The 57,671-nt window shown below is 37.5% G+C and carries 42 protein-coding genes (1 of these 42 running past the window's edge); 26 read left to right on the top strand and 16 right to left on the bottom strand.

The window, feature by feature from the left end:
• Positions 1-712 carry the 5' portion of a 6-phosphofructokinase gene (locus tag QUH73_RS13685; RefSeq protein WP_289531004.1) on the bottom strand. Its footprint begins 509 nt before the window's first position, so only the first 712 of its 1,221 coding nucleotides appear in the window; it begins with the start codon at positions 710-712; the stop codon falls past the left edge of the window.
• Between the two features lie 359 nt (positions 713-1,071).
• On the opposite strand from QUH73_RS13685, the gene QUH73_RS13680 reads away from it, so the two are divergent.
• A complete protein-coding gene (locus tag QUH73_RS13680) occupies positions 1,072-2,994 on the top strand; it encodes an alpha/beta hydrolase family protein (RefSeq protein WP_289531003.1) in 1,923 nt (640 codons plus the stop codon).
• A gap of 93 nt (positions 2,995-3,087) precedes the next feature.
• Here the strand turns inward: QUH73_RS13680 and QUH73_RS13675 are convergent, their stop codons facing one another.
• From QUH73_RS13675 to QUH73_RS13660, 4 genes are all read right to left on the bottom strand, one after another.
• Entirely contained in the window at positions 3,088-4,149 is a 1,062-nt protein-coding gene (locus QUH73_RS13675; RefSeq protein ID WP_289531002.1) for a hypothetical protein, read from the bottom strand.
• 70 nt (positions 4,150-4,219) lie between these two features.
• Positions 4,220-5,599 carry an alpha-amylase gene (locus QUH73_RS13670; protein ID WP_289531001.1) on the bottom strand — a complete coding sequence of 460 codons (1,380 nt, stop codon included), beginning with the start codon at positions 5,597-5,599 and terminating at the stop codon, positions 4,220-4,222.
• Between the two features lie 364 nt (positions 5,600-5,963).
• Positions 5,964-6,344, bottom strand: coding sequence for a desulfoferrodoxin family protein (locus tag QUH73_RS13665; RefSeq protein WP_289531000.1), 381 nt, complete (start codon positions 6,342-6,344; stop codon positions 5,964-5,966).
• 62 nt (positions 6,345-6,406) lie between these two features.
• Positions 6,407-7,039 (bottom strand): peroxiredoxin, encoded by a 633-nt coding sequence (locus QUH73_RS13660; protein WP_289530999.1) that lies wholly within the window; start codon positions 7,037-7,039, stop codon positions 6,407-6,409.
• 348 nt (positions 7,040-7,387) lie between these two features.
• On the opposite strand from QUH73_RS13660, the gene QUH73_RS13655 reads away from it, so the two are divergent.
• A complete protein-coding gene (locus QUH73_RS13655; RefSeq protein ID WP_289530998.1) occupies positions 7,388-8,200 on the top strand; it encodes an alpha/beta hydrolase in 813 nt (270 codons plus the stop codon).
• Positions 8,201-8,263: 63 nt separating this feature from the next.
• Complete coding sequence (locus tag QUH73_RS13650) at positions 8,264-9,346, top strand: toxin-antitoxin system YwqK family antitoxin (protein WP_289530997.1); 1,083 nt, start codon at positions 8,264-8,266, stop codon at positions 9,344-9,346.
• Between the two features lie 246 nt (positions 9,347-9,592).
• On the opposite strand, the gene QUH73_RS13645 is transcribed toward QUH73_RS13650, so the two are convergent.
• From QUH73_RS13645 to QUH73_RS13630, 4 genes are all read right to left on the bottom strand, one after another.
• The gene (locus tag QUH73_RS13645) at positions 9,593-10,429 is read right to left on the bottom strand and encodes a hypothetical protein (RefSeq protein WP_289530996.1); all 837 of its coding nucleotides are present in this window, start codon (positions 10,427-10,429) and stop codon (positions 9,593-9,595) included.
• A gap of 38 nt (positions 10,430-10,467) precedes the next feature.
• Positions 10,468-10,896 (bottom strand): hypothetical protein, encoded by a 429-nt coding sequence (locus QUH73_RS13640; protein WP_289530995.1) that lies wholly within the window; start codon positions 10,894-10,896, stop codon positions 10,468-10,470.
• A 117-nt stretch (positions 10,897-11,013) separates the two neighbouring features.
• Positions 11,014-13,239: an alpha-L-rhamnosidase-related protein gene (locus QUH73_RS13635; protein ID WP_289530994.1), complete on the bottom strand. Its 2,226-nt coding sequence runs from the start codon at positions 13,237-13,239 to the stop codon at positions 11,014-11,016.
• 316 nt (positions 13,240-13,555) lie between these two features.
• Positions 13,556-14,260 carry a hypothetical protein gene (locus tag QUH73_RS13630; RefSeq protein ID WP_289530993.1) on the bottom strand — a complete coding sequence of 235 codons (705 nt, stop codon included), beginning with the start codon at positions 14,258-14,260 and terminating at the stop codon, positions 13,556-13,558.
• A 479-nt stretch (positions 14,261-14,739) separates the two neighbouring features.
• Between QUH73_RS13630 and QUH73_RS13625 the strand changes: the two genes are divergently transcribed.
• The 19 genes from QUH73_RS13625 (at position 14,740) to QUH73_RS13535 (ending at position 41,753) form a co-directional block, all read left to right on the top strand.
• Positions 14,740-15,954: an outer membrane protein assembly factor BamB family protein gene (locus QUH73_RS13625; RefSeq protein WP_289530992.1), complete on the top strand. Its 1,215-nt coding sequence runs from the start codon at positions 14,740-14,742 to the stop codon at positions 15,952-15,954.
• A 25-nt stretch (positions 15,955-15,979) separates the two neighbouring features.
• The gene (locus tag QUH73_RS13620; RefSeq protein ID WP_289530991.1) at positions 15,980-17,224 is read left to right on the top strand and encodes an outer membrane protein assembly factor BamB family protein; all 1,245 of its coding nucleotides are present in this window, start codon (positions 15,980-15,982) and stop codon (positions 17,222-17,224) included.
• Positions 17,225-17,307: 83 nt separating this feature from the next.
• Positions 17,308-18,732, top strand: a complete 1,425-nt coding sequence (locus QUH73_RS13615; protein ID WP_289530990.1) for an outer membrane protein assembly factor BamB family protein — start codon at positions 17,308-17,310, stop codon at positions 18,730-18,732.
• A gap of 12 nt (positions 18,733-18,744) precedes the next feature.
• Positions 18,745-19,707: a hypothetical protein gene (locus tag QUH73_RS13610; protein WP_289530989.1), complete on the top strand. Its 963-nt coding sequence runs from the start codon at positions 18,745-18,747 to the stop codon at positions 19,705-19,707.
• A gap of 3 nt (positions 19,708-19,710) precedes the next feature.
• Positions 19,711-19,917, top strand: coding sequence for a hypothetical protein (locus QUH73_RS13605; RefSeq protein WP_289530988.1), 207 nt, complete (start codon positions 19,711-19,713; stop codon positions 19,915-19,917).
• Between the two features lie 12 nt (positions 19,918-19,929).
• Positions 19,930-20,499 carry a hypothetical protein gene (locus QUH73_RS13600; protein ID WP_289530987.1) on the top strand — a complete coding sequence of 190 codons (570 nt, stop codon included), beginning with the start codon at positions 19,930-19,932 and terminating at the stop codon, positions 20,497-20,499.
• A 9-nt stretch (positions 20,500-20,508) separates the two neighbouring features.
• Positions 20,509-21,771, top strand: a complete 1,263-nt coding sequence (locus tag QUH73_RS13595) for a 4Fe-4S binding protein (protein WP_289530986.1) — start codon at positions 20,509-20,511, stop codon at positions 21,769-21,771.
• Positions 21,772-21,847: 76 nt separating this feature from the next.
• Positions 21,848-23,707: an outer membrane protein assembly factor BamB family protein gene (locus QUH73_RS13590; protein WP_289530985.1), complete on the top strand. Its 1,860-nt coding sequence runs from the start codon at positions 21,848-21,850 to the stop codon at positions 23,705-23,707.
• 11 nt (positions 23,708-23,718) lie between these two features.
• Positions 23,719-26,052 (top strand): NAD(P)H-dependent oxidoreductase subunit E, encoded by a 2,334-nt coding sequence (locus QUH73_RS13585; protein ID WP_289530984.1) that lies wholly within the window; start codon positions 23,719-23,721, stop codon positions 26,050-26,052.
• Between the two features lie 53 nt (positions 26,053-26,105).
• Entirely contained in the window at positions 26,106-27,653 is a 1,548-nt protein-coding gene (locus QUH73_RS13580) for a 2Fe-2S iron-sulfur cluster-binding protein (protein ID WP_289530983.1), read from the top strand.
• Between the two features lie 216 nt (positions 27,654-27,869).
• Positions 27,870-28,982 carry a beta-alanine-activating enzyme beta-propeller domain-containing protein gene (locus QUH73_RS13575; protein WP_289530982.1) on the top strand — a complete coding sequence of 371 codons (1,113 nt, stop codon included), beginning with the start codon at positions 27,870-27,872 and terminating at the stop codon, positions 28,980-28,982.
• Between the two features lie 314 nt (positions 28,983-29,296).
• Positions 29,297-29,983 carry an ABC transporter ATP-binding protein gene (locus tag QUH73_RS13570; protein ID WP_289530981.1) on the top strand — a complete coding sequence of 229 codons (687 nt, stop codon included), beginning with the start codon at positions 29,297-29,299 and terminating at the stop codon, positions 29,981-29,983.
• A gap of 90 nt (positions 29,984-30,073) precedes the next feature.
• Positions 30,074-33,367 (top strand): ABC transporter permease, encoded by a 3,294-nt coding sequence (locus QUH73_RS13565; protein ID WP_289530980.1) that lies wholly within the window; start codon positions 30,074-30,076, stop codon positions 33,365-33,367.
• Between the two features lie 26 nt (positions 33,368-33,393).
• Entirely contained in the window at positions 33,394-34,614 is a 1,221-nt protein-coding gene (locus QUH73_RS13560) for a PQQ-binding-like beta-propeller repeat protein (protein WP_289530979.1), read from the top strand.
• 81 nt (positions 34,615-34,695) lie between these two features.
• Positions 34,696-35,553, top strand: a complete 858-nt coding sequence (locus QUH73_RS13555) for an ATP-binding protein (protein ID WP_289530978.1) — start codon at positions 34,696-34,698, stop codon at positions 35,551-35,553.
• 151 nt (positions 35,554-35,704) lie between these two features.
• Complete coding sequence (locus QUH73_RS13550; protein ID WP_289530977.1) at positions 35,705-36,898, top strand: radical SAM protein; 1,194 nt, start codon at positions 35,705-35,707, stop codon at positions 36,896-36,898.
• A 151-nt stretch (positions 36,899-37,049) separates the two neighbouring features.
• On the top strand, positions 37,050-38,660 hold the full coding sequence (locus tag QUH73_RS13545) for a polyprenyl synthetase family protein (protein ID WP_289530976.1): 1,611 nt from the start codon (positions 37,050-37,052) through the stop codon (positions 38,658-38,660).
• A 102-nt stretch (positions 38,661-38,762) separates the two neighbouring features.
• Complete coding sequence (locus tag QUH73_RS13540) at positions 38,763-39,746, top strand: prenyltransferase/squalene oxidase repeat-containing protein (RefSeq protein ID WP_289530975.1); 984 nt, start codon at positions 38,763-38,765, stop codon at positions 39,744-39,746.
• Positions 39,747-39,938: 192 nt separating this feature from the next.
• Complete coding sequence (locus tag QUH73_RS13535) at positions 39,939-41,753, top strand: prenyltransferase/squalene oxidase repeat-containing protein (protein WP_289530974.1); 1,815 nt, start codon at positions 39,939-39,941, stop codon at positions 41,751-41,753.
• Positions 41,754-41,965: 212 nt separating this feature from the next.
• Here the strand turns inward: QUH73_RS13535 and QUH73_RS13530 are convergent, their stop codons facing one another.
• Positions 41,966-43,267 carry an exonuclease domain-containing protein gene (locus tag QUH73_RS13530; protein ID WP_289530973.1) on the bottom strand — a complete coding sequence of 434 codons (1,302 nt, stop codon included), beginning with the start codon at positions 43,265-43,267 and terminating at the stop codon, positions 41,966-41,968.
• A gap of 208 nt (positions 43,268-43,475) precedes the next feature.
• Here QUH73_RS13530 and QUH73_RS13525 point away from each other — a divergent pair, with 208 nt between their 5' ends.
• Positions 43,476-44,777: a M18 family aminopeptidase gene (locus tag QUH73_RS13525; RefSeq protein WP_289530972.1), complete on the top strand. Its 1,302-nt coding sequence runs from the start codon at positions 43,476-43,478 to the stop codon at positions 44,775-44,777.
• Between the two features lie 289 nt (positions 44,778-45,066).
• On the opposite strand, the gene QUH73_RS13520 is transcribed toward QUH73_RS13525, so the two are convergent.
• Positions 45,067-46,887 carry a sensor histidine kinase gene (locus QUH73_RS13520; protein ID WP_289530971.1) on the bottom strand — a complete coding sequence of 607 codons (1,821 nt, stop codon included), beginning with the start codon at positions 46,885-46,887 and terminating at the stop codon, positions 45,067-45,069.
• Positions 46,888-47,160: 273 nt separating this feature from the next.
• The gene (locus QUH73_RS13515) at positions 47,161-48,102 is read right to left on the bottom strand and encodes a TRM11 family SAM-dependent methyltransferase (protein ID WP_289530970.1); all 942 of its coding nucleotides are present in this window, start codon (positions 48,100-48,102) and stop codon (positions 47,161-47,163) included.
• A 430-nt stretch (positions 48,103-48,532) separates the two neighbouring features.
• Between QUH73_RS13515 and QUH73_RS13510 the strand changes: the two genes are divergently transcribed.
• On the top strand, positions 48,533-49,924 hold the full coding sequence (locus tag QUH73_RS13510; RefSeq protein ID WP_289530969.1) for an OmpA family protein: 1,392 nt from the start codon (positions 48,533-48,535) through the stop codon (positions 49,922-49,924).
• A 10-nt stretch (positions 49,925-49,934) separates the two neighbouring features.
• Entirely contained in the window at positions 49,935-51,947 is a 2,013-nt protein-coding gene (locus QUH73_RS13505; protein WP_289530968.1) for a hypothetical protein, read from the top strand.
• 188 nt (positions 51,948-52,135) lie between these two features.
• Here the strand turns inward: QUH73_RS13505 and QUH73_RS13500 are convergent, their stop codons facing one another.
• From QUH73_RS13500 to QUH73_RS13485, 4 genes are all read right to left on the bottom strand, one after another.
• Positions 52,136-52,948 carry an RDD family protein gene (locus QUH73_RS13500; RefSeq protein ID WP_289530967.1) on the bottom strand — a complete coding sequence of 271 codons (813 nt, stop codon included), beginning with the start codon at positions 52,946-52,948 and terminating at the stop codon, positions 52,136-52,138.
• 275 nt (positions 52,949-53,223) lie between these two features.
• Entirely contained in the window at positions 53,224-53,637 is a 414-nt protein-coding gene (locus QUH73_RS13495) for a hypothetical protein (protein ID WP_289530966.1), read from the bottom strand.
• A 398-nt stretch (positions 53,638-54,035) separates the two neighbouring features.
• Positions 54,036-55,343, bottom strand: coding sequence for a hypothetical protein (locus tag QUH73_RS13490; RefSeq protein ID WP_289530965.1), 1,308 nt, complete (start codon positions 55,341-55,343; stop codon positions 54,036-54,038).
• A gap of 12 nt (positions 55,344-55,355) precedes the next feature.
• Positions 55,356-56,018 carry a DUF5677 domain-containing protein gene (locus QUH73_RS13485; protein ID WP_289530964.1) on the bottom strand — a complete coding sequence of 221 codons (663 nt, stop codon included), beginning with the start codon at positions 56,016-56,018 and terminating at the stop codon, positions 55,356-55,358.
• Between the two features lie 693 nt (positions 56,019-56,711).
• Between QUH73_RS13485 and QUH73_RS13480 the strand changes: the two genes are divergently transcribed.
• On the top strand, positions 56,712-57,365 hold the full coding sequence (locus QUH73_RS13480) for a hypothetical protein (RefSeq protein ID WP_289530963.1): 654 nt from the start codon (positions 56,712-56,714) through the stop codon (positions 57,363-57,365).
• Positions 57,366-57,671: the final 306 nt, after the last annotated feature.

Genomic DNA, 57,671 nt, shown 5'->3' with positions numbered 1-57,671 from the left:
CTTCACTGATAATAGCCGCTCCGTAGTTTAAGCCCATTATTCTTCTCTTTATGATAGAGGAGATGACCAATTGAGCAATTTTTTCGGCAGAAATGCTGGTTTTATTGAACATTTCGGGAATAATAATCATTGGAAAATGACAGGCAGTACCAATTCCGAAAGCCAAATGACCTGCTTCTCGTCCCATAGCGGCCAGCACGAACCAGTTCTGAGATGTTTTGGCATCTTCGTACACAGTGGTTGCAATCTTAACTCCTTCGTCTTTAGCTGAGTGAAATCCGAATGTTGGAGATCCTTCAGGCAAAGGAAGATCGTTGTCGATTGTTTTTGGTACGTGAATATTAGAGATGTTTACCTTATTCTCTTCCAGATATTTTGAAATTCGGTTTGCCGTAGAAGCTGTATCATCGCCTCCAACGGTAACCAATAGTTTTACATTGTTTTCAACGAAAAAATCGGTTGAGAAATCGGAATTTTTAGGTTTGAAACGACTCATTTTTAGATGAGAACCGCCTCTTGTAAAGATTCCATCAAGAGTCTCGAAGTCGAGATCAACCATTTTACGATCCTTAGAGAAAAGACCTTTGTAGCCTTCGTGTAAACCAATTACCCGGTAACCGTTTTTCAAAAATACTTTTCCTACACTACTAATCACGGTGTTTATGCCCGGAGCCGGACCACCACCACACAGAATTACAACAGATTCTTTCATTGGATAAATGGGTATTTTATTTTAAAGATCCGGCAAAGATAGAGGAATTTGGAAAACTATACTTACTTTTTTGTATTGAGTAAGGTCCTAGTGTGATTTGAATTGTTGCGTTAAGGATTGCAGCGGAAACCCCGAAACCTTCCCGTCGCGGAGTGAAAGGGAGGTGAGGAGTTGAAGCGGAAAGCCTGACCCAAGGGATGGCGGGTGTGTAAGCTGGGGAACGCCCAAATACTCGTTTTTAAAGATAGTAACAGGCTGTGAAATAATATTTTGTAACCCGGTCTCTTTATCTTATTTTTACATAGACACCACTTCCTTAAGTACTTCAATAGATTTTCTAACCTTATTAAATCACAATTATGAAACGTAATTATTTGATTTTATTTGCCCTTTTATTCGTGTTGGCCGCTTGTCAGCCGAAAAAAAAAGTTGTTGAGATTCCTTCCTACAGTATTGAACAGTTTTATAAAAACACCAATGTGAGTGGCGGATCGTTCTCGAGCGATGGCAGTAAATTGTTGGTGAGTAGTAATGAAACAGGTATTTACAACCTGTTTGAGATTCCCGTTGATGGTTCTCCTGCCAAACAATTAACCAATTCGGAAAAGGAATCTTTTTTCGGATTGGCTTATTTCCCAAACAGCGATAAGGTGCTTTTGTCGTATGATCAGGGAGGAAATGAGAACAATCATATTTACATGAGAGATGTGGATGGTACGATTACCGATCTAACCCCTTTTGAAGGTGCAAGAGCTGGATTTTGGGGCTGGGACCGCGATGAGAAATCCTTCTATTATCAAAGCAATAAGCGAAACCCAAAGTTTATGGATTTGTATCAGATTAGTCTGGAATCCATTGAAAAAGGTGATTTTACTGCGAAGTTATTGTATGAAAATAACGACGGATTGGATGTTGCTGCTAAAAGTAAGGACAATAGATATTTAGCCTTAACACAAAGCATTACTACAAACAACAACGAAATGTATTTGTACGATAGAAAATCGGGCAAAAAAATGCACATTTCGGAGCACACCGGCGATGCAACTTACAATCCTCAGTTTTTTAGTTTGGATCACAAGTATTTGTATTATTTGAGTAATGAGGATTCCGATTTTGTTTATCTGAATAAATACGATATTGAATCGGGAGAAAAGGAAATGGTTTTTAAGGCCGATTGGGATGTTTGGTATGCCTACGATTCATACAACGAAAAGTACCGGATTATTGGTATTAACGAAGATGGAAAGACAAACGTTAAGATGATTGATTTGGCAACGAATGAGGAGGTTAAGTTGCCTGAGATAAAAGGTGGCGATATAAAATCGGTTGGTTTGACAAAGGATGAAAGTCGTGTCCGTTTGGTTGTTGGTACTTCGGTTTCTCCAAATAACATTTATGTTTTTGAAATGGGAGATGCTGAAGCGAAGAAATTGACTGAAACTTTAAATCCGGAAATTGATCCTGCAAATTTAGTGGAAGCTAAGGTGGTTCGTTACGAATCGTTTGATGGGGTGCAGATTCCTGCCATTTACTACCAACCTAAAATTGCAGCGATAGATCGCAAAGTGCCTGCTGTTGTTTGGGTGCATGGTGGCCCTGGAGGACAATCGAGAGTAGGTTATTTCTCTTTAATTCAGTTTATGGTGAATCATGGTTATGCTGTTTTGGCGGTGAATAATCGTGGCAGCAGTGGTTATGGTAAGAAGTTTTACGCGATGGATGACAAAAAGCATGGTGACGAGGATTTGAAGGATTGTATCTGGGGAAAGAAATTTTTGACCTCGACAGGTGTTGTTGATGAAACAAAAATTGGAATTATTGGTGGTTCGTATGGTGGTTACATGACTATGGCTGCTTTGACTTTTGCTCCTGAAGAATTTGAGGTTGGAGTTAATATTTTTGGAGTGACCAATTGGTTGCGCACTTTAAAATCAATTCCTCCGTACTGGGAATCATTCCGTAATGCTTTGTATGCCGAAATTGGCGACCCTACAACCATTGATTCGGTTGCTTTATACAATAAATCTCCCTTGTTTTTTGCTGATAAAGTAACCAAACCATTAATGGTGCTGCAGGGAGCAAATGATGTTCGTGTTTTGCAGGCAGAATCGGATGAGATTGTTGAAGCTGTTAAAAAGAATGGCGTGCCGGTAGAATACATCGTGTTTGATGATGAAGGACATGGTTTCCGTAAAAAGGAAAATGAAATTAAAGGGTATGGTCAGGTTGTTGTTTTCTTGGATAAATATTTAAAGAAAGAAGAAGTTAAGGTGGCTGAATAAGCGGAACAGCGAATAAAAATAAATGAGGGTGTTCAAAAAAAATTGGGCACCCTTTTTATGTATTCCAATTCAGAAATGGACTCTTAATTTGTATTAAGATACCTTTTTGATCATTTTAAATGTTGGATTAAATGAAAACACTTTTATTTCTTGAGGATGAATTTTTAGTGCGGTAAAATCTACTTTTATTTCCAAGGGAGGATGTTTAAAGTATCCAAAGTTAAGTTGTGTTTGCATTCTGTCACCTTTTTTAAGGATAGATTTATGTCCTTCGGATTTTGTAACAGAACTTACCACCTGATGCCTTATTTCTTTTTCGCTCTCAGGATCAACGCTGATAATTTGTATTGAATCGGGTGAAAAATTTAAATATTCACTGCTGTGATTAATTAATTTTAGATTCAAGAAAAGGCTGTCGTTATCATGGTAAAATTTGGTTGTTAGTACAATTCCATTCATCACAATTTCTGTTTCAGAAAATTGAAGACTTGATTGTAATTTATCTTTATTAACGGGTTGCTTTGCTAACGAATTTTCGTGTAATTTTTTAAGATAATTGAGTTGGATTGTTTCAATGTGCGAATTTTCTTTTGTTAGTTCGTATAGTGTAATTGAATGTTCATTGGCAAAATGATTGAGATAATTCGAAAATAATTTTTTGTTTGCATTGAATTTGATAACCTGATTTGTTATTGAATGACCATTTGTATCTCTAATGAAATTAAAATCAACAAAATAACAACTATCTAAATCGCCTCTTTTTTCTGTTCGTGAGAATAAATATTTATTATTTATGGGTGTAAATTTATAGAAGAATGATTGTGAGCTATCGGGAAGTAGTACAGTTTTGGTTCTAACCGAAATAGGATTGCTTCGGTGATTCTCCAGTGTTTGAATTTGAAGTAAGTAGGGGGAAATTATAATTGACGATTTTCTATTATTTCGAATTTGTCCGTAGAATAATAAAGTATCTCCGCTTGCATTAGCACATAGGCCGGCATTAACAAAAATTCCGTTTGAGTTTATTATACTTGGGGTTTCAAATTTAAGAGGATATTGTTTTTCCAGTTTGCCGGGTAATATTAATTTATCTTGATTGGAACATGATGCTGTAAGATGGATAAAAAAAAGAGTTGATAATAGTCGAATTAGCATAGCTGTGCAGTTTTTAGATATCAAGTGGAAGCCATGACTTCTGTTAAAAAATCATGGCTTAAATAGTAATTTATTTCGAAGACCAAACGGTATATCCGTGAGGTGGAGCCTGAATTTTAACCCACTTGCCACTCTGAGTTACTGGTTCCCAAGTTGAATTTCCTGTGTAATCTTTAATTGTTGTGCTTGACCAGTTGGTTTCAACCCATCTTTCCTGCCAACTATCTGAATTGTTGATATAAACAACTAATCCTGGACCATTCCATCCGTTTCTGCGTGCAACATATTCATCATTATCATCATATAATATTGATGTGCTGCCACTAGCTAGATTATTGTGAATCCATATTAAATTATTCATTTTATCCTTGTCCAGCCATTCTTCATAATCACGATAGAAGACACATGGGTATCCTTCGTGAGTTAGAATATATGAATATGCTAGCATTTTGTTCCAAATTTCATCTGTATCGTGATTGGTTACGAATGTAACTGCTCTGGTTGCATTTTGCTTCCACATCATGTTATTGTTCAATTTGGTTAGGTCATTTCCATCAAAAGCATCGTTCATTGCATAGTAACAGGCAAAATCGAATACGGAAGAATTGGCTTCATTGGCCCACCAATTAAGATAGTCTACATTGCTGTCCCATAATTCCCCAACCGAGAATCCTCCTACAGAAGCATTCCATTCTCTTACAACCCATGGTTCAAATCCTTTCACATAATCAAAACGCCAACCATCAAAGCCCATTACATTTTTGTAGTATTTGGCCACAGAGTTGGAGTTATTCCACAACCAATCCTGCACATAAGTCTTGCTGTGACATAAGTCAGGATATCCGCCAAAAGCACCTAAATCATTTGTTTCAATATCATTAGGATGAAAATCATTGTAATTTCGATAGAACAAACCAGATAATGGATTAAAATCTGTCCAAGTATCTGTTCCTGTGTATGGATTTTGCTCTGATGCTCCTCCGCTATTGTGATTGATAACGATATCAGCATACACAAGCAATCCTTCGTAATGTGCAGAACTGATCAGATTTTGTAATTCTGCTGTTGATCCAAAACGAGTTTCGATTGATCCCATTTGGTTGTATTCTCCAAAATCATAATAATCGAAAGGATCGTAACCCATAGAATAAGTTCCATTTTGAGCTTTGGAAGCAGGTGGTAACCAAATGGCATTAAAGCCGGCACTACTCCAATCGGAAACCTTAGAATCAAGAGTGTTCCACCAATTGCCCCCTGCAGGTACATCCCAATAAAAGGCTTGCATTAGTACACTGGCATTATTAGTGGTTTTGGTGGTTAAACTTGTCGTTTTAGTGGTTTTAACTTCTGGCTGAAGTTCAGTCATTTCATTTTTGGAACAAGAGGAAAACAGTAATCCCAAACTAAGTATGAAAGTTAAACTTAGGTAAAATAGGTCTCTCCTTTTCATAAGTAATAAAAATTTAGTAGTTAATTAAATGTTTGATTTTAATTTAAATAATCGTTTATAGTCATAACATGTTTCTTCTCTGTTTATGAAAGAAGAATGTTATAATTTATGATTAAATAAAAGTTTGCAGGTTTTATTTAATGATATAATTGATGAAAAAACACAACAAACGTTTGCGTAGAAGGGCTGAATATTAGATAGTAAGCGAATTGCAACGCAGTTTGATGCAACTAAAATCAAATCTTTAAAAAAAAATAAGGGCAAGAGATCCCGGAATTAAATGGTTTAATTAGGGTAGAGGTGGTATTAAAAAAAATAGGGAAATCATAATTGATTTCCCTGTTTTACTATTTTGAATCAGTAGTTATTCTGCAACTTCTACTAATTTTTCATCTGAGTGCCATAAGCCATGCTTTGTACAGAAAGCTGTAGCGGTTAGTTTCATTTTACGGGATGGTACTATGTAAAAATCAACTTCAGCCTGATTGGCTTCACCACCTAAAATTCCTGTTGAGAAAGTAGCTTGTGTTAACATTTTTTCACCATCCCAAAGCTGAACCCAAGCAACATAGTGATCGAAATCATCCGGATGAGCATAAGCATCACCAATTTTCACTTTCACTTTAAATTTCTCACCTTTTTTAGCTGAGTCATCGCAGTGAATAAATGCAGAATGTCTGTCGATATAATCTTTCTTAGCTTCACCATCAATGGTGTTAATGTCTTGGTACCTGTTAATTTTCATGTTTTGTTTTTTTGATTTTATTCCCTGTAAAATTCGGGATGAGAGGATTATTTTGCTTTTTATTAGTTTTTGCTTAGGTATTCTGCAACACCATCAGCAGTAGCTTGCATAGCTTCTTTTCCTTTGTTCCAGTTTGCAGGACAAACTTCGCCATTTTCTTCGAAATGCTGCAATGCATCAACCATACGAATTGCTTCATCAACACTTCTTCCCAATGGCAAATCGTTAATTACCGAGTGACGAACAGTTCCTTTTTTATCGATAAGGAATAATCCGCGGTAGGCAACAGGTGCTCCTGTAGATACTGCGTTTCCCTCTTCATTGTAATCGTACTCTGATGCTAATACGCCATAGTTTTCAGAAATTGTTTTTGATAAATCTGACACCAAAGGATAAGTAACACCTTTTATACCACCTTTGTTTTTCTCAGTATTCAACCACGCAAAGTGAGAGTATTCTGAATCTACAGAACAACCAACAACAGCTACGTTTCTTGCTTCGAATTCAGCTAGTTTTTCCTGAAAAGCGAGCAGTTCAGTTGGACAAACAAAAGTAAAATCAAGAGGATAGAAAAAGAATACTACTTCCTGTTTACCAATAAATTGATCCAATGAAAAATTTTCAACAATCTGATTTCCGTTAACAACAGCACCTGCAGAAAATGATGGTGCTTTTTTTCCAATTAAAGTTTGCATTTTATTTTGTGTTTTAATGATTATTAATCTTGCTTTTTGTAATGATTACAAATGTAGAATTGATTTGACTAAGGCACAAATTATATTAATCAATAATCTTTATACCTGCATCGAGAGAATTAATATCATTACTGATAGATTCTTTAACCATTCAGTCTTTCAGATAAATCCCATTGAAGGTAAAGGATAAAGGCTCATAAAGTTTTTATTTGAATGATAATTTTTAGTTTTGTAGAAGTTGCCAGGTTTAGTTTGGATAAAAGAACCTTACTGCATTGTCAGCAATTTGAAGGATATTTTTAAATTTAAACTGTTTCGGGAAAAGCTCCGATTAAAAATAAGAAAGAAATGCGGGTATTTGAGAATATAATTGAACTTACAGATTTTAAGGATTGTAAAGGAAAAATAAACACATCGATATTTGAGACAGAAGAAAGATCCTGTGTACCGTATTTTGTATATTTACCTCCTAATTGGACTCCGAATGAAACCTATCCATTGGTTTTGTTTTTCCATGGGCAAGGTGGCGACGAAAGTACATTTAATAAATACGTTCGGGCGAAACAATTGAATGATTGGATTAACAACGGGAATCTTGATCCGGTAGTAATTGCGGGAATTCGCGGAGATAATGATCGTGACAACGTTCAGTGGTTTACAGAGGAAAATGAACGTCTTTTGATAAAGGAGCAGGGAGGTGAATTTATTCGGTTTTGTCAGGATTCCTTTAATGCAGGAGGTCATGGAAAGCAGATTTCAATTGAAGGGCATTCGCGGGGAGCCGCCGGAGCGATTCATTACTATTTGAAATATCCGGGTTTGTTTTCGTCGATTATCGGAATGGGCTATGTAAGTGATTATACCCTGGAGAATAACTTCTTGCTTGGACAAAACAATTTAGAGATTTTAAAAGGTGAATCAACACCGCTTAGACTTGAAATTGGTACCGAAGATAGTTTTGTTCTGACGAAGAATCGCAGAGCTAGTTTTGAAATGCATCAGTTCTTAAAAGAAAATGAGATAGATCACTCTTTTGAAATATTGCATGGCGTTGAACATGGTTTTGATACCTATTGGAATTATTACAGCGATGAAGGAATGTTGAATGGTTTGGCTCATCTTAAATTTCACGAACGAAGCAGAAAGAGAAATTGTCGGTAAATACTTCGCATTATATCGAAAAGTTATCTATTTTGTACATAATTATTCCAAAATTGAATTCTCATGAAGTTTACCCGTTGTTTTTTTGTTTTTATCCTACTACTTCCGCTAAAAAGCATAGCTCAGGATACTGTATATTTTAATCAGGATTGGCTGGTAGCTGAGAAAGAGAACGCTCAGTTTTTTTCAACAATAAATAAAATTACAGAGAATCAATTTTTGGTAAAAGACTTTACAATTGATAACGTGCTTCTGTCCGAGTATCATTATAAGGGCTTACAAGCAAATATAGATTGGACCGGGCTCTACGAAGTGGGTTTTAATAAATATGCAATTGAAAATGGCCCGAGCAGATATTTTTATTCTTCGGGAAGCAAGAAAAAGGAGTCTGAATTTGTGAATGGTGAACAAAAAGGGATGATCACATTGTGGCATGAAAATGGAAAGAAGGAAAGTGAATTTTTTGCTGTAAATAATATTGCAAATGGTGTTTATACAGAGTTTTTCGAAAGTGGAGAGCCTAGTTTAAGTGTGAAATTTATAAATGATACCTTAAACGGGCCGGCTATTTATTATTATCCGAATGGCAAAATATCCCATATGGGAAAGTTTAAAGCAGGAATTAAGTTTGGAATTTGGACATATCTTTCGGAAGATGGCAAGCCTGTTGCCGAGGAGTTATATCAAAACACCTATTTTATTGATGGAGCGGCTATAAAGATTAGTTTTCCGGAAGGAGAGTGGTATTTATCCGAGAAGTACAAGGTTGATGGCAGATTAAGTTTCCTTTTTTACAGACTTGGAATGAATGAAGATGAGAATATCGAAGATTTAGCATCTTGTTTGATTTCTTTGGAAGCTGTACCTTCAGATATTGGTTTGATTGATTATTCTTCGCACAGAAGAAGACGTCTCTCGGTGGATGTAAAGAAAGTTATACCCAAGGAGAAACAACTATTTTCTCTTCCTCAAAGCATTGCTTATCTTGGAAATCATACCGATTCATCGGGTCATGAACGAACAACAATTATTCTGCATTCTATTCAAGCTGAAGTTGGAATGGAATTAATTCTTGATTGTTCAAGTGAAAATTATGAAGTTTTAAAAGAGGAATTTGAATACATACTGAAATCTCTTAAAAAGTAATAGTTACAAAAGGCAGTTTAAATTAAACGATGAAAGTCGTTTCTACTTAATTTTATTTGTAATCCAGTCTAATATTTATCAAAGTTTCCTGCGCATTATTTACCCAAAAGATACAAGAATCGTTGAGGCTGGTCATAATGAGCCTAAAAAAAAGACGCATTTTTATTCAAATCTGTATCTTTCATAAATTGTTGGATTTATTTGCGTTATACCCTTGAGATACCACAATCAGACAAGTCTTTAGCGTTACTCCTCATCCTCATCAAAATAATCATCCTCATCAAGCAGGAAGAGCTCATTTTCATTTACTATTTCTTTAGAGTAGGGTGGAATTTCGAAGTAGAACGGCATTTCGAACACCGGCAATGTTTCTTTAAAAAACTGACACAATGAATAGCGTTCTTTTTGAGCCAGATAGGTAAGAAGTCGGTCTTTGGTTTCCTGACATATTTTGGTTGTAAACATTTCTTTTATCTCATCGGGAGCATTTTGCAGCAACCACTCCAGCGAATCGAGATCTTCACGAAAAAGGTCGGCCGAAAAAGATTCAAAGTTCAAAAGGTTACTTAAGGGATCCTGTATTTCAGGCATGTATAGTTTTTCTTTGTCTTTTGTTTTTAGCTCGTACAGAAGATTGGAGAGGGCATATATCCGTTTTGCGATGTACTTGTTTACATCTTTTATAGACTTTTCCTTTTTGCGGGTAAAAGTTCTTTCGGCAGGGACAGGAAAAGAGACCAAATGTTTTTCAACAATGGCGCAAGACTTATAATATTTTCGTTCGAGCAGATGGCTTAGCAGTTTTTGTTTAACGATATCGGTGACCGGCTCAACCAATGTCCTCATGATGTACACCAAGGCTTTTGGGTCGTTTTTTGCAACCCAGGCTACGCTGTCGTAATAAGTACCAAGATCATTAAAACTGATGTCATCAATATCGCAAATGTCATCAATGCTGGAAATCATATAAACCGAGTTAAGAGCGTATTTGTACCAGCGGTAACGGGGTTTTCCATCTATTTCTTCCCATTCGTAGGCAGTAGCCTCGTGAAGATCCATTTTGTTTACAATATCATAAAACATACAATTGTGTATTTTTTGGTTTCTTTTAGTTCAAATTCTTATTCGTTTGAAGATTCATCCTCTTCAGGAACAGCCTTGTCTTGTTTAATAATCTGAGGAATCAATTCTCCGCAATTAGGACAAAAATTGACTGGGTTATAGATCAAAAAATCACATTTTTCACAATTTATTTTTCGGTAAATATTAAGCTTGGTATCCTTCAAATTTGAATCATTTTTATTTGGTTCTTTTTTGATTGGTCTGTTTTTGTTAAGAGTTTTTTCTTTTGTAATAAGCTTGGAATAGCTGAAGCCTGCTAATTCATGTAGTTTAAGTATTTCAAACTCACCGATTGATTTGTATCCTGCAAAAACACTTTTTGCGATACTAATTTCCAGATTAAGTATTTCAGCAACATTTTCAGCGTTTAGTTTTTTTTCAGCTAATTGTTTGTCGAATTCTTCAGAGTTAATATAGGATGTAGTCATATATTTATAGTTTAGATGTTTTTATTATTCATCATGAAAAGCGATAACTGTTTGAGAGTACGAAATAGCAATAACCTTTATAATTGTGATGTAAGCATAGTAATAAACCTAAAATATTTATCTTATTCTAATTATTCGAATCTTATCTATTCGAACCGAGTTGACTTCCTGATTCATATTTTTATTGAATTCTTCGAAGCTTATTTTAAAGAAATTGTTTTTGTTTGTCAGATCAATGGAGAAGGAATTGGAGTAGCCGTAATTATTCCAATCACCTTCCCCACGTTGCGGAAAAACGATACTTCCGGCATAGCTGTTATTCACCCAAAAACTACGATTTGCGCATTTGTTATTGGTGTTCACAGGGCCATTTCCGTTTGCATATAAAAAATCGATATAGTACTTTCCTTCATTAGGAATTCGAATGTTAAAATAGAATTCCCGATTTTTTTTCTTGCTCAATTCAACATAGGAGGTTTTGGCATTGGAGTCAAATTCTTCAGCTTCAATATGTCTTTTATAATTGGAATCGTATACATATAGGGGCTCACTATAGAACGATAAATTTCCCAAACCATCGTCTATCTGAATTTGAAATTCACTAGGTTCACTAATGTGTACTTCTGACATATAATTGTCTTCGGTTTGCAGAAGAAGTTCTCCGTTACGGTATACACGGTAATGATCAGCATTTTCTTTTTTATCCCATAACAATTGATTTTCCACAAAGCGGAGCGAAGTGGTTTCGGGTGACACCATATTATCGACCATATTCAGTTCTGATTTAGTAGGCAACTGATTGTTCATTCTAATCTCAATCTTGTGTTTCCCTTCCATTTCTTTTGGCACGATGGGGCGTTGGTAATATTTTCCATCTAAGGAGTAGTAGTTAATTTTATCGCCAAAGCCGTAAATTTCGATGTCTAAAATTGTATTTTGATAGCGAAGCCCTTTGATACTTTGTTTGCCCTTGTATTCTCTGGGGATAAATGGTTTGAATTCTAAATAATCGGCAGTATAATTCATTCCCATTAGAATTCGGTAAAAGGTAGATAAGGAACCGGCGACACTCCAAAGTTGACGGTCAGAATTTATTTCAGTTCCGTTAAAATCACCATTTTCAATCAAAAGATTTTCTTTATTGGTAAGAAAGAGCGCACTTGACCGCAACATGTTGGCAATTCCCCATTGAACGCTTTCAACGTTATTTGTTCTGCTTGAAGCCCAATTCCAATAAGCTTGCACAAAAGGCCAAATTGCTTGATTGTGATAGGCTGGTATGTTTGGAATCTGAGGATAGAAACATGGGGTTCCAAACCTAGTAACCGGAGTATTTGATATAATCTCTTTTTGTCTTTCTTCATTGGTGATATCCCATAGAACCATAAGTGCCTCACCCAAAGTTTCCGATTTATCCGAAAGCAATTGATTCTTTCTTCCGTAAAGATATTGTCCAAAATATTTTTTTTCGGGCAACCATAGTTTTTCATTCAGGCTGTTTTTTAAGGCTTCCGAAATATCCTGATATTTTTGCACATCTTTTCCAAGTATTTTTCCCATTTTCATCAATACCTGCAGACTTTGGTAGTGTACTGCCTGAGTTCCCAAATTATAGGAGTTGTAAATATCAATTGGTTCCATCCATTTTGGATAAGATTGTTCCCGCCAGTCTAAAAAAGAAGATTCCCCTTTAAATAGATATTTCTGATAATCCCAAACCACATTAAGATCATCTTCAGTAGAATTTTTTATGATGAAATAAACTTTCCTCAACCAATCCATGTCTCCGGTAGACTTGTACAATTCCCAGGCAGCCGTTGACCAGATCATTCGATCAGAACTTACCGGCCAGGAACCTCCTGTGCCTGTGTCCTGTACAATTTTTCCCTGCTTAACTTTTTTAAGCAAACTTTTTTTAGAAATTTCAGGATTAGTAATTGCAAGGGCTAAGATCACGCTATAGCTGATGTCTCGGGTCCAAACACCATTCCATTTTTCACCTGTATTAAAAGTTGTGTCGGGAGCAATATTCTTTTCTATTTCCTCAAGAGAAAGCTGATAAATGGCATTGAGTAAAACCTGATTCGATTCGTATTTAGGGTATTTGCTTAAGTCGGTTTTAAGTTGCCATTCTTTACTATTCAATCCAGGGTAATTAGAGCTGATGTGCGAATTGTTGTGTGCTATAGCAGTATGTTCTCCTTGCTCTATTCGATTAGGGAATACTGTAAAGGCTGAAGATTGATACAAAATGTAATCTTCAGGATTGCATCGATTTAAAAGAACAATCGCGAGGAGAATTGCAATAAGAATAAGAGGTGGAATGAAAAACCATTTTTTCATTTGGGGTGTTTTTGATATGCTTTTAAAAGTAACAAATTATGGAAAACTAATAACAGATATTAAGAAATAATATTGCACAAGGTGTTGATAGGAATGTAAATCGTTCAAAAATTGCAATGGATGAACTGCAGGTTGTTGTTATTGTGAATGCCGGGAGTTGAATGAGTCATGTTTGTTGTAATTAAGTCAAATAACTGTGTAATTAAAAAAGCGACCAAAGTCGCTTTTTTGTTGTGATAAATTAGTTGTATGTAGTTAAAAGAAAGTATTTAATCAAATTTATATAGAAAATAAATATAAAACAATATATAAATTGTTATTTATTCTCTGTATTCTGAATTTTAGCGTCTTCCATAATTATATCATAAGTATAGCCAGCTCCAAAATCTTTGTCCAATGCAATTGTTCCTGACACTTCAATAATTTGCCCTATAGAAACAACATCTTTACAAGTAATGGTAAGATCAAAATTGCCCTCGAAGTCGGAACCATCCTGAATGTGTATCCAGTTCTTACCCATAATGTTTTGATTGAATTTGGTAACCTTTCCTTTCACAGATATCTGCTTACCCGAAAATTCATCCTTTTTTGAAAAGAGCTCAGAAATACTTGTTATTCCTTTCGTCTTTTCTATTGAAACTTCAATTCTTTTAGCCTTTTGTTTCTTCATCGAAGAGGCTTGCATCGGCATGTTGTTTTCAATAGGTGTGTCAGAAATGGTGTTTAAGAAATAAATAACAGGAAAGTCGCGGTTTAATTCTTTGCTGTGAAAATTTTTCATTTCCAATGCGCCTTTATAATAATACGTTTTGCCTGTTTCTATTGGTCGTTGACCAACGGCCAGCCATAAATCATTATTCCCGTTTATATAGGTATAACCACCAGCATTAAATGTTTCTTTTACTACAACTTTACTAACTCCAAGTGGAAGAGTAGCTTCTTGATTTTCAGTTTTTTTAGATTGACATGCAGATGAAAAAATTGCAAGTCCTAAAATCATCAGTAATATTGATCTTTTCATGTAGCTTTTTGTATTAGTGTATGGTTTAAAGATAATAGAAATCAAATAGAAAAATAAGGAATTATACAGTTGCCTATTTATTTTGATTTTAAAGAGGCGTTAAAAAGTTGTTAAACAACCCTTGTTTTTGGTTGTTTGAATATTTTTTTTGCGTAATTCCAACTGAATTTATTTATTTGATTTAGTTTATGTACTGTAAATTAAAAAAGACCTGTGAGTCTTTAAAGTTCGTATTTGAACAATGATAGTTTGCAAGCATGCGTTTTTTATTTAAATCTAAATAGCCATAGGGTTAATACTTTTTTAATGCAAATGATTTGGTTCTTCTGGCATGAAAAGTGTTTAATATTATGTATTGTTTTTATTTAGACCTGAAATAGATTTAAGTTGAAATGCTATGTTCATTTCTAAAACAATGGAATAGCCTGTATCTTTAGAAAGTTGGAATGTAATTTAATATTGAATAAAGCCCGTTTATAATGAAAAAATATTTTGTCTTACTTGTATTTTTAATTGCTGTTACTACTTCTTTTGCCCAGGAAAATGCCCAATGGAGGGGGGTGAATCGTGATGGAATCTATCAGGAAACCGGATTGTTGCAGGAATGGCCGGTTGATGGCCCCGAACTGTTATGGCATATTGAAGGTTTAGGTGAAGGACATGCTTCTGCTGCAGTAACTAAAGATTTTATTTATATAGGCGGTACAGAGCTTGAAAATGGTTTTGTAATTGCATTGGATCATTCAGGCAAAGAGCTTTGGAAGCAGGTTTATGGTAAAGAATGGATGGATTCTTATAACGGTGTGCGCACAAGTCCAATGGTTTATGATGGTGTAGTTTATGTGATGAGTGGTTTGGGAAAAATAGTAGCCATGAGTGCTTCTGATGGAACCATTCTATGGTCAAAAAATATACTGACAGATTTTGGTTCTGAAAATACCCGTTGGGGAATAACAGAGAATCTTGTTGCAGATGGAAATAAACTATATTGTACTCCCGGAGGTTCAGAAGTTAGTATGGTTGCATTAGATAGAAAATCAGGCAAGCTGATCTGGAAAGCAAAAGGAAATGGAGAAAAATCAGCTTATTGCTCTCCTGCATTAATAAAGCTGGCAAACCGCAATTTATTGGTGACTCATACAAGTAGTTCAATTATTGGAGTTGATGCTGAAACCGGTACTTTACTTTGGTCGTTTGATCATCCTAATAAATATTCAATTCATCCAAATACTCCTTTATATAAAGATGGTTATTTGTATTGTTTTAGTGGATATGGTAAAGGTGGAGTAATGCTTAACCTTGCTGAAGATGGATCTGGCGTAAAAGAGGTTTGGCGAAATGAGTTGATGGATAATCAAATTGGAGGAGCTGTTCTGCTTGATGGTAAGATATATGGTTCTGGTCATACTAATCGTGAATGGTTTTGTTTGGATTGGAAAACTGGTGAAGTATTGCACTCAGCTAAAATGTTAAGTAATGGGAACGTAGTTTATGCTGATGGCAAATTGTATTGTTACGGCGATAGCGGAGAAGTTGCTCTTGTTGATGTTAGCAATGGAAGTTATGAAAAAGTAAGTTCGTTTCGGGTTCCTTTTGGTGAAAAACAACATTGGGCTCATTTGGTGATTAATAATAAAAGACTATATGTTCGTCATGGAAGTTCCTTGATGGTCTATTCAATTAAAGCAAACTAAGAACAATACAAAACCTATCAAACTTATGAATCGACTAATACTTGTCAGTATTGCATTATTAAGTGCTTTGACTCAGTGCAAAACAGAAATACAAAAAAGTGAGTGGCGTGGCCCTAATCGCACTGGAGTGTATGCAGAAAAAGGTCTTCTGAAGGAATGGCCGACAACAGGGCCCAAAATGCTTTGGCATTTGGACAGCATTCCTACTGGACATTCTTCTGTCGCAATTGCTCACAATACTGTATATCTTACCGGATTAAAAGATTCAATGGATTATTTGATGGCCGTTGATATGGAAGGAAAATTAAAATGGCAGGTTCCTTATGGTCGGGGATGGGATGAATCTTTTACTGATTCCCGTTGTACTCCTACTATTGAGGATGAAAGAATTTATCTGTCGAGCGGAAGGGGAGATTTGGCCTGTGTAAATGCTCTTTCCGGTGAGATGCTCTGGCAGGTAAAGGCCAATGAAATGTTTGAAGGTGAGTGCGGGGAATGGGGAATTTCTGAATCTTTGCTTTTATATAATGATTTGGTCTTTTATACTCCTTGCGGAAAGAAAACAACAATGATTGCGTTGAATAAAATGACTGGAGAAACCGTTTGGGAATCGAAAAGTATAGATGATAAATCCGCCTATGTTTCTCCTTTATTGATTGATCGAAACGGGAAAAAACAGATTGTTACAGTTACTGAAGAAAATGCAATTGGTGTTAATCCTGAAAATGGAAATATTGACTGGAGATTTGATTACGGTAGTTATGCTGCCGGAGAATGGAAAGCTAATATTAATACCAATACTCCATTGTATCAAAATGGAAAAATATTTATAACCAATGGCTACGATCATCATTCTGTAATGTTGGATTTGAATGATGATGCTTCTTCTGTGCAGTTAGCCTATGTCGATTCTCTATTAGATGTTCATCATGGGGGCGCTGTTCTTTTGGATGGCTATATCTATGGTGCAAATTGGATCAATAATAGAAATGGATATTGGGTTTGCATGGAATGGGAAACAGGGAAGAAAATGTATGAGACTGAATGGGAAAATAAAGGATCCATTATTTCAGCCGAAGGCATGCTGTATTGCTATGATGAGAAAGATGGTAATGTTGCCTTGGTAAAGGCAGACCCGAAAGAATTTAAAGTAATAAGTTCGTTTAAAGTACCATATGGAAAAGGTCCTTATTGGGCTCATATGGTTATAAAGGACGGTGTTCTGTATGTTCGTCATGGAAATGCGTTAATGGCATATTCGATAAAATAATCTTAAACTATTTTCAAGTCTGTCAGGTTTTTACGCCTGCCGGATTTAAATAATATTATTGAACTGATCTTAAGTTGCAGAATATGCTGTCGAAAAGAAGCGAAAAAGGATTAATTCTCTTGTCTGTTGTTATTGCAGGCATATTGTTTGTGTATTGGTTGGTTTATAATCCTGTAAAGGATATTCATACAAGTATTCCGGGAATGGATAACCGCCCGGCACAGAGTGAATCTTCTGAAAGAATTCTAATAGGAGAAGGATTTGATCTTTTTTCTGATCACACTTCAAATTTAACAGGGAAATGGACACAATTTAGAGGTGCAAAGTCAGATAATATTTCGACTGATAATATCAAGTTGATTAACAGTTGGGGCGACGGACCAAAGATTAAATGGCAGGTTGAAATGGGCGAGGGACATGCTGCTCCGGTTGTTTACAATGGGAAGGTGTATGTTCTCGATTACGATGAAGTGAAAAAGGCTGATGCCTTGCGTTGTTTCTCTTTGGAAACGGGAGAGGAACTTTGGCGCAGATGGTACAGAGTACATATCAAACGAAATCACGGAATGTCGAGAACGGTTCCGGCAATCAACGATAAATATATTGTTACCATGGGACCGCGTTGTCATGTTATGTGCACCGATCCTAATACAGGTGAATTTCTATGGGGACTCGATTTGGTAAAGGAATATATGTCTGAGATTCCATTTTGGTATACAGGTCAGTGTCCTATTATTGACAATAATGTTGTTATTCTTGCTCCAGGAGGTAAATCTTTATTGATAGCAGTTGACTGTGCTACGGGAAAAGTTCTTTGGGAAACACCTAACCCTGATAATTGGCAAATGTCTCATTCATCGGTTATGCCAATGACTTTAAATGGGAAAAAGATGTGGGTTTATGCTGCCATTGGTGGAATCGTTGGTGTTTCGGCCGAAGGTGATGATGCAGGACAAATTCTCTGGAAGACCAAAGAGTTTTCTCCTTCAGTGGTTGCTCCATCGCCGGTTGTATTGAAAAATGGTAAAATATTCATGACCGCTGGTTATGGTGCAGGTTCCATTCTATTTCAGATAAAAAAGAATGGAAACTTATATGAAGTGGCTACGCTTCAAAAATTCAAGCCTAAAGACGGTATTGCCTCCGAGCAGCAAACTCCAATTGTTTACAAAGATCGAATGTTCGCTATTCTACCTAAGGATGCCGGTGGAATGAGGAATCGCTTTGTTTGCTGTGATCCTAATGATTGTACAAAAATATTGTGGACAAGTGGAACCAATGATCGTTTTGGTATGGGACCTTATATTATTGCTGATGGTAAATTCTTTATTCTGAAAGATGATGGAACTTTAACTATAGCCAAGGCAAGCACTGAAAAGTTTGAGCTGTTGGATAAAACGAAAGTTTTGGATGGACAAGATGCCTGGGGGCCTTTGGTTGTTGTTGATGGGCGATTGTTAATGCGGGATGCGAAACATTTGTTGTGTATTGATATTAGAGCAAATTAAAAGGATAGACGTATGAAAAATAAATTGATTCTATGGCTTTTGGTAATTTTACTTCTTGTTGTTGTGGCTTTCATGGCAAAAGATCTTTTTGTGAGTACGGATAGCCCACGGGAAAATATTTATGAATATGATTTGAAAGAATTGCGTAAAGTCGATTCATCAAAAATTAGTCATAAAGAGGTAAAACAAATAAAAATTCAGGCAAATGAGCTTCATGGAATTGCCGTTGATAGTAAAGATCAGATTTATGTGAGTACCGATGAAAACATATTGGTTTTAGATTCGGAAGGAAAACAAATCAATTCATTAAAAGTGAGAGGAGAGGCTCGTTGCTTGACAGTTGCTGAAAATGGAAACATTTTGGTTGGTTTGGGCAATCGTGTCGATATCAGAAAACCGGATGGTAGTCTGCGAAACAGCTTTGTAGTCGCAGGTGAAAAGGCATTTATTACTTCACTTACCATTGATGGAGACAATGTTTACGTAGCTGATGCAGGACAGAAGATTGTGCATCATTATAATATTGATGGTGAGAAAATAAACGAAATAGGTGGGAAAAACCCCGAGGCTGGAATAAAAGGCTTTGTGATTCCAAGTCCGTATTTTGACTTGATGATTGGCCGACAAGGTGAACTTTGGGTTGTAAACCCAGGTAGACATGCTTTTGAGGCCTACAATTCCCGAGGTGAGCAAATTTCCTCATGGGAACGAACTTCTATGAGTTTGGAAGGTTTTAGTGGTTGTTGCAATCCTTCCAATGTTGCAATGCTTTCGGATGGTTCATTCGTGACTGCAGAGAAAGGGCTGGAAAGAGTGAAAATTCATCTGCCTTCCGGTGATTTTAAATCGGTTGTTGCCGCTCCCGAATTATTTGAAGAAGGAACAGTAGGTATTGACCTGGCCGTTGATTCTCAGGATCGAATCCTGGTTTTAGATCCTGTACAAAAAATGATACGAATATTTGAAGCAAAATAAACGATGATCAATAGAAGAGAATTTTTAAGAAATGGATTTAGAGGTTTGCTTTTAGGAGGTTTAGCCGTGATGAGCGGAACTCTGATTCTTCGAAATTACGGAGACGAAGAAGCTTCATGTGATTTTGATTTTCTATGTAAGGGCTGCGGTAAACTTAAGGCTTGCCGACTTCCGGAAGGTGTAAGATTCAGAACGAAGGTTTCAAAATAATTTGATTGAATAATGGAGGAAAATAAGAAGAATCGAAGAGACTTTCTCAATACATGCTTTCGTTTTGCGGCGGGAGCTGGCATTGTGGGTATTGCAGGAGTTTTGGCGGTAAAAAGCCAAAAGGGGGATTTCCTTTGGCAGTTGGATCCTGCAAAATGTACACAATGCGGACGTTGTGCTACGAGTTGTGTGGTAACACCTTCGGCAGTAAAATGCATTCATGTTTATGATATGTGTGGTTATTGCGATTTATGCGGAGGCTATTTTCGCCCAAATGTAAAAAATTTATCAACTGGAGCCGAAAACCAGCTTTGTCCAACCGGTGCAATCAAACGATCTTATGTGGAGGACCCGTTTTTTAAATATGAGATTATCGATGAACTGTGTATAGGTTGCGGAAAATGTGTAAAAGGCTGTGGTGCATTTGGAAACGGTTCATTGCAACTTCAGGTTAGTCATGATCTTTGTGTGAATTGCAACCAGTGCGCCATTGCCAGAGATTGTCCTTCCGATGCATTCTCAAGAGTACCAATCGAGCAAGCTTATAAGTTTGCCGGCTTTAAATCAAATAAAAAAATATAATCGATCACAATGAAGAAAAGCTTAGCCTTTATCTCTTTACTGATATTTTTTGTGGGAATGGAATTTGCGGCCTTTTCACAGCAGCAGCGTTTCCCAAAACCTGAATTCGAATCGGGCTACACACAGCCGGTTACATCAATGCCGGTACCAAGTAATGGAATGTTCGCTTTATTGGATGTATTGGTGTTAATTGCAGCACTTAGTCTGATTACCTGGTTCATTTTAAAGAAAAGATCAAGAACCGGAGTGATTGCAGTATCTATTTTTTCCATTTTATATTTTGGCTTTTTCAGGGAAGGATGTGTCTGTTCTGTTGGTTCCGTACAGAATGTTGTATTGGCATTATTCAATCCGGGCTATCACATTCCTTTATCTGCTTTGGCATTTTTTGTGATTCCTTTAGTTTATACATTATTCTTCGGAAGAACTTTTTGCGCAGGAGTTTGTCCACTTGGAGCAGTGCAGGATGTCTTCCTAATGCGTCCGGTGACTCTAAAGAAGTGGTTGCAAAAAGCATTGGGCTTAATTCCATACATCTATTTGGGATTATCTGTTTTATATGCAGCAACGGCAACCGATTTTATCATTTGTCGATACGATCCTTTCGTGGGGATTTTCAGATTCAATGCAACATTCTTCATGTATGCGATTGGTGCGGCTTTTTTGCTGATCAGCATTTTTATAGCAAGACCATATTGTCGGTTCTTTTGTCCGTATGGAGTTATTTTGAATTTGGTAAGCCGGGTATCGAAAAATCATTTGACCATTACACCTTCCAATTGCATTCAGTGCAAACTTTGTGAGAGCTCTTGTCCTTTGGATGCTATTAACAAACCTGTTGGAGTGAAACAAATGGAAGACAAGAGATCTGCTACCCGAAGATTTATATTGCTGGGTTTAATTATACCAGCATTAATGATTGTAGGTGGATGGACCGGTGCAAATTTTCATGAAAACCTTGCAAAAGTAAACTCGAAAGTTCGTTTAGCAGATGAAATGCTTCATTTCGATTCTAAAACGATGGAAGAGAGTTTGGAAATTGTAGGATTCAGAACTTCGGGGAAACCAGTAAAACAATTGTATCAGGAAGCATCAGAGATTGTAAAACAGTTTTATTATGGCGGTTGGATTCTTGGCGCTTTTATTGGTTTGGTTATCGGTTTGGCTTTATCCGGATTATCAACCTACCGATATCGTGAAGATTATACACCCGATAAAGGGGGTTGCGTGAGTTGTGCCCGTTGTTTAAAATATTGTCCGGTAGAAAAGTAACTGGTAAAACCAGACAGCGTCGAAGACCTGTAAGCGTTTAATTGAATGATAAGATTTTGCAGTAAAAAATTGATCTATGGCTAACAAATTTAAAATAAATCGCACCAACCTATCTCTGTGGAAAGGCATTGCAATGGTTGCAGGAACTTTCTCCTTCGTAATCTGCATGTTGGTTTTGGTGAATTACATTCAGATTAACAGAATTGATCCGGTAAATACTGAAGTGATTAACAGTTTGGTTAATCGTTTGAATGAAAATCCAAACGATGTTCAGTTAAGAGAGCAAATACGAGAGATGGATTTATTGGTTCGTAAAGCTTATTTTACAAATCAATGGCAAGTGAAAGCCGGAGGATATTTATTTCTGTTTGGTATTATTGTTACAGCCATAGCTTTACAGCTATTTTATGCCGGAAAGCAACAGTTACCACAGGTATCCGAAGAGGAGGAAGAGAATATCATTCTGTTTCGTGAAAAAGCCAGAAAATGGATTGTGATTGGTGGTTTTGGAATGGTTGGAATTACTTTGCTTTTTGCTTTTCTAACACACAAAGAGTTGGGGAATCAATTCACTGAGGCGGCAACAATAGCGAAAGCCAAGCATGCAGAAACAAAACAAACAAATATAACAATTGTTGCAAAAGAAGAAATCACTGAGCCTGTTGTTGAAGAAAAAGTTGTAGAAGAGGCTTTAAAAGAGGAAATTGTTGTTCCTGTTGCTGAGGAAGAAAAAGTGGTGGTTGAAGAGGCTAAAACCAGTTCATACAAAGGAACATATCCAAGCAAAGAGATGATGGCAAATTTTCCATCTTTTCGCGGACCGGGAGGAAATGCAATTGCCTACCAAAAGAACATTCCAATTGAGTGGGATGGAGCGAGTGGCAAAAATATCCTGTGGAAACAGCCTGTTCCTATTCATGCCTATAATTCTCCGGTAATTTGGGGAAATAAATTATTCCTTTCCGGAGCCAGTGCTGCAAGCCGGGAGGTATATTGCTACGATAGAAACAACGGAAAATTACTTTGGACAGCTAAAGCTGAACAGATTGCCGGATCACCTGCAAATCCGCCAGAGGTAACACCGGATACGGGTCATTCCGCATCTACCGTAACAACAGACGGGAATTTGGTTTTTGCCATATTCTCAAATGGTGATCTGATTGCAGTAGATATGAGTGGGAAAAAGCAGTGGGCTAAGAATTTAGGAGTCCCTGATAATCATTACGGGCATTCGTCATCATTGATTGTTTTTGAAGACAAGCTGATTGTTCAGTACGATCAGAAAAAAAACTCGAAAGTAATGGCTTTGTCAACATCAAGTGGAGAAGAAGTATGGAGTACTGCGCGCAAAGTAAAAGTTTCGTGGGCATCGCCTGTGATTGTTCAAAACGGAGATCAGGTTGAGATATTATTAGCAGCGGATCCTTGCATTGCATCCTATGATGCACAAACAGGAAAGGAATTGTGGAAAATAGACTGCATTACCGGTGAGGTTGGCCCTTCGGTAGCTTATGCAAACGGAATTGTTTTTGCCTTAAACGAATATGCCAGTTTGGTTGCGATTAAACCAGGAGCGAAACCGGAGATTTTATGGGAAGCTTACGATTACCTTTCCGATGTTCCGAGTCCGATTGCTTACAATGATTTGTTGTTTGTGGTGACCAGTTATGGTGCAGTTGCCTGTTACAATGCTAAAGCGGGAGAAATACTTTGGGAAAAGGAATTTGACGGAGGATTTTATGCATCACCAATTTTGGCAGATGGCAAAATATATTTGATGGATCGGAAAGGAGTAATGCACATTTTTAAGGCTGATAAAGAATATGTGGAACTGGCACCATCATCCTTGGGAGAAAAATCTGATGCATCGCCTGCTTTCGCAGATGGCAGAGTGTACATTCGGGGAGATAAAAATCTTTATTGCATAGGGAAATAGATATGGAGAAGATGATCGATTTTGTAGATGGAGTTGTTGCTGAGATTGGGACAGAACCAGATAAGGTAATTCCGATTTTACAGGCAATTCAAGGGAAATACAACTATTTGCCCGAACCCGCATTGAAAAGGGTTTGTGAAACCACAACAATTACTGAGTCTCAAATAACGGGAATTTCAACATTTTATTCTCAGTTCCGTCATCAGCCGGTGGGGAAACACGTCATTAAGGTTTGTGTTGGAACTGCTTGTCATGTTAAAGGGGCAAAGCAGGTATACGATGGTTTTCGGCGGGAATTGGGCTTGGAGAAAGGCGTAGATACCGATACTGAGAAGCTTTTTACGGTAGAGGAAGTTGCCTGTTTGGGTTGTTGTACGCTGGCACCGGTGGTTCAGATTGATGGTGTTACCTACGGTCATGTTGAAACGGGTAAAATAGCTGAAATTATAGAGGATTTTAAAAATCTGGCACCAAGCTCAGAAAAGATTGTGAGAGAAGTGACAGAAGAAGGAATCTCTCAGGGTGAAATTAGAATTGGATTAGGATCATGTTGTATTGCAAGTGGTAGTTCCGGAGTGAAAGAGGAACTGGAAAAGACATTGGCCGGGAACAAGATTAAAGTAGATGTAAAACAAGTCGGTTGTGTTGGTGTTTGCAATCAGGTTCCCATGATGGAAATCCATAAAAAAGGGGAAGAGGCAGCTTATTACACCAAAATCAATGCAAACGAAGTTCGTGACATTATTGAAAAGCACTTTCATTCGAAGAGTTGGATAAGTCGTTTCAAAAACCGCTTTTACAATTACGCGGAGAATCTTACATTTTCTGATATTCCCAAGAGTTCGAACCGATACAATGCAAATGAAGAACACACACCCATTGCTGAATTTTTAAAAGGACAAATTAATATTGCCACAGAATATAGAGGTGAAATTATGCCTTCCGATTTTGATGAATACAAAGCAAAAGAAGGTTTTACAGCTTTGGAGAAATGCCTGAATGAGCTTTCGGCAGATGAGATTATTTCGGAAATTGAAAAAAGCGGGCTGAAAGGTCGTGGCGGAGCAGGTTTTCCCTCAGCTATCAAATGGAAAATGGTTCAGAATGCAAAGTCTGATCAAAAATACATCATTTGTAATGGTGATGAAGGAGATCCGGGCGCATTTATGGATCGAATGTTACTGGAATCTTATCCGTTTCGGATTATTGAAGGAATACTAATTGGAGCTTACGCAGTGGGAGCAAGCGAAGGTCGTTTGTACATTCGGGCGGAATATCCCTTGGCGGTAAAACGCATTCGCGAAGGATTGGAAATCTGCAAATCAAAAGGCATATTGGGAAAAAACATTTTAGGTTCCGGTTTTTCTTTTGAACTGAAAGTATTTGAAGGAGCGGGAGCTTTTGTGTGTGGTGAAGAGACTGCATTAATCGCATCCATTGAAGGGAAACGGGGAATTCCGCAGTTGCGGCCACCGTATCCGGCAGAAAAAGGATTGTGGGATAAACCCACCCTAATCAACAATACCGAAACATTCTCTTTAATTCCATACATTATTCGAAATGGTGCGGAAGCATTCAGTAAAATTGGAACAGAGAAAAGCAAGGGAACGAAAGTGTTTGCCTTAGCCGGAAAAATTAAAAGAGGAGGATTGATTGAAGTTCCTATGGGAATTACGATCAAGCAAATTGTAGAAGAAATTGGCGGAGGAATTGCCAACGGAAAGCAATTTAAAGCAGTTCAGATTGGGGGACCGTCGGGTGGCTGCATTCCTGCCTCCATGTCCGATACGGCAATCGACTTTGATTCTTTGAAAGAAGTGGGTGCCATGATGGGATCGGGAGGATTGATCGTATTGGATGAATCGGACTGCATGGTGGACATTGCGCACTATTTCCTATCCTTTACTCAGGAAGAGTCATGCGGACGATGCACATTCTGCAGAATCGGAACGCAGCGCATGTTGGAAATTCTAGCAAAAATCAAGACAGGAAAAGGAAAATTGAGCGATTTAGATTTGCTGGAACAGCTGGCTATAAATACTCAAAAAGGAAGTATTTGTGGATTGGGAAGAACAGCTCCAAATCCCGTATTATCGACCTTAAAGTATTTCCGACACGAATACGAAGCACACATTAACGGCGAATGCCCGTCTGGTAAATGCGAAGAGCTAATTCGCTACGAAATAAACGACAATTGCACGGGTTGTACCAAATGTGCGCAGCGTTGTCCGGTAGATGCTATCAAAGCAAAACCTTACGAATTGCACGAGGTAAACCATGAATTGTGCATTAAATGCGATATCTGCAAACAAATTTGTCCGGTAGATGCTGTGGAGATAAAATAATTAAAAGACCTGACAGGTTTTTAAAACCTGTCAGGTCTATAGATAATATAAAGATGCCAAAACTAACAATAGACAATATAGCCATCAATGTTCCCGAAGGAACAACTGTTCTGAATGCCGCGCGTTCCATGGGAATTGAGATTCCCAGTATGTGCTATTTGGAGGGATGCAGCAATCATCCAACTTGTATGGTGTGCATGGTGCGAAATAACAAGAATCAGCAAATGCTTCCTTCCTGTGCTACTATTGCAAGCGAAGGGATGGATTTGGCCAGCAATGATGCAGAGGTGTTTGAAGCACGAAAAGAAGCCATTGAATTGTTGTTGAGCGATCATGTTGGCGATTGCGAGGCACCTTGCCGCGTGGCTTGTCCGGCCTATATGGACATTCCGAAAATGAACAGATTCATTGCTGCTGGTAAATTCGATGAGGCTTTGAAGATTGTAAAAGAGGAAATTGCCCTTCCGGGGATTTTAGGACATATTTGTTCTGCGCCCTGCGAGAAAGTTTGCCGGCGTAAGGATGTCGATCAGGCAGTTGCCATTTGCCTGTTGAAGCGAATTTCGGCAGATGAAGAGGAGTCTTTCTATTTTCCGGATAAGAAAGAAGCAAGTGGCAAAAAGGCAGCAGTTATTGGTTCCGGTCCGGCCGGATTATCGGCAGCCTATCATTTGGTAAAAGACGGACATGCCTGCGAGCTATTCGAGAAAGAAAACCGTTTGGGAGGAAGTTTGCTTGAAGCGATCGAAAAAGGAGAGTTGCCTGAAAGTATCCTGACAAAGGAAATAGAAATATTGAAACAATTTGGTGTTGTTTTTACTATCGATCAAAAAATTGAAAAAGAGAACTGGGAACAGATTAAATCCGGTTTTGATGCTGTAATCCTGGCAACAGGAAGTGCACTTGAAAATGTGGAGGAATTAGGTTTAAAATCAGCGAAGCCGGGACTGTGGGCAGACAGTGATACATTCGCTGCCGATCAGACAAGAATATTTGCAACGGGTAGTGCAATTCGCATTCAAAAAATGGCCGTGAAAGCGGTGGCTATGGGAAAAGAAACAGCATGGTCGGTAGATGAATTTTTGCGAAATGGAGAAGGAAAAGCAACAAAACGAGCCTTCAATTCACGATTTGGAACACTTCGAAAAGAAGAGTTGAGTGAGTATTTGAAAGAGTCCGTTTCGGGGGATCGTGTGGAGGCAAAATCCGAAAAGGGATTTACGAAAGAGGAAGCCATGGAAGAAGCTGCCAGATGTTTGCATTGCGATTGTCGTAAATTAGATAATTGTAAGCTTCGGGTTTGTGCAGACATTCACAATGCCGATCGCAGACGATTTTCATTTGGCGAACGAAATAATGTGGTGAAGTATTTCGACCATGAAAGTATTATTTACGAGCCTGAAAAGTGCATTAAGTGTGGACTTTGCATAGAAATTGCGGGTAAACACAAGGAAGAAACAGGTTTAACCAATATCGGACGAGGATTTACCGTTAAAGTAGCTGTACCTTTTAATCAAAGTATTAACAAAGCTTTGACCTTGGCAGCAAAAGAGTGCGCAATAGCTTGTCCAACAGGAGCGATATCGCTTCGCTCTAATTAGGAATTAATAATTTAAAACCTCACCCTTAATCCCTTCTCCTCGAGGAGAGGGAAATTTAAGCTCCCCTTCGCCTTTAGGAGAAGGGGTTGGGGGATGAGGTTAATATAAATTGTGAATTAATAAGTAAAAATGGAAGCGACATTGAGTCCGGAGATATGGGGAAAGACCTGACAGCGTTCTTGAACCTGTCAGCGTCAAAAAGAGTAAATTGAGAATATGAAGAAACAATTAATACTATACATCCTATGCATCGTTTTGGCAATTCCATCAATCGCCCAAAACAAGCACAATTGGCTGTCTTTCCGGGGCAATTCAAGCCTTACGGGGATAACCGAAGCTCGTGTGCCCAAAGCGCCCAAATTATTGTGGAGTTTTAAAACCGGTGATGCCGTTAAATCATCACCCATTATCAGCAATGGAACCATATTTGTTGGCTCTAATGATGGCAAACTGTACGCAATTTCAAAAACCGGAGAATTGAAATGGAAGTTCGATGCCAAAACATCTGTGGAAGCTTCGCCATTGTATCTGGATGGAAGTGTTTATTTTGGATCCTTGGAAGGAATCTTTTATTGTTTGAATGCCACCACAGGAGAGGTGAAATGGAAGTACACCACCGATGGTCAGATTTCAGGATCAGCCAGTTGGTTTTACGACAAATCGAGCAAACAGAAGAAGATTTTAATCGGAAGCTACGACTTTAATCTGCATTGTGTTGATGCAAAATCAGGCAAACTGGAATGGAAGTATGAATCTGATAATTTTATTAACGGAGCAGCTTCCTGCAATGGTGAAATTGCCGTGTTCGGTGGGTGTGATGGTTTTCTCCATCAAGTGGATGTGAAAACCGGAACGGCAAAAAACAAATTGGATATTGCCACCTACATCGCCTCATCCGTCGCTTTGGATGGAAATCAGGCTTATTTCGGAAATCACGATGGCGAATTTTTCTGTGTGGACTACGCTAAAAATCAGGTAAAATGGAAGAAAGAGGGAGCGATTTCCTATTTGGCTTCTCCATCGGTCTCGGCCGATCAGGTAATTATTGGCGCCGAAAACAGACAGGTTTACTGTTTCGATAAAGAAAACGGGAACCTTCAGTGGCAATTCAAAACCAAAAATAAAATAGAAGCATCTCCGGTAATTGCCGGTAATTCGGTAGTTATTGGTTCTGGAGATGGAAGAATATATGTTTTGGATCGAAAAACCGGTCAACAAGTTTGGTCTTACGAGATCGGAAGAGCCATTGTAGGAACGCCTGCCGTGGTGGAAGGGATGATTGTTGTTGCTTGCATGGACGGCAGTGTTTATGCCTTTGGAGAGAAATAAAAAAGCGCTGAAAGCCCCGAGAAGAGCGGGCACTTATGCGAAGGGAGGCTGCTTTATGAGAAGGGAGGCTTACTTTATGCGAAGGGAGGCTACTTTATGAGAAGGGAGGCTTACTTTGTGCGAAGGGCGACCATTTTATGCGAAGGGAGCCTTACTTTATTCGAAGGAAAACGATTTTATACTGATGGGCAGTAAAATACATCGAAGGACAAGTTGATTTCAACGAAGCAGGAACTGCATAGAACGAAAAAATGCTGAATAGTAGAGCAAAGATTGATATTTTAAGATCTGATTACAATAGAAAGAAATAGATTATGATTGTAGAACTAAAGAACATCACCAAATATTACCAAAACTCAGGAAGTACTGAGAAAAGAATCATATTGGATGATCTTTCTCTGGCTATCGAAAAGGGAGAATCCATCGCCATTGTTGGTCCATCCGGCTCGGGTAAAAGTACATTGCTGAATGTGATTAGTTCTTTGGATACAGCCAATTCAGGCAGTGTGATTTTCGACGGGGAAGATTTATCGAAGAAAAATGAGAAAGAATTGGCCAATTTCCGCAATCAGAATCTGGGTTTTGTCTTTCAGTCGCATCACTTGCTGCCTCAGTTGAATCTGATTGAGAATGTTTTGCTGCCATTTATCCCTGTAAAGGATAAAAAACAGAAGCAGGAAGCTGAAAAAAGGGCGTTGGAGCTCTTGGATTTTGTTGGATTATCGGAATTGATCTATCAGCGTCCGGGACAAATGTCGGGCGGAGAGTGCCAACGCACAGCAGTGGTTCGTGCCTTAATTCATCAGCCAAACCTGATACTTGCCGATGAGCCAACGGGTTCGCTGGATAAAAAAGCGGCAGAGCAATTGGGCGATTTATTGGTGAGCATCAACGAGAAGCAAGGGGTTTCTGTAGTTATAGTAACTCACTCGATGGATTTGGCCAAAAAGATGAAGAAGATTTATCAATTGGAAGAAGGAAAACTTCATTTGAGTACTTAGTAACTGGTCATTGGTAATGATACTTAATCAAATGATGATAAATAAAATAAAGCTTACCAGCTACTATGTACTAAACACTATGTGCTAAATATGACCATTTTAAAATACATCATCAAAAGTCTCTGGTATTTCCGAAAGCAGCATTTTGCAGTCTTTTTGGGAACAATTGTGAGTACAGCAGTGCTTACGGGAGCATTAATTATTGGTGATTCGGTAAAATACAGTTTGCACGATTTGGTCAACCTTCGTTTGGGTAAGGTGGAATACGCCATGCCAACCGGCGACAGATATGTTCGGGCTGAACTGGCAAAGGACATACAGGCAGATATAAATGTGAATGCAGCAGCTCTTTTGCAGGTGAAAGGAATTGCAATTCAGCCTGAAAATAAGACCCGCACAAATAATATTCAGGCGTATGGTGTTGATCATGAATTTTGGAAATTCTCTTCTGCTCAGCAAATTGACCTGAAAGCTGGGGAAGCAGCTGTTAGTTTGAATCTGGCAGATAAAATGAGACTGAAAATTGGTGATGAATTTCTGTTGCGGGTTGAAAAAGGAAGCTTAATTCCCGTTAATGCTCCTTTTGTTTCCGATGAGGATCAGACCATGGCTTTGCGGGTAAAGGTAAAAGCCATTGCCGGAGATCAGGAACTGGGTCGCTTTAGCTTAAAAAACAATCAGGTAGCGCCCTACAATGTTTTTCTTTCCAGAGATTATCTGGCCGGAGAAATGGAGATGGAAGGACGGGCGAATCTTTTGCTGGCCAGTCCTGCGGGCGGATCTGCGCTCTCCCTAAGTGATGTGGAAGGCAGTTTGGAGAAGAACTGGAATGTGAAGGATGCCGGTCTTGAAATCCGGTCTGTGAAAGGAAAAGACCAGTTGGAATTGATTTCGGATCGGGTGTTTATCGATACGCCAATTTCAGATGAGCTGGAGAAAATTGCAATTGATCAGCAATCTCTTCTAAGCTATTTTGTGAACCGCATCAGCTGTAAGGAGAAAGAAACTCCCTATTCGTTTGTGTCTGCCATCAAGGGTGATTCACGTTTGTCGAATCTGTCTGATGGGGAAATGATTATCAATCAATGGTTGGCTGAAGACCTGGATGCCAAAGTAGGAGATTCAATATCTCTGGATTACTTTGTAATTGGCGCTTTGCGGGCTCTTGAAGAGCAGAGGCAGACATTTGTAGTTAAGGAAGTATTGCCTTTGGATAGTGATTTGCTGGATCAATCCATGATGCCATCCTTTCCGGGATTATCAGATGCAGGCAGCTGCAGCGAGTGGGAAGCCGGCGTGCCTGTTGATTTTTCAAAAATCCGTCCGAAAGACGAAGACTACTGGAAACAGTACAAGGGAACTCCCAAAGCATTTATTTCATCGGCAAAAGCACTTGAATTGTGGAGCAATAAATATGGAAAATATACTGCGTTCCGATTTGATGAAAAGGAATTGAATCAGAACGATTTAGAGAAACTCATGCTTTCGGTGATGAGTCCTAACTTGCTTAATTTAAGTTTTGTATCTGTTCGCAGTGCAGGTGTTTCGGCGGCAGATAATATGGTCGATTTTGGAGAGTTGTTCTTAAGTCTCAGCTTCTTCATCATATTTGCAGGAGTCCTTTTAACCATCTTGATTTATTCTTTAAATCTCGACAGCAGAAGTCAGGAAAACGGAATTCTCCTGAGCTTGGGCTTCCCTAAATCTCAAATACTACGAATCAGAATCTATGAATCATTAGTAACCGTAGTTATTGGAGGATTGGTTGGTGTCTTAGGTGGCATTTTATACAATCATCTGCTTTTAAAAGCTCTTAATTCAGTGTGGACTGATGTGGTTCGTACCAATATGCTGAATGTTCATCTGCGCGGAACCACCCTGTTTACTGGATTTGCGATAGGTCTTGTGGTGGCTATGCTTTGTATTTGGTGGCTAACACGTAAAAAGCTAAAGAAAACAGCAAGTGCGCTCATTCAAAATACCATTGATGAAAACAGCTCTTTAAAAACCAATCGGATTTCTGTAGTAATAGGGATTTTATCAATGATAGGTACTGCCGCTATGATTGCTTATGCGTTTGCATCCTCCTTGGATCAAAATGCGGAACTGTTGTTGTCTGCCGGAGGTTTATTCATGATTGGAGCCTGTGCTTTTGTGCATTTCTACCTTCAAAAATTGAGTTTAACCAAAAGTAGCAAAACACCTTCTTTGCTGCAGCTGGCGATGAAGAACAGTGCACGCAACCGCAGGAGAAGTTTGGCAAGTGTGGCATTATTGGCCCTGGGCACATTCTCTGTTCTAATTACAGGAGCCAACCGAAAAACATTCTTCGATACCGAGAATGCGAATCAATCGGGTACAGGTGGCTATGAATATTGGATAGAAAGCACGATGCCTGTTTTATTTGATCTAAATACTGCAGAAGGACTTGAGAAAGTGGGATTTTGGGAAGGTGATCTCGATCCCTCCACACAATTTGTACAGTTCAGAGCCTTGGAAGGTGATGATGCCAGTTGTCTCAATCTAAATCAGGTGCAGAAACCCAGAATATTGGGATTCGATCCTTTGTTGCTCGATAAAAAGGATGCCTTTTCTTTCGCGGCACTTGCAGCGAATGTGGATTCGGAGCATCCATGGCAAGCCTTGAATCAGGATTTAGGAACAGATGTGATTCCTGCTTATGCCGATCAGACAGTTATTGTTTGGGGATTGAAAAAAGCGATTGGCGATACCTTAGTCTATCAGAACGAATTCGGAAAAGACATCAAATTGGTACTTATGGGAGGATTGAACAATTCTATCTTTCAGGGGAACATCTTAATCTCTGATGATCAGTTTCAAAAACACTTTCCGTCCATTAGCGGATCAAAAGTATTGTTGATTGATTCACAGAAAGATAGTGATGATCAGTTGATGCAAAAGTTTGAAAATAACCTTCAGGATTTGGGCGTTTCAGGAATGAAAACATCCGATCGCATGGCCGCTTTTTATTCGGTTGAAAACACCTACTTAAGCATGTTCATGTTTCTGGGAGGTTTGGGTGTAATCATCGGAACCATAGGCTTGGGAATTGTATTAATGCGAAACATTATGGAACGCAAAAAGGAGTTGGCTTTGCTTTCTGCAATCGGTTATCAGCGAAACAGCCTTTTTAAACTGCTGTTTTACGAAAACCTGTTTCTATTGATCGTAGGATTGCTTTGTGGATTAGGTGCTGCACTAATTGGTGTGCTTCCATCACTGTTATCACCCTCGTTTCATATGCCGGTAGGATATATCCTGACATTGTTGTTCGGTATTTTAATCAGTGGATTGATCTGGATTTGGATTCCTGCACGACAAATCAAAAAATACAATATCGTTGAATCATTAAAGAATGAATAATAAACTATTACTATAAAATTGACCCAATGAAAAATCTAAGTATCGTATTAATCGCAGTTCTATTTTTTGCTTGTAATTCCAAGCAGAAAAAAGTGAGTGACTGGAGAGGTGAGAACCGTTCCGGAATTTATAACGAAACCAATTTATTGAAAGAATGGCCTGCTGATGGTCCAAACCTGCTTTGGGATATTGATAGCATTGGCAATGGCTATGGCTCACCGGTAATTAGTGAGAATACAATGTATTTAAATGGTGAAATTGACAGTCTTGCTTACCTGATTGCTCTTGATTTGCAGGGAAATATACTTTGGAAAACGCAATTTGGTAAAGACTGGATGAAAAACTTTATTGGAAGTCGTTCAACGCCAACTGTGGTTGATGATTTGGTATATGTTGCCTCAGGAATGGGAGATATTGCCTGCATTCAAGCTGAATCGGGAGAAATTAAGTGGAAGATTAACATGCTGGAGAAATACAATGGTAAGAACACTCGTTTTGGATATTCTCAATCTTTATTGGTGGATGGCGATTTGGTTTTTGCTGCACCTGGAGGAGCCGAAAATAATATTATTGCCTTGAATCGGTTTACGGGAGAAATGGCATGGACTTGTGCTGGTGTTGGTGAGGTTTCTGCCTACTGTTCTCCTTTACTGTTGGAATTTCCATCCCGAAAAGTTTTGGTAACTTTCTCAGACAATGCTTTAATGGGTATCGAATCGCAAACAGGAAAACTATTGTGGACGGAACTGCAGGACACGCTTTGCGATATCAATGGAAACACACCAATTTTTGAAGATGGTTACCTGTATTATGTTGCCGGATGTGGTAATGGAACCGTAAAAATGAAAGTTTCTGAAGATGGAAGTCAAATCACGGAAGTGTGGAGAAATAAAGATTTAGATAATATTATGGGGGGTGCTGTAAAATTAAACGGTAAAATCATCGCATCAGGTCATCGCAAGAAGGTTTGGAAGAGTGTGGATGCTGAGACCGGAGAGACTCGGGATACATTGAGTTTTGGTCGCGGATCTACCATTGCTGCCGATGGAATGTTATACTGTTACAACGAAAGAGGTCAGGTTGGCCTGGTAAATGTGACACCTGAAAGTATGGAATTAGTAAGTAAATTTAAGGTGAAAAAAGGAACCAAAGAGCATTTTGCTCAGCCTGTAATCAACAAGGGAGTTTTGTACATTCGCCATGGAGATGCTTTATTGGCATATGATATTAAAGCAAATAGTAATTAACTGGTTCTTCATTAAAAAGGCAATTAGTAACCAGCTATTCGTCGTTGGTAAACTAATTACTATGTACTAAATACTAAAAAAATGAGCAAACAAATATTCATTTGCGGGTGCGAGAAGGATGGAAAGATCGAAAAGAAATCGGTTGAGAAGCTGATGAGCACCTTGGAGGAGAAAAATATAGCTTATACCTATATCGAGGACATGTGTGGTACAATTTTGAAGAATCCGGACGATTTGGAGAGTTTGTACAATGCAAAAGATGCTATTGTTTTTGGTTGTCAGACTCGTGCGATGCAGCATTTGGTGGCTAATTCAGGACGAAAGACAGAGGGGAACGGTACAGAATATCATCATGTTGACGATGATAGTCAGGAAGAGCTTATTTCTACTTTGGAATCAAATACAGGTGAACCCTTAAAGATCAAATATTCTGATTCATGGAAGCCTTGGTATCCCGTAATTGATTACGATCGTTGCAACGGATGTCGTAAATGTTTAAATTTCTGCTTATTCAGTGTGTATTCTGTTGAGGATGATGGAACTGTTGTGGTTTCAGCTTCGGCGAATTGTAAGGATATGTGTCCTGCCTGTGCCCGGGTTTGTCCTCAAAATGCAATCATTTTCCCAAAACATGCTGAAAGTCCTATTGATGGTGGCGAAGGCGATGGTACCGAAAATGAAAAGACAGATATTCTGGAACAAATTCAGAACGAAGATGTTTATTCAGTATTGAGCGCAAGAAGAAAAAACTTTCAGGTTTCCTTACTGAAAAAGGATCAGTTTAAAATGGCTGAAGATGAGCGTAGAGCTTGTTGCAGCAGTTCCGATAAAAAAGAAGAAAAGAAAGCTGAAAAATGCGACTGTGACTGCAATTGCAAGAATGATTCGGAAAGTAAATGCGACAGCAAAGATGGTGATTCAAATTCGTGTTGCTGTTAATAATAGTAATTGGTTGTTAGTAAATAGTAATTAGTTTAAAAATGGTTTGTGTCAAATTATTTTGTTCCGATGATCAACGACTATGTACTAATTACCAACGGCTGTGTACTAATTACTCTGTACTAATTACTCTGTACTAAATACTAAATAAATGCTATTTTCTTTAGGAACAAGAATACTAAAACAGGTGGATGCCCGATTGCTTTGGAAACTAGGTTATAATTTGGGATGGAAGGGAATGAAGGCGGTTTCGAAACACAAGAAACGGCTGAAAAACGGTGAGCTGTATCCTGCTTTTCTAATGATTTCGATTACTGATAATTGCAATCTAAATTGTCAGGGTTGTTGGGTAACAATCAACAATCAATCCAAAGGAATGGATATGGAGACTTTGGAGAATATCATTGTTTCCAGCAAAAAGAAAGGTTCTTACTTTTTTGGATTATTGGGAGGAGAACCCTTGATGTATCCTCATTTAATGGAGGTGATTGAACGACATCCCGATTGTTATTTTCAGATGTTTACCAATGGTACTTTACTAACTGATGAAGTGGCGCAAAAGCTTCGGAAACTGGGTAATGTATCACCCTTAATTAGTGTGGAAGGTCTGCAGGATGTGAGTGATATTCGAAGAGGAGCCAGTAATGTATATGGCAGAACCATGACAGGAATTGAGGCTTCTACCAGGAATAAATTGTTCACTGGTGTAGCTACAAGTGTCTGCAAGTCTAATTTTAAGGATTTGGTGAGTGAAGAATTTGTGAATTCCTGCATTAAAAAGGGAATTCATTATTTGTGGTTTTACATTTACCGTCCTGTAGGTGAACGTCCTAATACAGATTTGGCTTTGTCTGAGGAAGAGATTTTGGAATTGCGGCAATTTATGGTAGATATTCGCGTGAAAGCTCCCTTAATGATCATCGATACGTATTGGGATGAGAAAGGACAAGCGATATGTCCCGGTGCGTTGGGCTTGTCGCATCATATTAACCCTTACGGGGATATCGAATTTTGTCCGCCAATTCAATTTGCAGGTGAAACGGTTGGCGATGGCTCTGATATTGTCAATATCATCGAGAATTCGAAATTCATTGGTGGCTTGCGAAAAAGTATCAACGACTGCACCCAAGGATGTATTCTATTGGATAATCCGCAGGAATTACACACGATTCTAAAAGGTGTAAATGCCTATGATTCATCGAAAAGGAGTAGCTCATTTGAAGAATTAAATAAGATGAAGCCTTGTGCTGGTCATCACATACCGGGAAAAGAAATTCCGGAAAAAAGTTGGGTCTATCGCTTTGCCAAGAAGTATTCTTTCTTCGGCTTTGGAGCCTACGGATAGAATAATTACGAATTATAAAATATTCCAGGTTTTAAAAGCCTTCTTTTTCTTTTAGAAGAGGGATTTGGAGAGGTTTAAAAGAACGACCAGACAGCGTTTGAAAAACCTGTCAGCGTCAAATACATAGGGGAAATAAGATAATTATATTGCGATGATTTTAAAAAACAACCAGTCAAATATAAGCTTCGGAAACGATTTGCCTCAGCACCCTGAAAAGTTGAAGCAGATTCGTGATTTGATTAGAGATTACGCTGCAGAATGCGAATTAATACCGCCTTTGCAGGAAGAAGAAGTCATTTTTCATTCCGGGGAATTGATCAGAAAGCATCCTGAGTTGTTTTTGTATCAAAAGCTTTTGGCTGTGATGATTAATAATTATGCATGGAGTCAAATTGTTGCCGGAATTCCTTTTAACCGTCGCATTTTGTTGTTGCCCAAGTGCATTAGTCACTCCACACTATGTCCGGCAAAGTACGATGAACTCGGATTGCTTTGTGAGCAATGTGGTCGCTGCGATTTGGCTGAAATCATTTCTCAGGCTGATGAATTGGGCTATCACACCATTGTTACTGAAGGAACTACTTCGGCAAGTTTGTTATTATCTTCGGGTCAGGTTGAATGTGTTGTTGGAGTTGGATGTTTGCATTCCTTCGAACGTTCGTTTCCTTTGGCAGTAAAAGAGGCAGTTCCATCTCTTGCAATTCCTTTGTACAATAATAATTGTAAGGATTCTAAAGTGGATAAAATCTGGTTGGATGAAGTGCTTTCCATGCGCAGTAAATCAAACTGGAAAGGATGGATTGATCTGGATTCCATAAAATCTGTGCTAAAGGATTGGTTTGCAACAGCTCAATTAAAAACACTTTTTGGGCAGGATGATGATACTGTGGATATTGCAGTTCGTTGGATGGAGACGGATGGAAAGCGTTGGCGTCCAACCATAATGCTTGCGGTTTACGATGCTCTGACAGGGAAATCCGGTGAATACGATGATACCATTCAAAAATTGGCTGTTTCCATTGAATGTTTTCACAAAGCTTCTCTAGTTCACGACGATATTGTTGACGAAGATGATGAACGATATGGCAAACCAACACTTCATAAAGAATATGATATTCCTGTGGCCTTAAATGTAGGTGATTTATTGCTTGGGTATGGCTATCAGATGATTGCGGAATCGGAAGCGAAACACATTCGTAAATTATTGAAAGTGGCAGCATGCGGACATCGGGATTTGTCGCTTGGGCAAGGCGAGGAGCTCTTGTGGAGGAACAATGAAAAATTGCTTACACAAGAAGAAATTCTGCGCATTTTCAGCAATAAAACATCTCCGGCTTTTGAAGTGGCACTGCAGTTTGGCGCAATTTTAGCCGATGCTGATGAAAATATTTTAAACATTATCTCAGAATATAGTAATGCTTTGGGGATTGCATATCAGGTTAATGATGATTTGGATGATTTCAAGCAAAAAAGGATTGTCAGTGGATTTAATACCATTCAACCATCTTTGGTTTCGACTCTCCTGAACCAAAAGCATCCTGAAAAAATGCAGGAATGGTTCGAACGGACCAAGAATGGAGATGAAAGCATCAATACTGAGTTTTTAAAATGGGCGGAGACCAGACAGGCCATGAAAGAAGCAGAAGAAATGCTGAATATTTACAAGCGAAATGCTTTGAAGGCTTTGAAACCTTTAAATAATCCAACATTGAAAATACTATTAACCCGCTTGTTGAATCGAATAGTTCCTGAGAATTCATAAACCCCCAAAGGGGGCTACTGACTTACAAATTGTATTTTTTAAAAGTCCCCTTTAGGGGATTTAGGGGTTAAAAAAGATTATAAATATACAACACATATCATCTTGAAGAAAAATATAAACTGCAATCAATTCATACTCGAAGCACTTCTAAAATCGAAAGAAGTACTAAGCGAGGAAGCACAAAGTCAAATAAAATCCTTTTTGGGTTCTCAGAAAAGCGAAGTGGGTGGCTTTACAAATCGGGCTGGAAAGGCAGATCTGTACTATTCGGTGTTTGGTTATACTTTGGCCCTGATTTTAGATGTTAAACTGGATGTTTTGGAAGAACGAAAATATCTAAAAAGGATAAAATACATAGGAAAACTGGATTTTGTGCATTCAATGTGTTTTGTTCGATGCGATTTCTTGCTGCATCTGATTGATTTAAGGCAAAAATCCAGGTTATCTGCATCTAAATTCTTGACTATTAGTTTTGCTAAAGATTTAATTCTTGCAAAAGTAGAGAAATCCTTAAAAAATAATTGCTCTGAATTGTTATGGGAACTGGAAGAGAACATAGCAAATGATGGAGGATACAATCACAACAAAAAGGGTGCAGCCAGATCTACTATTTACGCAAATTATCTGATGTGGACACTTTATCAGGACTTACAAACCGATCAGGACGTTTTGGATGAAATTACAGATGCAAATAGATTATTAAGAGCTGAAAACGGATCATTTGCCAATGAAGAGAACAGCATTGATGGTGTTACTTCTTCAACAGCTGCAGGACTGATTATGAGTTCAACCAGCGAGTTGGAAGAATTGGTAAAAACGAAGGACTGGTTGAAACAAATGCTCACCAAACGCGGGGGTTTTAAAGCGGGAGAAGGTGTTCCTGTTGCTGATTTGTTATCTACTTCAACAGCACTTCTTGCTTTGCAGGTAACGGGAGAAAATATGCAGGATTATGCTGAAAATTCCGTAAATTTCATCAATCTGCACTGGGACGAGTCCGGCGGGTTTTTTGGCAGCATTGCCGACATGACCTGTGATGTGGAATATACCTACTATGCGCTTTTGGGCTTGGGAGTACTTTCTTGAGTTAGGAGTTATTGGTTTCATTGTCATCCCGGGGAATCGAGGGATCTGTTGAATTTGGAAGAGATCCTTCACTTCGTTCAGGATGACGTACTTGAAAGTTGTAATATTAACCATCAGTGTGTTCTTTTGATTTCTAACGGTGCTTACATTTTGACTATTTTTGATTCTTGTCACTTGATACTTATTTGAAAAATGACTCCAGGCTGCGACAACATACAATCCCTCAAACAAAAACTGGATGCTCACATCACTTCTCTTCGGAATGATAAGGGATTTTGGGATGGCAGATTGTCAAGTAGTGCGCTGTCAACAGCAATTGCGGTATTTGCATTGTGGAAGTACGATCCCCAAAAATACAATATCCATATTCAACAAGGATTGAACTGGTTGGTGAACCATTCTAATTTAGACGGCGGATGGGGTGATACCGTTCGCAGCAAAAGTAATTTGAGCACAACACTTCTGACCTGGGCTTGTCTATCCATTGTGAAAAATGATCCAACTTATGCAGGCTGCATTCACAATGCTGAAAATTGGCTGACTGACCGATTGAAAAAGCTGGATCCCGAATCAATAAGTACTGCTATCTTGAATCATTATCAGAAAGATCAGACCTTTTCAGTTCCTATTTTGGCCATGTGTGCGTTATCCGGCAGACTGGGAGATAAAGGCTGGGATTTGGTGCCGCAACTGCCTTTTCAAATGGCGGTTTTTCCGGATCGACTGTTCAAATTGCTGAACCTTTCTGTAGTAAGTTATGCCATTCCGGCTTTAATAGCCATTGGCTTGGTAAAATCAGTAAATAGCAAAGCAAGTAAACCCATTGCGACTTTAAATAAATCAGTAAAAGCAAAGGTGTTGAAGGTGCTGGCCGAAAAACAACCCGATAACGGAGGCTTTTTAGAGGCTGCACCGCTAACGGGATTCGTTCTCATGAGTTTGGTGGGATCCGGAGAGAAAGAGCTTGAGGTTTGCTCTAAAGCAGCTAATTTCCTTGATAAATCGATTCGGGAGGATGGAAGCTGGCCGATTGATACACATTTGGCCACCTGGGTGACTTCCTTGTCGGTAAATGCATTGGATGATGAGAATTTGGCAGGATTGCCTGAAATAGAAAAGACTGTAAGCTGTTTACTCGATCAGCAATTGAAAGCAGTACATCCCTTTACCAAAGCAGAACCTGGCGGTTGGGCCTGGACGCACCTGCAAGGAGGAGTGCCGGATGCGGATGATACTTCGGGTGCACTGGTTGCCTTGCATCGACTGAAAGAGTTTCAGGAGATTCCAAATAAAGTGGTTGAAGATGGAATTAACTGGCTGCTGAAATTGCAAAATTCGGATGGTGGAATGCCTACATTCTGCAAGGGCTGGGGAAAATTGCCTTTTGATTGCTCTTGTCCTGATATTACTGCTCATGCCATGAAAGCACTTGCTCTTTGGAGTAAGGAAATGGATCCGGAAGTAAGAGCAAAAATCCATAACTGTTTCAGAAAAGCCTGGCGGTATATAAAATCAACACAGCAAGCGGATGGTTCATGGTTGCCACTGTGGTTTGGGAACGAAGATGATGCAAAATATCACAATCCAGTGTATGGAACTTCCATTGTTTTGTATTCCTTAACTTGCATCGAGTCAGTATGTATATTCGGATTAGGTGAAGTGAAAATTAAAGCGGTAGATTTCCTTCTTTCTACTCAGAATCAAGATGGTGGATGGGGTGGAAATGCTTCTCTGATCTCAACAATTGAAGAAACTTCACTGGCAATCAGAGCTTTGAGTAGTGCAGATAATTGGCCGCAAATAAGTAAGGGGATGAATTGGCTGCAGCAAAACTTACCCAAAGATTTATCAGAAATAAAAGCTACCCCAATCGGACTCTATTTTGCTTCCCTTTGGTATTTCGAGGATATGTATCCATTGGTATTTGCCAGCTCTGCGCTAAAAGAAGTCATAGAATCATCTGCTTTTCAAAAAGAAATGGCAAACTCATTAGTTGAGAAGACCTGACAGTTTTTTTCAACCTGTCAGCGTCTAATTTGTCTGGAAGAGCTATCTCACATTTGAAATTTGGGGTGATGGAACATGAAATTTTTAATTTCAGTTTGAGTATTGTGCTTTCGGGATTACAAATCCCTGTTCCCGAAGCCTGCAAATTACAAATTTACAGGAGCTTCTATTATCTAGCTTTTTTAACCTTTTACCTTGTGCCTTTTACCTTTCTACTCATTGCAATCTACAGCCACTCCAATCATTTCCCAAAAAATCTTTTCAGCCATTACATTTACATGATATTCTATGGCTTTTCGGTTCTTGCGGCCTTTTGCTGAGAAAGAATCTACCTGAGCGGTAATCAGGTAATCAACATTTTTGGAAACTACCCGTTTTACGATTAAACCACGCTCTTTAACCAATTGCTGAGCCAATTCCCGATCGATACGTTGTCCGTTTATTTTGCAATTTAAATGGCCAGAGAAACAAACACTCTTGCCTTTTAATGATTTTAGTTGCTTTTGAACGCCCGGAGTAGTGATTTGGATTTTAGTTCGTTCATATTCTATCAATAATTTCAGATCCTTTGGCAGAATGCACAGCAATTCAGAAACCAGATTTATATCTTCCATTTCAGAATTGGTTAAAATCTCATCGAGCAGGTAAATTCGAATTAACTTTCGCAAATATTCCTCATGAATTTCCATAACCTGATCTTTGGATAGTTTGTAATCCGAAGCCAGTTCTACCAATGAAACGATTTCTTTTTCGCTAAGAATACGATCGGCAAGAGCACGATCCAGAACGTTTAAATATTGACGTACAGGAACTGAATCTCCGGCATTGGAGGTCAATCGGTTTAATAGGTCGTAAAGTCGTGTTTTTTGAATGTTTGCAATGTTTTTTGCCTCTTTACGCTTGATGAAAATATTGCGTTCTTTCGGACAATCTTCAATAGTAATAACAGATAGAAAATCTTTTACAAAACCTTCTATTTCAAATTGCTGGTTGTACAGGTTTTTAAGGATAGAGAAAAGCTTTGCTGTTGCCAATGAATCAGCCTTAGCGGTATGTCGGGCCGATAAATCGATGTCGTAATAAGTACATAGCTGTTCCAATCGGCGTAAGCCAGAGTCAGGAACAACCAAATTGGACAAATTTAGGGTGCAGATACCTTTAAAATCAGAAAGTTCTCCCTTCAGTGCAGGTTGTAAAAACCGGATGGCAAAATCAAGGTCATGCGCAACTAATGTTTTGCCGTTTAAGCGGGATAAAATATCTGGTGCAATTTCCGAAATGGAAGGTGCATTTTTCACCATTTCATCTGTAATTCCATGAATTTGGAAGCCTTCAATATCCTTTCCCGGGTTAACTAATGTTTCGTAGCTATCGAGAAGCTCGCCGTTCCAATTTACAGTTTGAATGGCGAGTTCGATTAAATGATCGCCGTGTTGAGGTGAAATACCAGTTGTTTCGAGTGAAATAACGGCAAATTGATGCTTGTAAAGTTCGAGTATCGGGTCGCTTGTCATGGGTAGATTTGGCTTAGTTTTTTTTGATTGGTAACAAATATAATATTATTGAAGAAATATATGACGTGAATTATGAGTTGTGAATGATAAATTATGAATTTAAGTTTACATGTAAGTGCATTAATAACTCATCATTTATAATTCCTAATTCTTAAAAATAATGTAGTTTTGAGACTCAGAAATAGAAAACACAAAATAATTATACACTATGAATATCGACAAACAACAGGCACAGGAACTGATTGATTTCATTCATGAAAGTCCGAGTACTTACCATGCTGTAAATAATATCCGTGAAGAATTAAACGAAGCAGGATTTCAGGAATTGGATCTTCGTGAAGAATGGACTCTTGAAAAAGGAGGGAAGTATTTTACAACAAAAAATGGTTCGGCTCTTTTCGCTTTTGTAATTGGTAAGGGGGAAATTGAAGAAGAAGGTTTCCAATTGATCTGTGCACATTCTGATGCGCCTGGATTTAAGATCAAACCAAATCCTGAGATAGCAGTAGAAGGAAATTATCTGAAGCTGAATACAGAAGTATATGGCGGGCCGATTTTACGAACCTGGATGGATCGTCCGCTTTCCATTGCTGGCAGAGTATCTGTAAAATCAAACGATCCGTTGAATCCTGAACATTTGTATGTGAAGATTGACCGCCCCTTGATGGTGATTCCAAATTTAGCCATTCACATGAATCGTGAGGTGAATGAAGGTGGTGCCCTAAATAAACAAAAGGACATGCTTCCATTACTTGCCATGATAACTGATGATTTGGAAAAGGACAATTGTTTGGTAAACCTGATGGCTGAGGAGTTGAAGATTGATGCCGAAGCCATTATCGATTTTGATATTAATTTATTCGAAGTGGAAAAAGGCTGTATTCTGGGCTTGAATGAGGAGTTTATTTCTGCCCCAAAATTAGACGATTTGGCCATGGCACATGCCGGATTAAAAGCGTTATTGGCCACAGGCGAATCGAAGAAAACCAGAATATTGGCCATTTTCGACAACGAAGAAGTGGGAAGTGTAACCAAGCAGGGAGCAGGCTCGCCGGTTTTGCGTCATTTACTGCAGCGCATTGTTTTTAAACTGGGAAAAGATATGGAAGCGTTTCATAGAGCCATTTATAATTCTTTCATGATTTCGGCAGATATGGCTCATGCTGTGCATCCAAATGGTTCAGATAAACACGATCCTACCAATCGTCCGTACATCAACAAAGGACCGGTAATTAAGATTCATGCCAACCAAAAATACACCACCGACGGCGATTCGGGAACCGTATTCGAAACCTTGTGTAAAAATGCCGAAGTTCCTTACCAAAAGTTTGTGAACCGTTCCGATTTAGTGGGAGGCAGCACTCTTGGTAATGTTTCCACCGGTCAGGTAGATATCCGTACAGTAGACATCGGAAACCCTATGTTTGCCATGCACTCTGTTCGCGAAATGGGTGGTGTTAAAGACAATGTGTACATCCGTAAAGTATTTACTTATTTCTTTGGATTGTAGCAAAAACTAAAATCTAAGAAAAGGCAGCACCAAGGTGCTGCCTTTTTTGTTTTGACGGCCCTGCTAAGTTTCTTGGGTAATTCAATGAGTAGCCTTATCTAACGACAGAAGTGGGTAATGCGCCAAGTAAGCAAGCCGTTTAAATTTACTTATTTATCTTTTAAGCAAGCCCGTTTTTAAATCAGGAACACCTTTAAAATAGGCTAGTGTCCTGTAATTTTAAAACCCAAAGATTCCATAGGTCTACTCATCGCCTCAATAGCGAATCTTGTAATATTAAACGTTTTGGCTATGAATCACTCTCTTGCGGCAATGATATAATAAACTCACTGCCCTTATTTACTTCGCTCTTTACGATAATTGAACCTCCATTTCGTTCAATAAATTCTTTACAAAGAATGAGTCCCAATCCGGTGCCCTTTTCATTATTGGTTCCTTTGGTTGATATATCCTTGTCTATTTGGAATAAATTATCAATAACTTCAGGAGACATCCCCACACCGGTATCGGTAATATGGAGACTGATGCTATCTTCATTAACCTGTGAATCAATGGTGATTTGCCCTCCTTTATGTGTAAATTTTATAGCGTTGTTTACTATGTTTCTAATGAATGTTAAAGCTGTATTTTTATCAATGGATACAATCACTTCAGCTTGAACCTTATTGATTATTTTAATGTTTTTAGAATCGGCATTTAACAAATAGGTAGAAATACTTGTCGCTACCAATTCTTTCAGATTTACTTTTTCTTTATTGATTCTAATTTCATCCGTTTGAGTTCTAGCCCAAGTTAAAAGGTTATCGAGTAAGCTATATGCATTAAGAGATGAGGTATTAATTTCTTGAATACAATTTTTTCTTTCCAAATCGTCAAATGAATCATATTCCGTAATCAATAAGTCTGAAAAACCAATTATGCTGCTAAAGGGACTTTTAAGGTCATGGGAAATAATTTTAAAGAACTTATCCTTAGTTGCATTGGCACTTTCAGCCGCAGCTTTAGATTTTGTTAGTTGCTTCTCAATATTTTTTTGTTCGCTTATATTTGAATCAATAGAAGCTATGCCAAAAGGATTGTCTTCTTCGTCAGTTAGTAAGGATAAAGTCATAAGCACAGGGATTTCCTTGCCATCCTTTTTCAATCGCAAGCACTCAACATCACGAACCAATTTACCTTCTACGCAAAGTTTAATCAACTCATCCATTTTTTCATGATCTCCATCCGGCACCAGTAGCTGACTTGATTTGTTAACTAATTCCTCTCTTGAAAAGCCATATACATTCACAGCCTCATTGTTCATTTCCTGAATATTGCCATGCAAATCTTCTATAAAGCATGGATTTGTTCCATCCAGAAATACCTTGGAGAGTTTTCTGATTTCATTTTCTGCCAACTTTCGTTCGGCTATTTCCTGTTGAAGTTGCGCATTAAGTTGCTCCCTTGTTGTTATTTCTGCCTTCAAATCCATATTAAGCGCTTCGTTACGAATACCTAATTCAAACGCACGCACACTGGCATCATGCATCACTTTACCAGCGCGCAATAAAATCGCAATGAAAAACAAAGAAAGCAAACCCATAAAATTGTAGAGAATTCCTCCTTCATAGAAAAACCGTAGTGATACCGGCAATGCAGAGAGGAATAAAAATGAAATATAAGATGGTCGCCATGTATAATAGGTTGCGATAGCTGCAGTACTCATAGGGATAACAAATATTGGCCATACTAACTGATATGCAAATTGTTCGCTTGGCCAGAAGAATACAAAGGGAATGACCCACGTTAAGCCGGAAACAATAACACCGATGGTATGAAGCTTTGCCCATCGATCAATATCTGAGTTTATTGCATCTCTTCTTTTAAACGCAATAACAATACCGCCTCTTGCTAAAGTGAGGATTATTATTATTCCCGCCCACAAGGAAAGTTTCCATTGAGGAACAATCTCCCAAAAAACGACACTGGCAGTAAGTGAAACGAGTAAAACACCAATCAGGCTAATCTGGGTTTGCTGATAAAGCAGTTTAATCTGGGCATCACGTACTTTTTGATCGATATTGGTGTATTCTTTTGTAGCTAATTTGTCTATTACCTCATTATTCCTCATAATAATGTCACTTTTGTGAATACGCGTTTTGGTTCATATTTTTTTCATACTGACTCTCTCAGTTAAGTAAAACAATTTAAAAACACTCTTACCTCTGTGACCGTTAAAATATAACAACACGACTGAACATCCTAATAAACTTTAAGTATTTGTGACTCACAATAACACCGGAAAAAGCTCTTTTTCGTTTTGGGAAATTGGGGGTGGCTATTATACTCCAATACGCTTGGTAATGTTTCAAGGGTCTCTGAGCAGGAGCTTTATCCTCATTAGCTATCCATTCTTTTCACAAACCCATATTTTTCGGGCGAAATTTCCCTTTCTACTTTTACTAACGCTGCAATAATCTGATATTCTGAATCCGGTGTTGCTGATTAAGTCTGTAATATCTGAGGTAGATACAATAACAAGTCGATCTGTGATTTCTGCTGTCGACTCAATAATGTGTAAGATATCAGTATCAGTTGCATTGGTGAACAAATTATAGGGCAGATCGATAATGGCAGCCTCATACCTATTGCTAATGTCTTTAATATCCGAGTGATATACATTTGCAGTATAGTTGAAGTGTGAAAGATTTTTTCGGGCATTCTTACATGTTTTTTCGTTAATGTCGCAGCCCTCAATGTTATTTCCTGCAAAACAGGCTTCCAACATGATTGTGCCAACACCACAACATGCATCCAGTATCTTTTTCTCTTTGCTTGCCTTTGCTGCAATATTGACAAGAGCTTTGGCAATATTTACACCTATTGAGTTACTGAAAGAGCATGGTTTTTGCTTGTGCTTGTGCCAGGCTATGTTGTTTTTAATTGAAACACCAAAATACCAAACACCCTCGTAACAACACAAAGCATAAGTAATTGTTGGGTTGTAATAATCATGAACACCTTCAATGCGGTAGCCAATATCTCTTAATTTATTTAGCCTGTCAGTATACTCAGTTGCATCACCGTCAACCACTAAATATTCAATTTTGAAACCTTCAATTCGTATATTTTCTTTTTTGATTTCATTTAGTAAGGTAGAGTAATCGTTAGAACATGAAATAATGTCAAGTCTGTTCTTAATGAAAGCACTGCTTGAAGGATCTATTTTTAGATCGGAAAAAAGCAGCTTGTTCTTTTCTTCCTTATTAAAAATGTATCTCGATTCGAGCGTGCACAACTCCCTTTCGGTACTATCGCAATTAAAGGAATATAGATATTTGTTCATCTGCATATTTTTTCGCCTTACATGCAAAGATGATACTATAAAATCAAATCCCATCTTTTGTTCTTGATATTCTTTTTTTTGTGTGATTTTAGCATTGCCCGTTAAGGCACATCCTTTACAAAAGGTAAAGAGCAGACTTTACACCAAATTGGTGAATCGTTCCCATATAGTGGGAGGGAGCACACCAGATAATTATAACATATTTTCCTGAGTGGTTAATTTATTTTCATGTTTTAACCGTTTATTATCCATGCTGAAATAGCATAATTATAAATACAATGCATCTCATTAATAAGTGTTTTAAAGAAAACAAATTAAAAAATAAATCGTTTAGCAAAAACTATAATTTATGTTGCGGTTTCATCACTAAACGTACCAATTCAATATATTTATTTATTTTTACGCAACACAAACATAATTCCATTTAATAATGAAAAAGCTCTACCTAAAACATCTCATAGCATTGAGTGTTATTTTCACATGCTTTGGATCATATGCTCAAGTTCAGAATATGGTACTTAACCCTGGTTTTGAAGTGTATGAAAAATGTCCTGAAAGTTACACTTTTATGGACCACACACATAAATTAGTTCCTAACTGGACCTACCCAACAGCTACTACTCCCGATTATTTCAATGAGTGTGGCTCTAATGAAGTAAAAGTACCAGATAATTTTGCAGGATACAGCAAAGCTAAATCTGGTAAAGGGTACGTGGGAGCTATTTTAAGTGGAAGTAACCGCGATTTCAGAGAGTACATTCAAGGTACCTTAAGCAACCCTATGCAAGATGGTCAAAAATATTGTGTTTCATTTTGGTACAAATTAGCATCTGGAAGTAAATTTGCTGTTGATCAGTTGAGCCTGCATTTTACAGATTCAGAAATAACGAATGATAATAAAACATTTTTAAACTTAAAGGCGCATTTAACGAATAAAGAGGGTTTATTTTTAGACAATACAGACGAATGGGTTCAGTTCTGTCAGGTATATACAGCTAAAGGAGGTGAGGAATACTTTGTTGTGGGTAACTTTAATAACTATGATAATACAAACTATGTAGTTACTGGTCGTGATACTAAGAATAAAAAAGGCAAGACATATGCTTACTACTTTTTCGACGATTTTGAGATTCGTCCGCTAGATGATTGTAATATGTGTGCATGCGTTCCTAAAGATTTAGCATGCGTGGTTATTGATTCTTCTTACACAGGAGGTCTAAATCCGGTTACAGGTCAAGTTCATAAAATAATAAATGATGGCAGCATTAGCTTAAAAATATCAGGAGGAGAACCTCCTTATACTATTGATTGGAGTAACGGAACAAAAAATGCACAAAAAATTCAAAACCTAAAAGCAGGTTCATATACTTATCAGGTAAGTGATCAAAACAATTGCCACTCGGAGGGTAATATTGTTTTTAAAGAGCCCCTGCTGACTAAAGATGCTTTTACCGAGGGATTAAGAAATATTGAAGAAGGAGGTGCTCTTATTTTAAATAATATTTTCTTTGAAACTGGTAAAAGTACGCTTTTGCCAACTTCATTTGAAGAACTTGATAAAGTAGTCGGTTTTTTAAAAGAAGGAACAGTTAGTTTGATTGAGATTAGCGGTCACACTGATGATGTGGGTTCTGATGAATTAAACCAAAGTTTAAGTCAGCAGCGAGCAGAGTCTGTGGTTACGTATCTTGTTGGCAGAGGAATCAATTCTCAAATAATCAAAGCTGTTGGGTATGGAGAATCTAAGTTTTTAGATACCAATAAAACAGAAGTTGGACGATCAAAGAATCGTCGTGTGGAATTTTTAGTACTCAAAAAATAAACTCTTACTTATGAATTCAAGAAAAATAAATATACTAATCATTTCGCTGTTACTATCATTTATTAGTTTAGCACAGAAGCCTAAAAAAATATACAATAATTATCTGTTCAAAGGCATGGAGGCAAGTGCAAAGGCTGATATTGACAAAGAACTTGGTAAGGCTAAGGAAGATTTTGATAACGTTTTATTGGAAGAACCTGAATCAGCAATGGCTAATTTAGGACTAGCCATTGTTTACTCATATGATAAATATTCTGACAAAGATTATTTTAAAGCCTGGGGATACTTTCAGAAAGCTTATGAAGCACAATCTCAGTTTACTGCAGACGATAACGATGTTTTAAACGATTTGTTTGCTAAACAAGATAAAAAGCGCAGCAATAGAACTGTAATTAAAAACATGGACTGGCAGCGCCAACAAGTGGAAGATAAGTTGATTAAATTTGTGCGGGAGGAAAATAATACAGATTATGCCAAGAGGTTTTTAAAAGAATTCCCTGATTCGAAATACTATACCAATGTTTCACACATCTTGAATTACATCCTATTTCGTGAAGCCGAGAATAAAAATACTGTTGCTGCATTTAATCAATTTTTAACGAATTATCCTGAATCAGCTCAAGCTGATATCGCAATAAAGATGCGCAATCAGTTAGCCTATAAAACTGCTGTCAATGAGGGATCATTAAATAGTTACCGGAATTTTGTTGAAAAATATCCTGAGGCTGCTCAAGTTGATGAGCTTAAGAAATTAATGGAAGGAATGGCTTTTAAAGAAGCATACGATAAAAATACACTTGAAGCTATTGAGCATTTTATAGTAGAATTTCCTAATTCATCAAAAATGTCGGAAGCTAAAGCTGTAAAACAGAAATTGCTTTTTGAATGGGCTAAAAGTGTAAATAGCTTAGAGGCTTATAACAAATTTGTGTCTTCATTCCCCGAAGGCAGTCGTTACGTTGATATTTTTAATCTAAAAGCCAGTGTATTAGGAGAAGAGATCCTTACGGATTTTCCAATGGAAAATTACCAATTTGTGAAAGGATTCGATAACCAGCAGTTTAACGATTTTGGGGGTGGAATTGCCAAACGCCCAAATGGAGAGCTTGTAGTAGCTGCATCGTCGTGCAAAGCAGAGGGAGAAATGTATGACTCTTGGCTTTTAGGCTTAGATACCAGTGGAAAAATGATTTGGAATAAGATGTTAGGAAACCGTTTTGATGATCTTGTAAATAAAGTGAGCATAAGCGCTCAGAACGAAATTTATGTTGCCGGTATTACTGATGCCATAGTTGATAGTGTGAAAGGGCAGGCGTGGCTTTATAAGCTCGATGCCAATGGTAAAAATATATTTAATCAAAGAATTGATATGGATGAAGTACTTGATTTTGTAGTTGATCCCGACAATAAAATTTTAGTTGCAGGCTATAGCAAAAACACAAACGATTCAACTTTTACGCCTGGTTTAGTAAAGCTCAATGCCAATGGTAAAATGTTGTGGTTCCGTGCCTACTCAAGCAAGGGCAAGCTTTATAATTTAGCTGGTGATACATCAGGTATTGCTTATGCTGCTGCCGGCAATTGGATATTTGCTGTTAACCAGGCAGGTTATTTAAAATGGGATATTTTGTTGGATCAAGGTGTAAAATCAACCGCTGTTGGTATTAATGGAAACAATAAACTGGTTTTTGCCGGTTTAAATGCTACAGGAGCTTTTGCAAGTGCATATAATACAAATGGGGAAAAGATTTGGGAATCTCCTATTCCTGTTTCTGGAAATGGAAATATAGAACAAATTATAAGTTTACCTGATAATAGTTTTGTTGTTGCAGGAACATTTAATAACAAAATTAAAGTAGTCCATATTGACGAAACAGGTAGTATTAAATCAGAAAAAGAATTTAGTTTACCACAAGGAATCAAACTAAACGATTTAACAGCTGCTGATGGAAATTTTGTAGCAATTAGTGCCACAAGATTAACGGAAAAAGGCGATTTAATTGTATTTGAAATGGAGCTATAAAAAAAAGATTCGTAAAAAAGGACTTTTCTTTTTTACTAGCTGAATTCAACCCACAAATGCAACTTCTGGGGTAAAGGTTTCACCTTATCTACCGACCGAAGGGAGATCACGACACGAAGTAAGTCATGCGCCCAATAAGCAAGCCGATTAAATTTACTTATTATCTATTGGAAGAGGCACAGTGGCGGTCAATAGACTGTTACCTGCCTACTGGATTTCAACGCGTTTTTTATTATTCTAGTTTTTGATAATCTATCATGTAAGCCTATTTTATCATTTAAAATTGGTACCCAATAAAATATTGTTAATCTACTAAGGTTTCTTATAAGAATATCCTTTAGTGTCGGATTGCCATTATCCATTCGGATAATCATAATGCCAAAAATAATTTTTCCAAATGTCTTTGACAAAGAAGTTTCTAAAATTAACCTATAAGCAAAATTTACTAATAATATTTCGACTGGAAACCATAGAATTATTAAGAACTTATTAAGAATCAATCCAATTATAATTACTATAAACCAGTCAAACAAAAAGGCGAAGCATCTCGCAATATTAATTTTCTTATTCTCTATAAAAACAGGTAATCTGTTTACTAAACTATGTATATTCAAAATCTTAAAAATCCTTACGAATAGTATTATAATAAAAGGATAAATAGGTAAATAATAAACCATTTTAAAATTCAAAGTCATGCTACTAATGACATTCGGCGAAATCTGATATTGAGAGATTTTTAGTATCAATAAAACATCAATAATAAATCCAGCAATTACTAAAGAAATTATAATAAGTAAATCATTCCATTTTATCTCTCGATTTTTAATTATCGAAATCCCAGCAATAAAACCAAAAATCAAAGAATAAGTCAACCTGTAATTAAAGTCTGGATATTCAAGATTCTGAATGTTGATAAAGACAAAGTTTTCAAGTATACTTAAAATCAGAAAACTCAATCCGATTAAAATCAATGTAGTAATTAGAGTATTTAATTGTCTCATGTTGCGAGTTCTGTTAAAATGCCATACAACGATATTGCAAAGTTTCTTGGGCGATTTCAAAAAGTAATCTTATCTACCAACTGAAGGGAGTCATGCGCCAAGTAAGCAAACCGATTAAATTTACTTATTTATATTTTGAGCGAGACAAGTTTAATTGGTTTGCTGGTGTTTCATAATTGCATTAAACTTTCAACCCTGGTAGCTATCGGGGGCTTATCACCGCCCATGGTAATTTAGCTTTTATTGAACGCTTAGGTGTTGTGTTCAGTATTTTATTATTCAATCTTTATAGGCAAGGTGAATTGAGGTATTTTGCAATTCATATATCCTGTTTTTTCGATTTCAAGCTTCGAAAAGTGTCCTAATATTTTTGCCGTATTTTCTTCAATGAACTTAAAATTACCAAACTTTTCATCTAATCTTATTTCGATGCTATCATTTGGATTTGAATATGATTTAAGTTTCACAAAGACTATTTGATGATTAATTAAAACAGTATTTACCGTATCGCATTCGGCAAGAACCATTATTTTACCATGATAGTTTCCTCCCAAATTCAAAGGTTTATTTTTAACATTATTTTTTAATCTATAGCAAAAAGGAAATACTGGGTCAATGATTGTTTCTTCTTGGCAAAAGACATTCTCAACCCCAAAAAAAATAAAAACTATTATTATTAATACTCTCATGACTTTAATATTCTGACTAACGGTTTTGCTAAATTTCGGGGGCGATTTAAAGGTTTTTCCTTATCAATGCGACAGTAAGCAAGCTGATTAAATTTACTTACTTATATTTTGAGCAAGCCAAATTTACAAGGCTTGCTGGTGTTTATTAATTGCACTAAACTTTCCCCCGCTACCGCACGAATCCTTTCGTGTGGCTTTTATCTTTTTATCGAAGAACGCGATACAATCGCGCACTAGCGGGGGCATTAGAAAGCACTTTCCTTTCGGATTGCTAAGTAGCCGGAGCGAAGGTTTGACACCTGCTATTTGACGAACCGTCGAAGCTGCGCTTCGGCGGGGTTAAAGAATACGCAAATGTTTCAAATACATCGCATCTGCGCTATGCCCTATACAAAATGTTAGGGGGCGTAATTGCTTACTTTTCTTTCAAGTTCTTCAAATAATCTGTTAAAATATTCATTGTGATGCATCATAAACATTTTAGTATTATTCATTTTCTCAAACGCATTCTGCGGTATAGGAGCATATCTTTCTTGGATTTGTGTTTCCTGCTCAGTATTTTGTAAAACATATAATAATTGTTCCTCAAGACTTTTAAAACCATTGTTTACTATTGATTGATTTCGAATCATTTTGTATGTCTTGAAATAATCTTCTAATCTTACCTTTATTACACTAGAATTTCCATTCAACAAGACAGAATATTTGTCACTTATTCTCCTTAAAAAAGTATTCAAAACAACTGCTCTTAGTTTCTCATTTTTATGAATTGAATATGAAAGCATATCGCAAATAAAAAATGAATACAAGTCAACTTCTAGCTTACTTACTAATCCATAATCGTTTTTGTTTGATTTAAAAGAAGTCAAAAAGTTTGAATATGTCTGCTCTCCGATTTTGAAGGCAATATTTATTATTTCATTTGGTAAAAAACGACTGTTTTTGTTTTCCGTCCTTACTCCATTTTTTTTAGAATCTGCTTTTTGTCTGTGATTGTTTTCTTTAGTTTTTTGTATGCGTGTTTTAGGTGGAGTGTTTTCTGAACTTTTTGTCTTTTTAGCATTAGGTCTTTTAGGTTTATTTCTTAATTGTGAAATTATACCAACAAGCAATCCAATGCATATAATCAAAACATAAATAAGCAACATAGTCTTGCCCCATAGGTAGCATAAGGCCACTCCCAAGAGCAAGATTGAGATTTTTGTAATGTTACCTGTAATTATTTCTTTTATTTTCCTGTTTTCTTCATTGAGTATGTTTTTATCACGATTGTCCTGTTCTCGATTATGAATTATCTTGATATTATCCTCAATTTCTTTTTTGGTTAAATCCTCATTAGGGAGAGCATGTGCAAAGGAACTTCTTATTTGTTCTAATAGGACTTTAATTTCAGGTGTGAATCCAAAGCTTAGTTTCTCAAGTTCAATGTATAAATCTTGTAGAGTTTGATAAAAACTAGAAATTAGTTTCTTATTCTCTGAATGCGCAATTTTCTTAATTTGTCCTCCAATTAAAACTTCATTAAGTAATTCACTTACCGCAATATTATCAATTCCTGTTCTAATCGGAGTCATATGTCCTCTACCATCGGATGTTTCACTTATATGTCCACCTGAAGATTGTTTGTTATTTTCTATTAATGATTTAAGTGAATCAATCAAATCATAATAGTCGTTGATGTCATTTGTGTTTGATGTTGTTGTCATTTTTATTAAAGATTAGCGATTTAGGTCATGTTCGCAAAGAGTAACAAAACTATGTAAGTGTTTTCTCATATAAAGAGTCTTTGCTGAAAAATAAGTCACACCTAACAGGAAGCATCCTATAAAATAATTTGTTAAATCATGTTCTTTATTAATTACTTTAGTTATTTCGGTAACATTCGAGTTATAATCACTTATTGAATACGCTCCTTCAACACCGTTCCAATTTGGATGAGTATACTCACAAAGAGAATCATAATATTTTCTAATACCATTTATCTCTTTATCTAGCTTGTCAATATAGTTCAGAATATTAGTGGATTTATACTCTTCACTATATCGAGTACCAAGTATTATTTTAGTAATGTCTTCATCAAAATCATCTGTCAACTGATTATTACTTATAGATTTATCAAAAGAAACAAATACTTTATTTGTAATTGCAAGGTTTTCTATAATTGCACGGATTAGCGGTATTGCTGGTATTATATGATTACTTTCTAGTAAAATAACAATTGATTCACTAAAATCTATCATTCTCCTGCTTATCACTTCAATGAATGATTGAACCTTCAATGGTAATTTGTCAATTCTAGAAAGAGAAAAGTGGTCAATCTTATCTAATGAATTGACTTTTAAATCTTCTATAATTGTTTTCACAACATTAATATCACTCATAGTCATTAATTTTTATTGCCGAGTAGTTCGTTATTTTTTATGCCCCCTAACTTATAAATAAACACAAGGCTGTTTATTTCGATTATCTAATTTTAATAGTGTGCTTCCCTCCAAAATAGGACAGACCAACAACAACTTTCTCTAAAGGCCATTAAAACTAAGCATTAAATGGATTAAACAGTAGTAATTTAGGTAGAGAAATCAATTAGCACAACTAAAAAAGAACTGCTCTACATAACACGAGTAGTAATGGTACGAGCGGAAGCTTTGCAATGGTGAAAATTACCTGTACATAATCCATTGCAAGTCCTGCAATGCTTCCTCCAAGGCTTGCAGAGCCTATTTTGAGTGTTACAAAGCCCATTCTAAGTCCTACAACATTCATTTTGAGTTCTGCAATGCTCATTTTGACCTCACAGAGCCCATTTTGAGTCTTGCAATGTTCATTTTGACCTCACAGAGTCCATTTTAACCTCTACAAAGCTCATTATGAGTGTGCGGAAAATAGTCAGCTGTTCATAACACTTATTTTAGTCTGTAGCCTGCAATTTTACTATAAAGTAGAGCTTAATTCATTGGATGCTCGAGTAATAATTAAAATTAATATTACTTAATAAATTTGTTATGTAATTATAGTTATGTAGATTCAAGACCGAATTAATTAAACGTATATAAATTTAAAAACTAAAATCAATGACTTTTATTAGATCAGAATCAAAATTTTTAGAACGTTCGCGTATCGCGTTAAGCAATGCTGAATTGCATCCAGATATTAAAGCTGCTTTGATTCCTTTTGGTATCGATGATGCAAAATTCGCCGAAGGTTGGGCGGTGTACAACAAAGCCAAAAGTGTTTGGGAATTAAATGCAAAAGAAGTTGCGGAAACAAGTGTTGCCTCAAACGCTTACAATACCGCATATGAGGAGTTGGAAGCAAAGTTTAAAAGGCATCGCGATTTAACCCGGATTCTTTGTACAAAAGATCCTGATACGCAAGTAAGGTTGGGCGTAACAGGGTATTTTCCATCGAAATACAACGAGTTTTTCGACCGGGTAAAATTGTTCTACACCACACTTGCAGCCAATGCACTTATTCAAGAAAAACTTGCAGTAATTAAGTTGACTCCTGAGCTGGCTGCAACCTGTCTGGCAGAACTCGATGCGCTGCTTGTTCTTCGATCTGAGTTCGACAAAGAAATGGGGGAGTCGCAGGTCGCAACCGAATCGAAGAATGCTGCGCTGCACGAATTGAGCGATTGGATGGAAGATTTCGATATCCTTGCAAAACTTGCCCTTTACGATACACCTCAACGCCTCGAAGTATTAGGTGTTTTGGTTAAAAGCTAAGTCCAAAAAACTCTAAGATATAAAGCACAGCCCAATTGTTGATTTCAACTTTTGGGCTGTGTTTTTTTGTGCATAGCTAATTATGGGGAATTTGTATTCGAAAATATTCAAAGAAAGGGAAAAGCAGCAGCGCTGCGAAGTATTTGTAGAAATTACAAGCTGGATTTTAAAAAAGGTGCAGCGCACCGCAGCTTTTATTAATACGAATCGGTATTTGGTCATGCTCTTACTGGTATTTACAGATACTGCCCCGGTACTCTGTACCTAAAAATCATGAACATGGCTGTTGCTACAAATACCACGGTG

The organism is Labilibaculum sp. K2S (assembly GCF_030372765.1).
Taxonomy (GTDB): domain Bacteria; phylum Bacteroidota; class Bacteroidia; order Bacteroidales; family Marinifilaceae; genus Labilibaculum.
Note: the sequence above shows the minus strand (reverse complement) of the source record. Positions and strands in the feature narration are given on the sequence as shown.

Bases quoted from the DNA above. Each gene is read 5' to 3' on its own strand.
- QUH73_RS13680 (WP_289531003.1), top strand. From the start codon at position 1,072: ATGAAACGTAATTATTTGATTTTATTTGCCCTTTTATTCGTGTTGGCC.
- QUH73_RS13675 (WP_289531002.1), bottom strand. From the start codon at position 4,149: ATGCTAATTCGACTATTATCAACTCTTTTTTTTATCCATCTTACAGCA.
- QUH73_RS13670 (WP_289531001.1), bottom strand. From the start codon at position 5,599: ATGAAAAGGAGAGACCTATTTTACCTAAGTTTAACTTTCATACTTAGT.
- QUH73_RS13665 (WP_289531000.1), bottom strand. From the start codon at position 6,344: ATGAAAATTAACAGGTACCAAGACATTAACACCATTGATGGTGAAGCT.
- QUH73_RS13660 (WP_289530999.1), bottom strand. From the start codon at position 7,039: ATGCAAACTTTAATTGGAAAAAAAGCACCATCATTTTCTGCAGGTGCT.
- QUH73_RS13655 (WP_289530998.1), top strand. From the start codon at position 7,388: ATGCGGGTATTTGAGAATATAATTGAACTTACAGATTTTAAGGATTGT.
- QUH73_RS13650 (WP_289530997.1), top strand. From the start codon at position 8,264: ATGAAGTTTACCCGTTGTTTTTTTGTTTTTATCCTACTACTTCCGCTA.
- QUH73_RS13645 (WP_289530996.1), bottom strand. From the start codon at position 10,429: ATGTTTTATGATATTGTAAACAAAATGGATCTTCACGAGGCTACTGCC.
- QUH73_RS13640 (WP_289530995.1), bottom strand. From the start codon at position 10,896: ATGACTACATCCTATATTAACTCTGAAGAATTCGACAAACAATTAGCT.
- QUH73_RS13635 (WP_289530994.1), bottom strand. From the start codon at position 13,239: ATGAAAAAATGGTTTTTCATTCCACCTCTTATTCTTATTGCAATTCTC.
- QUH73_RS13630 (WP_289530993.1), bottom strand. From the start codon at position 14,260: ATGAAAAGATCAATATTACTGATGATTTTAGGACTTGCAATTTTTTCA.
- QUH73_RS13625 (WP_289530992.1), top strand. From the start codon at position 14,740: ATGAAAAAATATTTTGTCTTACTTGTATTTTTAATTGCTGTTACTACT.
- QUH73_RS13620 (WP_289530991.1), top strand. From the start codon at position 15,980: ATGAATCGACTAATACTTGTCAGTATTGCATTATTAAGTGCTTTGACT.
- QUH73_RS13615 (WP_289530990.1), top strand. From the start codon at position 17,308: ATGCTGTCGAAAAGAAGCGAAAAAGGATTAATTCTCTTGTCTGTTGTT.
- QUH73_RS13610 (WP_289530989.1), top strand. From the start codon at position 18,745: ATGAAAAATAAATTGATTCTATGGCTTTTGGTAATTTTACTTCTTGTT.
- QUH73_RS13605 (WP_289530988.1), top strand. From the start codon at position 19,711: ATGATCAATAGAAGAGAATTTTTAAGAAATGGATTTAGAGGTTTGCTT.
- QUH73_RS13600 (WP_289530987.1), top strand. From the start codon at position 19,930: ATGGAGGAAAATAAGAAGAATCGAAGAGACTTTCTCAATACATGCTTT.
- QUH73_RS13595 (WP_289530986.1), top strand. From the start codon at position 20,509: ATGAAGAAAAGCTTAGCCTTTATCTCTTTACTGATATTTTTTGTGGGA.
- QUH73_RS13590 (WP_289530985.1), top strand. From the start codon at position 21,848: ATGGCTAACAAATTTAAAATAAATCGCACCAACCTATCTCTGTGGAAA.
- QUH73_RS13585 (WP_289530984.1), top strand. From the start codon at position 23,719: ATGATCGATTTTGTAGATGGAGTTGTTGCTGAGATTGGGACAGAACCA.
- QUH73_RS13580 (WP_289530983.1), top strand. From the start codon at position 26,106: ATGCCAAAACTAACAATAGACAATATAGCCATCAATGTTCCCGAAGGA.
- QUH73_RS13575 (WP_289530982.1), top strand. From the start codon at position 27,870: ATGAAGAAACAATTAATACTATACATCCTATGCATCGTTTTGGCAATT.
- QUH73_RS13570 (WP_289530981.1), top strand. From the start codon at position 29,297: ATGATTGTAGAACTAAAGAACATCACCAAATATTACCAAAACTCAGGA.
- QUH73_RS13565 (WP_289530980.1), top strand. From the start codon at position 30,074: ATGACCATTTTAAAATACATCATCAAAAGTCTCTGGTATTTCCGAAAG.
- QUH73_RS13560 (WP_289530979.1), top strand. From the start codon at position 33,394: ATGAAAAATCTAAGTATCGTATTAATCGCAGTTCTATTTTTTGCTTGT.
- QUH73_RS13555 (WP_289530978.1), top strand. From the start codon at position 34,696: ATGAGCAAACAAATATTCATTTGCGGGTGCGAGAAGGATGGAAAGATC.
- QUH73_RS13550 (WP_289530977.1), top strand. From the start codon at position 35,705: ATGCTATTTTCTTTAGGAACAAGAATACTAAAACAGGTGGATGCCCGA.
- QUH73_RS13545 (WP_289530976.1), top strand. From the start codon at position 37,050: ATGATTTTAAAAAACAACCAGTCAAATATAAGCTTCGGAAACGATTTG.
- QUH73_RS13535 (WP_289530974.1), top strand. From the start codon at position 39,939: ATGACTCCAGGCTGCGACAACATACAATCCCTCAAACAAAAACTGGAT.
- QUH73_RS13530 (WP_289530973.1), bottom strand. From the start codon at position 43,267: ATGACAAGCGACCCGATACTCGAACTTTACAAGCATCAATTTGCCGTT.
- QUH73_RS13525 (WP_289530972.1), top strand. From the start codon at position 43,476: ATGAATATCGACAAACAACAGGCACAGGAACTGATTGATTTCATTCAT.
- QUH73_RS13520 (WP_289530971.1), bottom strand. From the start codon at position 46,887: ATGAGGAATAATGAGGTAATAGACAAATTAGCTACAAAAGAATACACC.
- QUH73_RS13515 (WP_289530970.1), bottom strand. From the start codon at position 48,102: ATGAACAAATATCTATATTCCTTTAATTGCGATAGTACCGAAAGGGAG.
- QUH73_RS13510 (WP_289530969.1), top strand. From the start codon at position 48,533: ATGAAAAAGCTCTACCTAAAACATCTCATAGCATTGAGTGTTATTTTC.
- QUH73_RS13505 (WP_289530968.1), top strand. From the start codon at position 49,935: ATGAATTCAAGAAAAATAAATATACTAATCATTTCGCTGTTACTATCA.
- QUH73_RS13500 (WP_289530967.1), bottom strand. From the start codon at position 52,948: ATGAGACAATTAAATACTCTAATTACTACATTGATTTTAATCGGATTG.
- QUH73_RS13495 (WP_289530966.1), bottom strand. From the start codon at position 53,637: ATGAGAGTATTAATAATAATAGTTTTTATTTTTTTTGGGGTTGAGAAT.
- QUH73_RS13490 (WP_289530965.1), bottom strand. From the start codon at position 55,343: ATGACAACAACATCAAACACAAATGACATCAACGACTATTATGATTTG.
- QUH73_RS13485 (WP_289530964.1), bottom strand. From the start codon at position 56,018: ATGAGTGATATTAATGTTGTGAAAACAATTATAGAAGATTTAAAAGTC.
- QUH73_RS13480 (WP_289530963.1), top strand. From the start codon at position 56,712: ATGACTTTTATTAGATCAGAATCAAAATTTTTAGAACGTTCGCGTATC.